General features: G+C 60.2%; 53 protein-coding genes (1 of these 53 running past the window's edge). 17 read left to right on the forward strand and 36 right to left on the reverse strand.

Translation table 11 applies throughout. The features are described from left to right. Nucleotides 1-39: 39 nt before the first annotated feature. Complete coding sequence (gene aceK / locus ACE3PH_RS10985; protein WP_374318833.1) at nt 40-1935, reverse strand: bifunctional isocitrate dehydrogenase kinase/phosphatase; 1896 nt, start codon at nt 1933-1935, stop codon at nt 40-42. 47 nt (nt 1936-1982) lie between these two features. Beyond that, a complete protein-coding gene (can, locus tag ACE3PH_RS10990) occupies nt 1983-2675 on the reverse strand; it encodes a carbonate dehydratase (protein WP_374318835.1) in 693 nt (230 codons plus the stop codon). A gap of 44 nt (nt 2676-2719) precedes the next feature. On the opposite strand from can, the gene ACE3PH_RS10995 reads away from it, so the two are divergent. After that, nucleotides 2720-3799: an MBL fold metallo-hydrolase gene (locus ACE3PH_RS10995; protein WP_374318837.1), complete on the forward strand. Its 1080-nt coding sequence runs from the start codon at nt 2720-2722 to the stop codon at nt 3797-3799. On the opposite strand, the gene ACE3PH_RS11000 is transcribed toward ACE3PH_RS10995, so the two are convergent. The 6 genes from ACE3PH_RS11000 to ACE3PH_RS11025 form a co-directional block, all read right to left on the reverse strand. Beyond that, nucleotides 3780-4508, reverse strand: a complete 729-nt coding sequence (locus ACE3PH_RS11000; protein ID WP_374318839.1) for a M48 family metallopeptidase — start codon at nt 4506-4508, stop codon at nt 3780-3782. The genes ACE3PH_RS10995 and ACE3PH_RS11000 overlap by 20 nt on opposite strands. A 68-nt stretch (nt 4509-4576) precedes the next feature. After that, the gene (gene gmhB / locus ACE3PH_RS11005) at nt 4577-5185 is read right to left on the reverse strand and encodes a D-glycero-beta-D-manno-heptose 1,7-bisphosphate 7-phosphatase (RefSeq protein ID WP_374318841.1); all 609 of its coding nucleotides are present in this window, start codon (nt 5183-5185) and stop codon (nt 4577-4579) included. A gap of 20 nt (nt 5186-5205) precedes the next feature. After that, entirely contained in the window at nt 5206-7350 is a 2145-nt protein-coding gene (glyS, locus tag ACE3PH_RS11010) for a glycine--tRNA ligase subunit beta (RefSeq protein ID WP_374318844.1), read from the reverse strand. Between the two features lie 2 nt (nt 7351-7352). Beyond that, complete coding sequence (gene glyQ / locus ACE3PH_RS11015) at nt 7353-8270, reverse strand: glycine--tRNA ligase subunit alpha (protein WP_374318846.1); 918 nt, start codon at nt 8268-8270, stop codon at nt 7353-7355. 122 nt (nt 8271-8392) lie between these two features. Then, complete coding sequence (gene lnt / locus ACE3PH_RS11020) at nt 8393-9883, reverse strand: apolipoprotein N-acyltransferase (protein WP_374318847.1); 1491 nt, start codon at nt 9881-9883, stop codon at nt 8393-8395. 56 nt (nt 9884-9939) lie between these two features. Further along, nucleotides 9940-10836 (reverse strand): HlyC/CorC family transporter, encoded by an 897-nt coding sequence (locus tag ACE3PH_RS11025; protein ID WP_374318849.1) that lies wholly within the window; start codon nt 10834-10836, stop codon nt 9940-9942. A gap of 103 nt (nt 10837-10939) precedes the next feature. Here ACE3PH_RS11025 and ACE3PH_RS11030 point away from each other — a divergent pair, with 103 nt between their 5' ends. The 5 genes from ACE3PH_RS11030 (at nt 10940) to hslU (ending at nt 16648) form a co-directional block, all read left to right on the forward strand. Continuing rightward, a complete protein-coding gene (locus ACE3PH_RS11030; RefSeq protein WP_374318851.1) occupies nt 10940-11992 on the forward strand; it encodes a GTP-binding protein in 1053 nt (350 codons plus the stop codon). A gap of 157 nt (nt 11993-12149) precedes the next feature. After that, on the forward strand, nt 12150-12908 hold the full coding sequence (gene dksA / locus ACE3PH_RS11035; protein ID WP_374318853.1) for an RNA polymerase-binding protein DksA: 759 nt from the start codon (nt 12150-12152) through the stop codon (nt 12906-12908). 46 nt (nt 12909-12954) lie between these two features. Continuing rightward, on the forward strand, nt 12955-14721 hold the full coding sequence (locus ACE3PH_RS11040) for a hypothetical protein (protein ID WP_374318855.1): 1767 nt from the start codon (nt 12955-12957) through the stop codon (nt 14719-14721). 37 nt (nt 14722-14758) lie between these two features. Next, a complete protein-coding gene (hslV, locus tag ACE3PH_RS11045) occupies nt 14759-15310 on the forward strand; it encodes an ATP-dependent protease subunit HslV (protein ID WP_374318857.1) in 552 nt (183 codons plus the stop codon). A 3-nt stretch (nt 15311-15313) separates the two neighbouring features. Further along, nucleotides 15314-16648, forward strand: coding sequence for an ATP-dependent protease ATPase subunit HslU (gene hslU, locus ACE3PH_RS11050; RefSeq protein WP_374318859.1), 1335 nt, complete (start codon nt 15314-15316; stop codon nt 16646-16648). A 17-nt stretch (nt 16649-16665) separates the two neighbouring features. On the opposite strand, the gene ACE3PH_RS11055 is transcribed toward hslU, so the two are convergent. Further along, nucleotides 16666-17430, reverse strand: coding sequence for a type III pantothenate kinase (locus ACE3PH_RS11055; RefSeq protein WP_374318861.1), 765 nt, complete (start codon nt 17428-17430; stop codon nt 16666-16668). Nucleotides 17431-17662: 232 nt separating this feature from the next. Here ACE3PH_RS11055 and ACE3PH_RS11060 point away from each other — a divergent pair, with 232 nt between their 5' ends. After that, a complete protein-coding gene (locus ACE3PH_RS11060; RefSeq protein WP_374318863.1) occupies nt 17663-18238 on the forward strand; it encodes a chalcone isomerase family protein in 576 nt (191 codons plus the stop codon). 221 nt (nt 18239-18459) lie between these two features. Beyond that, nucleotides 18460-19254 (forward strand): HDOD domain-containing protein, encoded by a 795-nt coding sequence (locus tag ACE3PH_RS11065; protein ID WP_374318865.1) that lies wholly within the window; start codon nt 18460-18462, stop codon nt 19252-19254. A gap of 13 nt (nt 19255-19267) precedes the next feature. Here the strand turns inward: ACE3PH_RS11065 and ACE3PH_RS11070 are convergent, their stop codons facing one another. From ACE3PH_RS11070 to ACE3PH_RS11085, 4 genes are read right to left on the reverse strand one after another with little or no spacing between them, the layout of a single operon-like run. Further along, nucleotides 19268-20233, reverse strand: coding sequence for a S49 family peptidase (locus tag ACE3PH_RS11070; protein WP_374318867.1), 966 nt, complete (start codon nt 20231-20233; stop codon nt 19268-19270). Between the two features lie 28 nt (nt 20234-20261). Beyond that, on the reverse strand, nt 20262-20642 hold the full coding sequence (locus tag ACE3PH_RS11075) for a Rieske (2Fe-2S) protein (RefSeq protein WP_374318869.1): 381 nt from the start codon (nt 20640-20642) through the stop codon (nt 20262-20264). Further along, a complete protein-coding gene (locus ACE3PH_RS11080; RefSeq protein ID WP_374318871.1) occupies nt 20635-21312 on the reverse strand; it encodes an HAD-IA family hydrolase in 678 nt (225 codons plus the stop codon). Before ACE3PH_RS11080 ends, ACE3PH_RS11075 begins: the two co-directional genes overlap by 8 nt. 12 nt (nt 21313-21324) lie before the next feature. Beyond that, entirely contained in the window at nt 21325-22287 is a 963-nt protein-coding gene (locus ACE3PH_RS11085) for an RluA family pseudouridine synthase (protein WP_374318873.1), read from the reverse strand. Between the two features lie 820 nt (nt 22288-23107). Here ACE3PH_RS11085 and ACE3PH_RS11090 point away from each other — a divergent pair. After that, the gene (locus ACE3PH_RS11090; RefSeq protein WP_374318875.1) at nt 23108-25972 is read left to right on the forward strand and encodes a ribonuclease E/G; all 2865 of its coding nucleotides are present in this window, start codon (nt 23108-23110) and stop codon (nt 25970-25972) included. Between the two features lie 94 nt (nt 25973-26066). Here ACE3PH_RS11090 and nagZ read toward each other — a convergent pair whose 3' ends face one another. The 20 genes from nagZ to ACE3PH_RS11190 all read right to left on the reverse strand — a co-directional run bounded on the left by nagZ (nt 26067) and on the right by ACE3PH_RS11190 (nt 45350). Further along, nucleotides 26067-27182: a beta-N-acetylhexosaminidase gene (nagZ, locus tag ACE3PH_RS11095; protein ID WP_374318877.1), complete on the reverse strand. Its 1116-nt coding sequence runs from the start codon at nt 27180-27182 to the stop codon at nt 26067-26069. After that, nucleotides 27179-27589 carry a holo-ACP synthase gene (gene acpS, locus ACE3PH_RS11100; protein ID WP_374318879.1) on the reverse strand — a complete coding sequence of 137 codons (411 nt, stop codon included), beginning with the start codon at nt 27587-27589 and terminating at the stop codon, nt 27179-27181. The genes nagZ and acpS overlap by 4 nt, the downstream gene beginning before the upstream one ends. A 17-nt stretch (nt 27590-27606) precedes the next feature. Beyond that, complete coding sequence (locus ACE3PH_RS11105; RefSeq protein ID WP_374318881.1) at nt 27607-28437, reverse strand: pyridoxine 5'-phosphate synthase; 831 nt, start codon at nt 28435-28437, stop codon at nt 27607-27609. Beyond that, nucleotides 28434-29219 carry a DNA repair protein RecO gene (gene recO / locus ACE3PH_RS11110; RefSeq protein WP_374318883.1) on the reverse strand — a complete coding sequence of 262 codons (786 nt, stop codon included), beginning with the start codon at nt 29217-29219 and terminating at the stop codon, nt 28434-28436. Before recO ends, ACE3PH_RS11105 begins: the two co-directional genes overlap by 4 nt. Nucleotides 29220-29241: 22 nt before the next feature. Further along, on the reverse strand, nt 29242-30201 hold the full coding sequence (era, locus tag ACE3PH_RS11115; protein WP_374319012.1) for a GTPase Era: 960 nt from the start codon (nt 30199-30201) through the stop codon (nt 29242-29244). A 146-nt stretch (nt 30202-30347) separates the two neighbouring features. Continuing rightward, a complete protein-coding gene (gene rnc, locus ACE3PH_RS11120; RefSeq protein WP_374318885.1) occupies nt 30348-31115 on the reverse strand; it encodes a ribonuclease III in 768 nt (255 codons plus the stop codon). A gap of 31 nt (nt 31116-31146) precedes the next feature. Next, nucleotides 31147-31503 carry a DUF4845 domain-containing protein gene (locus ACE3PH_RS11125; RefSeq protein WP_374318887.1) on the reverse strand — a complete coding sequence of 119 codons (357 nt, stop codon included), beginning with the start codon at nt 31501-31503 and terminating at the stop codon, nt 31147-31149. A 14-nt stretch (nt 31504-31517) separates the two neighbouring features. Next, complete coding sequence (gene lepB, locus ACE3PH_RS11130; RefSeq protein ID WP_374318889.1) at nt 31518-32489, reverse strand: signal peptidase I; 972 nt, start codon at nt 32487-32489, stop codon at nt 31518-31520. Beyond that, the gene (lepA, locus tag ACE3PH_RS11135) at nt 32489-34297 is read right to left on the reverse strand and encodes a translation elongation factor 4 (RefSeq protein ID WP_374318891.1); all 1809 of its coding nucleotides are present in this window, start codon (nt 34295-34297) and stop codon (nt 32489-32491) included. Before lepA ends, lepB begins: the two co-directional genes overlap by 1 nt. 416 nt (nt 34298-34713) lie before the next feature. Then, nucleotides 34714-36261 (reverse strand): DegQ family serine endoprotease, encoded by a 1548-nt coding sequence (locus ACE3PH_RS11140; RefSeq protein ID WP_374318893.1) that lies wholly within the window; start codon nt 36259-36261, stop codon nt 34714-34716. 133 nt (nt 36262-36394) lie between these two features. After that, nucleotides 36395-37108: a sigma-E factor negative regulatory protein gene (locus ACE3PH_RS11145; protein WP_374318895.1), complete on the reverse strand. Its 714-nt coding sequence runs from the start codon at nt 37106-37108 to the stop codon at nt 36395-36397. Nucleotides 37109-37197: 89 nt separating this feature from the next. Next, nucleotides 37198-37812 carry an RNA polymerase sigma factor RpoE gene (gene rpoE / locus ACE3PH_RS11150; RefSeq protein WP_374319014.1) on the reverse strand — a complete coding sequence of 205 codons (615 nt, stop codon included), beginning with the start codon at nt 37810-37812 and terminating at the stop codon, nt 37198-37200. 805 nt (nt 37813-38617) lie between these two features. Next, nucleotides 38618-39862: a beta-ketoacyl-ACP synthase II gene (fabF, locus tag ACE3PH_RS11155; protein ID WP_374318897.1), complete on the reverse strand. Its 1245-nt coding sequence runs from the start codon at nt 39860-39862 to the stop codon at nt 38618-38620. Nucleotides 39863-39938: 76 nt separating this feature from the next. Beyond that, a complete protein-coding gene (gene acpP / locus ACE3PH_RS11160; RefSeq protein ID WP_374318898.1) occupies nt 39939-40178 on the reverse strand; it encodes an acyl carrier protein in 240 nt (79 codons plus the stop codon). A 102-nt stretch (nt 40179-40280) separates the two neighbouring features. Beyond that, a complete protein-coding gene (gene fabG / locus ACE3PH_RS11165; protein ID WP_374318900.1) occupies nt 40281-41027 on the reverse strand; it encodes a 3-oxoacyl-ACP reductase FabG in 747 nt (248 codons plus the stop codon). Further along, a complete protein-coding gene (gene fabD / locus ACE3PH_RS11170) occupies nt 41024-41962 on the reverse strand; it encodes an ACP S-malonyltransferase (protein WP_374318902.1) in 939 nt (312 codons plus the stop codon). Before fabD ends, fabG begins: the two co-directional genes overlap by 4 nt. Before the next feature lie 44 nt (nt 41963-42006). After that, nucleotides 42007-42978: a beta-ketoacyl-ACP synthase III gene (locus tag ACE3PH_RS11175; RefSeq protein ID WP_374319015.1), complete on the reverse strand. Its 972-nt coding sequence runs from the start codon at nt 42976-42978 to the stop codon at nt 42007-42009. A gap of 55 nt (nt 42979-43033) precedes the next feature. Further along, nucleotides 43034-44194: a phosphate acyltransferase PlsX gene (gene plsX, locus ACE3PH_RS11180; RefSeq protein WP_374318904.1), complete on the reverse strand. Its 1161-nt coding sequence runs from the start codon at nt 44192-44194 to the stop codon at nt 43034-43036. 127 nt (nt 44195-44321) lie between these two features. Then, nucleotides 44322-44504 (reverse strand): 50S ribosomal protein L32, encoded by a 183-nt coding sequence (gene rpmF, locus ACE3PH_RS11185; protein WP_374318906.1) that lies wholly within the window; start codon nt 44502-44504, stop codon nt 44322-44324. A gap of 183 nt (nt 44505-44687) precedes the next feature. Further along, nucleotides 44688-45350, reverse strand: a complete 663-nt coding sequence (locus tag ACE3PH_RS11190; RefSeq protein ID WP_374318908.1) for a DUF177 domain-containing protein — start codon at nt 45348-45350, stop codon at nt 44688-44690. Here ACE3PH_RS11190 and ACE3PH_RS11195 point away from each other — a divergent pair. From ACE3PH_RS11195 to ACE3PH_RS11215, 5 genes are all read left to right on the forward strand, one after another. After that, complete coding sequence (locus ACE3PH_RS11195; protein ID WP_374318910.1) at nt 45349-45996, forward strand: Maf family nucleotide pyrophosphatase; 648 nt, start codon at nt 45349-45351, stop codon at nt 45994-45996. The two genes, ACE3PH_RS11190 and ACE3PH_RS11195, sit on opposite strands and share 2 nt — an antisense overlap. Before the next feature lies 1 nt (nt 45997). Then, nucleotides 45998-46798 (forward strand): SAM-dependent methyltransferase, encoded by an 801-nt coding sequence (locus ACE3PH_RS11200; protein WP_374318912.1) that lies wholly within the window; start codon nt 45998-46000, stop codon nt 46796-46798. A 95-nt stretch (nt 46799-46893) separates the two neighbouring features. Continuing rightward, nucleotides 46894-47397 (forward strand): DUF3429 domain-containing protein, encoded by a 504-nt coding sequence (locus ACE3PH_RS11205; protein ID WP_374318914.1) that lies wholly within the window; start codon nt 46894-46896, stop codon nt 47395-47397. An 18-nt stretch (nt 47398-47415) separates the two neighbouring features. Continuing rightward, a complete protein-coding gene (locus ACE3PH_RS11210) occupies nt 47416-49212 on the forward strand; it encodes a M61 family metallopeptidase (RefSeq protein WP_374318916.1) in 1797 nt (598 codons plus the stop codon). A gap of 13 nt (nt 49213-49225) precedes the next feature. After that, complete coding sequence (locus tag ACE3PH_RS11215) at nt 49226-50386, forward strand: DUF3108 domain-containing protein (protein ID WP_374318918.1); 1161 nt, start codon at nt 49226-49228, stop codon at nt 50384-50386. Nucleotides 50387-50406: 20 nt separating this feature from the next. Here the strand turns inward: ACE3PH_RS11215 and ACE3PH_RS11220 are convergent, their stop codons facing one another. Both ACE3PH_RS11220 and ACE3PH_RS11225 read right to left on the reverse strand, forming a co-directional pair. Continuing rightward, a complete protein-coding gene (locus tag ACE3PH_RS11220; RefSeq protein ID WP_374318920.1) occupies nt 50407-51180 on the reverse strand; it encodes a DsbC family protein in 774 nt (257 codons plus the stop codon). Nucleotides 51181-51200: 20 nt separating this feature from the next. Beyond that, nucleotides 51201-52361, reverse strand: a complete 1161-nt coding sequence (locus ACE3PH_RS11225) for an FAD-dependent monooxygenase (RefSeq protein WP_374318922.1) — start codon at nt 52359-52361, stop codon at nt 51201-51203. 185 nt (nt 52362-52546) lie between these two features. On the opposite strand from ACE3PH_RS11225, the gene ychF reads away from it, so the two are divergent. The 3 genes from ychF to ACE3PH_RS11240 all read left to right on the forward strand — a co-directional run bounded on the left by ychF (nt 52547) and on the right by ACE3PH_RS11240 (nt 56060). Further along, nucleotides 52547-53638 carry a redox-regulated ATPase YchF gene (gene ychF, locus ACE3PH_RS11230; RefSeq protein WP_374318924.1) on the forward strand — a complete coding sequence of 364 codons (1092 nt, stop codon included), beginning with the start codon at nt 52547-52549 and terminating at the stop codon, nt 53636-53638. A 145-nt stretch (nt 53639-53783) separates the two neighbouring features. Then, on the forward strand, nt 53784-55340 hold the full coding sequence (locus tag ACE3PH_RS11235) for a methyl-accepting chemotaxis protein (protein WP_374318926.1): 1557 nt from the start codon (nt 53784-53786) through the stop codon (nt 55338-55340). A gap of 129 nt (nt 55341-55469) precedes the next feature. After that, nucleotides 55470-56060 (forward strand): chemotaxis protein CheW, encoded by a 591-nt coding sequence (locus ACE3PH_RS11240; RefSeq protein ID WP_374318928.1) that lies wholly within the window; start codon nt 55470-55472, stop codon nt 56058-56060. Between the two features lie 21 nt (nt 56061-56081). On the opposite strand, the gene ACE3PH_RS11245 is transcribed toward ACE3PH_RS11240, so the two are convergent. After that, a protein-coding gene (locus tag ACE3PH_RS11245; protein ID WP_374318930.1) for an ABC transporter permease crosses the window boundary here: on the reverse strand, nt 56082-57671 show its 3' portion. Its footprint extends 915 nt past the window's final position; 1590 of the gene's 2505 nt are visible here — the last part of the coding sequence; its start codon lies beyond the right edge, outside the window — the gene reads right to left on this strand; the stop codon is at nt 56082-56084.

A 57671-nucleotide genomic window follows, 5' to 3' on the forward strand; every position in this document is an offset into this window, starting at 1 on the left:
GCGCCTTTCAGGCGCCATTTTTCATGCCCGAACGCCTTGTCAGTCTGACGAGGCGCCCCCGGAAATGAACCCCTTGAGATGCCCTTGGTCATGCACAGGCAGGTCGTCATTGACGATCTCGACGGGCTCTTCAACCGGCGCAAATTCAGGGTCAACTTCATGCCTTGGGTGATAGCCACGATTGATCCGATGGATGAAGCGATGAGCACGGTCATAGGGGAAGACATCGTGCACATAGCCGCTCTTGATCCGTTCCTTCTGCGCCTGCCAGTAGGCATGATCAAGAAGATCGGCATGGTGTCTCATGAAGATCTCGCGCACCCTGGGGTCGCCCAAAAGGAATGGGCCGAAGGTTTCGGGAAACACGTCGTGCGGACCAACGGAATACCAGATCTCGCCTGACATTTCATCTTCCTCGTTGCGAGGTGCCGGCACCTTCCGGAAGTTGCAGTCCGTGATGTATTCGATTTCGTCGTAGTCGTAGAACACCACCTTGCCGTTGCGTGTGACGCCAAAGTTCTTCCAGAGCATGTCTCCCGGGAAAATGTTCGCCGCGACCAGATCCTTCAGAGCATTGCCGTACTCGATGACAGCGTGCTCCAACTGCTCCCCATCCGACTCCTGGATGTAGATGTTCAAAGGCACCATGCGGCGCTCGATGTAGAGGTGCTTGATGATGATGGTGTTGTCATCCTGCTCCTCCATGATGCTGGGCGCAAAGTGCTTGATTTCCGCGATCAGCTCGTCATCGAACCGGTCTTTCGGGAAAGCCACGTTGGTGAACTCGAGCGAGTCAGCCATGCGCCCTACCCGATCATGCTGCTTCACAAGCTGGTACTTGGACATGATCTGCTCGCGCGTCGTTTCCTTCTGCGGAGGGAAGAAGTCCTTGATGATCTTGAAGACAAAGGGATAAGACGGCAAGTCAAACACCAGCATCACCATGCCCTTGATCCCGGGGGCAATGCGGAACTTGTCCGTTGAATGGGTCAGGTGAAAGAGGAAGTCACGATAGAACAATGCCTTGCCATGCTTTTGCAGACCCAAGGCGTTGTAGAGCTCGGCTCGCGGCTTGCGAGGCATCAGCGAACGCAGGAACTGCACGTAGGCGGATGGCACATCCATGTCCACCAGGAAGTAGGCACGGGCAAAGCTGAACAAGGCCAGCATGTCGTCCTCGCCAAACAGCGCCGCATCAATGTAGAGGCGCCCCTTCGAGTTGTGCAAGATGGGGATGGCAAATGGCAGGCTGCGGAAACCGTTGATGATCTTGCCGACGATATAGGCACCCTTGTTCCGATAGAACAGGGATGACAGCACCTGCAACTGGAAATTGGTGCGCAGCCGAACGTGGCCAATCTGCTCCTGCATGACCTCGTAGACCAGCGCGACGTCACGATCCAGATCTTCAAATGGCTTGTTGAGCTGGAAGCTCTCCACCACCACCTTGATCATGTCCTGCAGGTTCTCCTTGTTCGGGTAGAAGGCCCGGAACGTCGGCTTGCTTCTGGGATCTTCGTCCTCGATGTACTCCGTGGAAATGGCCGGGCGAACGAAGATGAAATCGTTGCGGTAGTACTGGCGATGAACCAGCCGAATCGTCACCGAATTGAAGAAGGTCTCTGCCAACTCGGGCCGGCGGTGGTTGGTGAGCAGGCCGATGTAGAACAGCTTGATCTGATGCCAGACATGCATGGGCAGGCTGCTGGCGTGGTAGCTCTGCTCCAGACGCTTGTAGGTCTCTTCGACGCGCAGGTCATAAAACTCGATCCGCTCGCGTTGTGCACGTTGCTGCTCGTGCCAGTCGGCATTCTCAAAACGGCCTTTGGCCCGAGCACTGGTAGCACGGAAGATCTTGTAGTGACGATTGAATCCATCGAGCAATGCTTGGGCAATCTCGAAGGCACGCGGGTCACTGAGTTGAGTGGGAAACATCGATTCGGTAGGTAGCATCGACTGACCTGAAAACGGTTATCGGAAATTCAAAGGAGCGGACCTGCCGAAGCGGCCTGCAATTCATAACGCTGGCGAAGTGCATCCAGCGCTGCGGTATAGGCCGGCATCACGTCATGCGAGCCACAGACACTCATGCGCAGGTCCTGGATCAAGCCGTTATGCAGGCCATACACCCAGCCGTGCACGACGACTTCCTGCCCGCGGGCCCAGGCATCCTGCACCACGGTGGTGTGACAGACATTGAGCGCCTGCTCAAGCACATTCAACTCACACAAGGCATCCAGGCGAAGCGACCCCGCCGGCAAGGCATAGAGCCAGTCGCGATGCTGGTTGCGCACATCCTGCACATGACGAAGCCAGTTGTCAGCGATACCCACTCGCGCATCCTCCATGGCCACTTTGACGCCACTGCATCCGTAATGTCCAACCACCATCACGTGGCTGACCTTGAGCAAGTCGATCGCGAACTCCACGACCGACAGGCAGTTCAAATCGGAATGCACGACCACATTGGCCACATTGCGGTGAACGAACAACTCACCGGGTAACAAACCGACGATTTCGTTGGCAGGCACCCGACTGTCGCTGCAGCCAATCCAGAGGTATTGCGGCGACTGCTGTTGCTGCAGACGAGAAAAGAAACCTGGAACGCGCTGGTCAATTTCCCGCGCCCATGCCCGGTTGTTCTCGAAGAGCTTGTCCAGTTTCGGGTTATCCATGGATGACAGTGTAGTCACAGCCAAGCTTCCATCACAATGCAAGCATGCAAGACCAAGCCCACACGCCCCTGCATTACCCCCTAGGGGAAACCCTTGCGCCCCGCGCTGGAACCATCGAAGTCGCTCCCGGCATCCTCTGGGTTCGCATGAAGTTGCCGTTTGCACTGGATCACATCAACCTGTGGCTGTTGCGAGACGAACTCGATGGTCGCAGCGGGTGGACCATCGTGGACTGTGGCATCGCCAATGAGGAAACCCGAGAGAACTGGCTGCAGTTGTTTGACAGCGTCCTGGAGGGGCTCCCTGTTTTGCGGGTCATCGTCACCCACATGCACCCTGACCATATTGGCAACGCTGAGTGGCTGACGTCCAGATGGAGCACGCCCGAACAACCGTGTCGTCTCTGGATCAGCGCCACAGATTTTCATGCTGCCCACATGGCCAGTGGACGCACGTCGGAACATGGCGGCCATCGCGCAGCTGACTTCTTTGCAAGCCATGGGCTGACTGACCCTGATTCGGTGGCGAAGATCAGGGCGCGAACCAACTATTACAGCTCGATGGTCCCACAGGTACCAGCCAGCTTCAGAAGACTGCAGCATGGCATGACGCTGTCGGTTCGCGGCCTGTCATGGCGCTGTCTGGCCGGCTTTGGGCACGCTCCGGAGCACATGGCCTTGTATTGCGATGAACTGAACGTGCTGATTTCAGGTGATATGGTGCTGCCACGCATCTCGACGAACGTCAGCGTGACCGACTCCGAGCCGGAATCCGATCCGCTGACACAGTTTCTGGACTCCCTGACCGAGATGCGTGCGCTGCCTGCAGACTGCCTGGTGCTGCCCTCGCATGGCAAACCGTTCTTCGGACTGCACACGCGCATCAACGAACTGCATCAGCACCATGCGGAGCGCCTGGAGGACGTGAGACGCTGCTGCGAACAAGCCCCGACCACAGCGGCGGACCTGCTGCCCGTGCTGTTCAGGCGACCGCTGGACCTGCACCAGACGACCTTTGCCATGGGAGAGGCCGTGGCGCACCTGCATGCGCTTTGGCACAAAGGCGAGTTGATGCGTCACCGAGGCGAGGATGGCGTGTTTCGATTCACGACCAGTCAGGCATGATGCTGCGCTTGAGTGTCTGGCGGTGCACCCGGTAGTCGGGCATGACCGATTCCACTATGGCCCAGAAACGCGGGCTGTGGTTCATTTCACGCAGATGCGCCAGTTCGTGGATCACCACATAATCGATCACGACCGGCGCAAAATGCATCAGGCGCCAGTGCAGTCGGACACCACCTTTGGCACTCGCACTGCCCCAACGGGTGCGCGCAGAGGTCAACGCCAGCCGGCTGACCTCCACGCCCATGAGCTTGCTGAAATGAGCCACCCTCAACTCAAAATGCTGACGGGCCTGGCGTTTCATCCAATTGGCCACCATCCCTGGCGCCACGTTGCCAGCCTGCGCTGCAGACGGCACACCTATGCGCAGGATGCCGGCATGTGGGCGCGCAGCCTCGGGCAGCCCCGCCGTCCTGGCGTGCGGCCGTTCATGCTGGACGCCTCGCCCACCATGCAGCCATTGCAGTTCGACTGGCTCACCCAGAATAGACAGCTGAGCACCTTCTTCCCACCGCATTCTCAAGGCTTCGCGGTGAGCAAGACGCTGGCGCTGTTCAAGCAGCTTCTGACAGATCCAGTCTGCCCTTGACCCCAGTGCATGCTCGACCTCGGCCATGCTCACCCACCTGGGCGCCCGCACGCTCAGACCCTCGCCACTGATCACCATGCCGATGCTGCGTCGCGAAGAGCGCTGGAAGGCATAGGCAACCACCCAATCCCCCAGCCTGATTTCCCTGGATGCCTCTGGGTGGCGTGAGGCCTGATTGAACAGATCTGCGGTCAGGACAACTCACCCATATGGGTTGCAACCGGGCTGTCTTCACCATGCGCTCGACGATCGCGCAGGATGATGAAGTCGGCAAAGGCCGAGAGGTCCGGGTGGATCGTCAGCCCAGGGACACGCTGACGCAGCGCGACCAACTCAGGTTCGGTCATGTTCGCAGCCTGCCCGGTTCGCACCAGATGCGGCTCACACCCGACGGACTGCGCTGCAATCACATCACGCGGCAAGTCACCCACCATGGGTACGCCTTGAAGTGGTACTCCAAAGCGTTGCCCGATCATTTGAAACAGCCCTGGCTGCGGCTTGCGGCACGTGCAATGGTCTTCCGGGGTGTGCGGGCAGAAAAACACAGCCTCAACACGCCCCCCCAGGCGCCCCAGCATCTGGTTCATGCGCGCATGCATGGCGTTGAGTGCCACCATGTCGAACAGGCCACGGCCAATGCCAGACTGGTTGGTTGCCACCACCACATGCCAACCCGCGTGGTTCAACCGAGCAATGGCCTCGAGAGCCCCCGGCAGAGGAACCCACTCCTCCGCCGACTTGATGTAGTCGTCACGCTCATAGTTGATGGTGCCATCGCGATCGAGAATGACGAGCTTCATGGTGGTGCCCTCCCTGTGGATCAGGCTGCGAGACGAGACAGGTCCGCAACGCGGTTCATGGCCTGATGCAGGCAGGCCAGCAAGCCCAGACGGTTGGCACGAAGCGCCTGATCGTCGGCGTTCACCATCACCCCGTCGAAGAAGGCATCCACCGGCGCCTTGAGCACAGCCAGTTCGCGCAGCGATGCGGTGTAGTCACCCATCTCGAATGCCTCCAGCGCTTTGCCTCCGGCCACGTTCAGTGCCTCATACAGGGCAGACTCGGCAGCGTCCTTGAGCAAGGCTGCATCGACGACCGGCTTGACCTCGCCATCCACTTTCTTGAGGATGTTGCCCACACGCTTGTTGGCTGCCGCCAGAGAGGCTGCTTCGGGCAGCGAGGCAAAAGCGCGTACAGCAGCCAGACGTTGGCCGATGTCTGCCAGACGCTGCGGACGCAGCGCCAACACGGCATCGACCTCCTGAGCGCTGTAGCCTTGCTCACGCAGGGACCCCGCCAGACGGTCATAGAAGAAGTCCAGCAAGGCCGGTGTGGCGTCGGTGATCTTGTCGCCAAAGGGCTGGGCAGCTGCGCGCAGCATCGGCTCCAGCTCCAGCGGCAAATCGCGCTCGATCAACATGCGAATCACACCCAGGGCATGACGACGCAGCGCGAAGGGATCCTTGTCACCCGTGGGCAACTGGCCAATGCCGAACAGCCCCACCAGCGTTTCCAGCTTGTCGGCCAAGGCCACCAGCACGCCACTCAGGTGACGGGGCAGTTCGTCACCGGCAAAACGCGGCTTGTAGTGATCTTCAATGGCCTGCGCCACCTTCTCACCCAGGCCGTCGTGCCGAGCGTAATAGCCGCCCATGATGCCTTGCAGCTCGGGGAACTCGCCAACCATGTCCGTCAGCAGATCGGCCTTGGCCAGATGGGCCGCCATGTCGACCTCGGTCGGCAGCTTGTCGCAGCCCAAAGTGGCGCTCACTGCTTCAACCAAGCCACGAGCAATGGCGCGCACACGCTCGATTCGCTCACCCTGCGTCCCGAGCTTGCCGTGGTACACCACCCTGGCCAGTCCCGGCACACGCGACGCCAGGGTCTTCTTGCGGTCTTGATCAAAGAAGAACTTGGCATCGGCCAGACGCGGACGCACGACCCGCTCATTGCCGCCAATCACAGCACTCGGATCAGCGGGGCTGATGTTGCTGACGATCAGGAACTGGTTCGTCAACTTGCCAGCGGCGTCCAGCAGCGGAAAGTATTTCTGGTTGGCCTTCATCGTCAAGATCAGGCACTCCTGAGGAACCTCAAGAAAAGCCTCCTCGAAACGTCCCGTCAGCACATTCGGCCGCTCGACCAGCGCGGTCACCTCGTCCAGCAAGGCATCGTCTTCGATCGGCTTGAGGCCGGTGCCAGCCTTCCGAGCAGCTGCATCAAGCTGGCGCACGATGTCAGCGCGGCGTTCTGCAAAGCTGGCCGTCACCGCGCCTTGTGTACGCAGTTGCTCGGCATAGTTGTCAGCATGGGTCAGCACCACCGGGTCAAGCTGCGCTTCGAAACGATGCCCATGCGTGGTAAGGCCAGATTTCAAGCCCAGCGCTTGTACGGGCACCAGTTGATCGCCATGCAGTGCCACCAGGCCATGAGCCGGACGCACGAAATGCACACTCGTCCAGCCGGGCTGGAAATCGGGGCCGTCACCCTGTTCCAACTGGTAGGTCATGACCTTCGGAATAGGCAGCTTGGCCAGGGTTTCATCCAGCGCTTTCTGGAGGCCCTCAGCCAGAGTTGCACCCGACTTGATGCTATCAAGGAACAGTGCCTCGGCCTTGCCATCGGGCGCCCGCTTGAGTTGGGGCACCACCTCGGCGCCCACCCCCAAGGCGCCCAGCTTCTTCAGCAATGCTGGCGTTGGCTGCCCCTGGGCATCGAGCGCCACGGTCACAGGCATCAGCTTCTGCTGCACAGCCTGATCGGGGGCTTTGGTCGATACATCTGTCAGGTGCACAGCCAGCCGCCGGGGCGATGCAAAGGCTGTCGCCACAGCATGGGCAGGTGCGAGGCCTTGGTGCTTCAGGCTGTCAGCCAGCACGTTGGCAAACGACTCACCCAGCTTCTTCAGCGCCTTCGGCGGCAACTCTTCAACAAACAGTTCAACCAGCAGGTTGGCGGTGCTCATGCTCAGGCAGCTTTCTTGTTCAATTGTTCGATCACTTCGTCAGCCCAGGCCTTCGGGGCCATGGGGAAGCCCAGTCGGGCACGGCTGTCGAGGTAACTGGCCGCCACGCTGCGCGCCAGGTTGCGGATTCGACCGATGTAGGCAGCACGCTCGGTCACAGAGATGGCACCACGGGCATCCAGCAAGTTGAAGGTATGCGCAGCCTTGAGCACCTGCTCGTAAGCAGGCAGGGCCAGTTGCTGCTCCATCAGGTACTTGGCCTGGGTTTCGTAGTTGGTGAAGGCGCCCAGCAAGAACTCCACATTGCTGTGTTCGAAGTTGTAGGTCGACTGCTCCACCTCGTTTTGGTGGAAGACATCACCGTACTTCAAGCCGGGCGCATAGGCCAGGTCATAGACGTTTTCAACGCCTTGCAGGTACATGGCCAAACGCTCCAGGCCATAGGTAATCTCGCCCGTGATGGGCTTGCAGTCAATGCCTCCCACCTGCTGGAAATAGGTGAACTGGGTCACCTCCATGCCATTGAGCCAGACTTCCCAACCCAGCCCCCAGGCTCCCAGCGTCGGATTTTCCCAATCGTCCTCAACAAAGCGGATGTCGTTTTTCTTGAGATCGAAGCCGAGGGCTTCCAGCGAGCCAAGATACAACTCCAGGATGTTCGAAGGAGCGGGCTTGAGCACCACCTGAAACTGATAGTAGTGCTGCAGCCGGTTGGGGTTCTCGCCATAACGCCCATCCTTGGGGCGCCGGCTGGGCTGCACGTAAGCAGCTTTCCAGGGCTCCGGCCCCAGAGCGCGCAAGAACGTGGCGGTATGGCTGGTGCCCGCCCCCACTTCCATGTCGTACGGTTGAAGCAATGCGCAGCCCTGGGCATCCCAGTAGCTTTGAAGACGCAGGATCAGTTGCTGGAAAGTCAGCATGGAAAAACCTTTTCCGAACCAGCGGCCCGGACATGTGAATCTGAATTGTTCTGATCGAGTCTGGCGAGGCCGATGCTATCGCCAGAGGAATCCTCGATTCTAAAGAATCATGAGCACGATTCTCAGCGCCGTCGCAATAAGCCGATCCCCAGGACCGCGAATGCCACCAGAGGCCACAAACCCAAGCGCCCCACCCAGGCGGCATAAGGCGTGACACCAACCCGGCCCTGCACGGCAGCCTGCAACACACCCTGTGTATTGGTGGGCAGCATGGCAGCCACGCGGCCAAGATGATCAATCACCACAGTCGCCCCGGTATTGGTAGAACGGATCGTCGGACGCTGGAACTCCAGCGACCGGAAACGTGCAATCTGCAGATGCTGATAGATGGCCACGGTTTTACCGAACCAGGCCAGGTTGCTGACATTGGCAAACATGGTTGGCGCAAGGGACGCATCTTCGGAAACGAACCGATCCGCCAACTCTTCGCCAAACAGATCCTCATAGCAAATCGTCGGCGCGATGCGCTGATCGGCGACGACAAACGACGGCGCATTACGGGGGCCGCGGGTGAAATCCCCCAGCGGGATGTTCATCATGGCCACAAACCAATGAAAGCCCACCGGAATGAACTCCCCGAACGGGACCAGGTGATGCTTGTTGTAGCGGTAAAACGTATCGGCTCCTGCCGCCGAACCGCCGGAGAGTCCCGCAACGGAATTCGTGTATCCGTCTTCATAACTGCCCAGCGGCACACCCAGCAACGCCGACCGCTCCGGCATGGAGAAGTAATGGGTCAAGTGCGACCAGTAGCCCTCAGGTAACTGGGCTGGCAACAATGGAATGGCCGTTTCAGGCGCCACGGTCAATTGCGCCTGCGAGGACAACAGCACATCCTGTAGCCAGCTCAATTGGCGGACCATGTGGGCCACATCGAATTTTTCGTTTTGCGGCACGTTGGTCTGGAGCAAAGACACCGTCAACGGCCGGCCATGTGCAGATGTGAACTGATTACCCCCATGCGCCTGAACCCAGCCGCCCACCATCAACACCGCCAGCATGGGCATGGCCGCCACCCCCATGGCGCGAGGAGCTGGCGCAGCCAGCACCCACCACGACACAACCATGACCAGCAGACTGCCCGCACCATAAACACCCAACCAGGGAGCCAGCACGGCAAATGGTGAATCAACCAGGGCATAGCCGCTGGCGGCCCAAGGAAACCCCGTGAACACGGTGCCACGCGCCCATTCAGCGAGAAACCACAACAGCGCGAGCAGGACCCCATCCGGGAGCCACTGACCACGGCGGCAACGCACCCACAAGGCCGCCGCACCTGCCAGGAACACCGAGAGCAAAACGCACAACAGGCCGACAGCCAGCGCGGCCATCCAGACCGGCAACCCACCAAACTGATGGAGGCTGACATACATCCAGCCCGTGCCCCCCACCAACCAGACGGAGCTGTGAATCAGCCCGCACCATGCCGCGTCGCGCGGTCGCACCACGCCCCATAGCCCAGCCACCCAACCCGCGACGGACAAAGCCATGAGCGCAGCAGGCAGCCCGGCGAACACCTCGGCAGCCCATGGCGAAAACGCCAAGGCAGCCATGAACCCAGTCAGGGCTGACCAGCCCCACGCCCTGTAGGGCGACCACTGACCCAGCATCAGGACGAACCTGCCTCGGTCAATGCATCCGATGGCAGCACTTTGAACCACCTCACAGCACCTGCGCGGGCATGCATCACGGCAAACACATGCCCACCTATCTCGACAGACTCCCCGCGGCGTGGCACATGACCGAGTTCGTGGGCAACCAGCCCCCCGATGGTGTCGAACTCGTCGGCTGGCAAATGCATGCCAAAGCCCTCATTCACCGAAGCAATGGCTGCATCGCCAGCCACCCGCCGACTGCCATCTGCCAGGGTAAAAATGCTGCTCTGGTTGTCCTCATCATCGAACTCGTCTTCGATCTCGCCCACGATTTCTTCCAGCACATCCTCGATGGTGATGATGCCGGCTGTCTTGCCGAATTCATCGATCACGATCGCCATGTGGTTGCGCGTTGAACGGAACTCACGCAGCAACTCGTTGAGTCCCTTTGACTCCGGCACGAACATCGCGGGACGCAGCAGGGTTCGCAGATTCAGCTCAGGCGCCCGCTGCAGTTTGAGCAGGTCTTTGGCCATCAGGACCCCGATGATGTTGTCCCTCGATTTTTCATAAACCGGGAAACGCGAGTGCCCTGTTTCGATGACAGTGCCCAGAATGTCCTCGTACAGTGAAGCGATGTCCAGAAAATCAATGCGCTTGCTCGCCACCATGACATCGCCGGCCGTCATGTCGGCCATGCGGATGACACCCTCCAGCATCACACGGGACTCGGGCTCGATGAGCTCGCGATGCTCTGCATCTGCAAGCGACTCGATCAACTCATCCGTGGAGTCCGGACCAGGAGAAATGAATTCGACTACGCGCTCAAAAAGGGTGCGACGGTCTTTGACGGGCTGGCCAGGGGCAGCGCGATCGGCTCGGGAGGAGCGACTCTGAGAAGGTTCGGACACGGCAGCGGTGTCGTGGTTGGGATGAGCCGAGAATACCCGATGACGGTGGCAATTGTGCGACTACCGCTGCACAAGGCATTGACAGCGAGGCTACACTTGGTTCATGAGCCTTATTCCCGTCACCATCCTTACCGGTTTTCTTGGCAGCGGCAAAACGACGCTGCTCAAACGCGTCCTGACCGAAGCCCACGGTCAGAAGATTGCGGTCATCGAAAATGAATTCGGTGAAGAAAACATCGACAACGACATTCTGGTGTCCGACACGGACGAGCAGATCATCCAGATGAACAATGGCTGCGTGTGCTGCACCATTCGGGAAGATCTGCGCTCCACATTGTCCGAACTGGCCACCAAACGCAAAAGCGGCGCCCTTCAGTTCGAGCGCATCGTCATCGAAACCACGGGTCTGGCTGACCCTGGCCCTGTGGCACAGACGTTCTTCATGGATGACGAGATTGCCGACACCTACCTGCTCGACGCCATCGTCACCCTGGTCGATGCCAAGCATGGTCAGCAGCAACTGGACCAGCGTCAGGAGGCTCAGCGCCAGGTGGGCTTTGCGGATCAGATCTTCATCAGCAAGACGGACCTGGTGTCCGAGCAGGAAGCCGATGCACTCGCTCACCGCATCAAGCACATGAACCCTCGCGCCCCGCAGAAGCGCGTCAATTTTGGCGATGTGCCCCTGCGCGAGGTATTCGACATCCGCGGCTTCAACCTGAATGCCAAACTGGAAATCGATCCGGATTTCCTGACGGACGATGAGCACGATCACCACCACCATGATCACGGGCACGATTGCGACCATGATCACGACCACGGCGAGCACTGCAACCATCCACACCATCACCGTCAGGACGATGATGTGAAATCTTTTGTATTCAAGAGCAAGCGCCCGTTCAACCCGGTGAAACTCGAGGATTTCCTCGGCTCGGTTGTTCAGATTTATGGCCCCAAGATGCTGCGCTACAAGGGTGTACTGAACGTCGTCGGCATGGATCGCAAGGTCGTCTTCCAGGGTGTCCACCAACTGATGGGCAGTGATGTCGGCCCCAAATGGGCACCTGGCGAGGACAAGACCAGCAAAATGGTCTTCATTGGCATTGACCTGCCTCAGGAATTGCTGAAATCTGGGCTAGAACAGTGCCTTGCCTGAAAAATTAGGGATAGTGCGGTGATTTTGGCGGCCTGGCATCGTTACAATCCGCGCGCCCAAAAAGGCAAATGAAGGTCTGGGCATGAATGCAGTAGCCAGGCCAGTCCCCTTGAAATAAACCTGTCTGTGGATCACGCATTACGGGAAGGAGGATCCAGTGACGAAAGCAACTGCCAAACCGACGTCCGCCGGGGCGAGCGGTGCCGCCTCTGGGAAAACTGTGAAAAAGGCCGCCGACATGTCGACGGCTGATGAGACAGCCTCCGCCACCGAAACCGCCTCTTCAAGCAAATCTGGCTCAAGGGCCAAGAAAACTGGCACGGATACTGCTGTAAAAACCCCTACCCCATCTCAAGCTTCAGCCAAAAAGGCCGAAGCTGTCGCAACGGCCCCACCTGTGGCTACCGGACGCTCGTCGTCAAAAATCAGTACTTCAGACAACATGCCCACCACTGCCACCAAGGTTGACAGCAAACTTGCCAACGCATGGAAGACCAAAGCAGGTCGAGACCTCACCGAGGCCGAACTGATGGCCATGCCGGAAAGTGAGTACATGAATGAAAAGCAGCTCGATTTCTTCCGCGCTCGCTTGAGTGCGCAAAAGGAAGACCTGCTGTCCAATGCTGGCGAAACAACAGAGCATCTGAGAGAAGATACCTCGATCGTGCCGGACCCAGCCGACCGCGCCACGATCGAAGAAGAGCATGCTTTGGAATTGCGCACGCGCGACCGCGAACGCAAGCTGCTCAAGAAGATTTCTCAAGCACTTGCAGCCATTGATGCCGGCGAATATGGCTATTGCGACGAAACTGGTGAACCCATTGGCCTGGGTCGGTTGATTGCCCGCCCGACGGCGAATCTGTCGCTTGAAGCACAACAACGTCGCGAACTGAAACAAAAGATGTTCGGAGACTGAGTCTCCAGCGGTTAAGCTGTTTACTTCATTCCGAATTGAAACAAGCATGAGCAAGGAATCCGGCGGCTTTTTGCGCAAGGTGGCCCGATTTGTCGCCAATCCGACCACGGATTGGGCGGCACTCGACACGCCTTCTGCAGACTCGCCGGAAAGCGAATACGCCAAGACTGAAATCAAGGCGATGATCGAGCGCAAGCGGCGAAACGATTTCGTCCGCAAGCGTGAACTGGACATGCTTCGAAAGATTCGTCGTGAAGGCCTGAGCCAGGACAATGCCCTGGCCATGGCTGGCTCGACCAACCTGGACTCCGAGTCTCGCCCGCACACCGACCCGCGCTCAGACATTGCGGTGGTAGACAAAATCGCGGCGATCGAACAGCAGATGGTCGGCGACCAGTCCCCCACCCGGCAGACAGCGACGATCAGCGCGACCAGGCGGCCGGTTGCTCCCCCCCCACCCATTTCCCCGGCGGTGGCCTACGCCCCGACCGAGCCCAACCCACTGCCAGCGGTCGAGCGACCGCCGCTGGAGTTTGACACCCCCAAGCAGGCTGCACCTGTTGCCACCGAGGCCTCCTCCAGGCCTCATCAGGCAGCCCCCATCACCGCGCCGCTGGCCCCAACGGGTTTTTCGGACGGCCTCGGCATCGAGGTCTGCGAGATGGAGCACGACCCAGAGCTGGACGAAGCGGTTATCGCGTTTGCGAATGCTGAATTTGATGAGTGCGAGCGGACGTTGCTGGCACTGATTGCGCCCGATGGCAGTCGCCACACGAGCTCAGACACCTGGATGGTCGTTTTCGACCTCTACCGCGCACTGGATTTGCCACAGAAGTTCGACCAGTTGGCCGTGTCTTTTGCCCACCAGTTCGGGCTCTCGGCTCCTCAGTGGTATTCACTGCCCGCTCGCATAGCACAGGTCAAGGCCACAACTGAAGCCACACAGGCCAAGGTTGTCATGCCAAGCCCTGAAGATGCCGCCGGACCGGCCACAGAGCCAGGAGAGAACACCAGTGGTGTCGAGGTTGCTGTAGTGGAGGGCTGGTTGGCGCCGGACCACGTTGACGCCAATGTGGTGAGTGCGCTGCGTGGCGAGTTGCTGCAACTGCCACGGCCCTGGACGTTTGACTGGACCGGTGTCGAATACGTATCGGCCGATGGTGCTGCGCAGCTGGCTCAATTGATGAAGCAGTGGGCCACAGAAGCGCTCGAAATGGCGTGGATTGGCAGCGACCACCTGCATTCGGTTCTGGCCGACAGCGCCCCCACTGGAGCCCGTGACGCCGACCCGGCTTACTGGATGTTGCGCCTCGAGATGCTGCGTCTGACCAATCGGCCTGACCAATTCGACGAAGTCGCCATTGACTATTGCGTCACCTACGAGATGTCCCCCCCATCCTGGGAGCCGGCCACTTGCAAGGTCAAGCTCAAGGATGATGGCGTCACCACACAGTCTGTGAGTTTGTCTCGCATCAGCGAAATCACCACATCGTTCGTTGAGTCGCAGATCATGAACGAGCCTGCCATGGTTCAGGTCGCAGCGCTTGAGTTGTCTGGTCAACTGGTGGGTGACATCAGCGACACCCTGACCAAACTGGACGGCCAGTTAGGTGCCAGCGTCATGCTCGACATCGACTGCGAGAACCTGCTTCGGGTAGATTTCATCGCTGCCGGCGACCTGTTGAACTGGGTGCTGAACCGCCGCGCAGAAAATCGCCAGGTGATCTTCATCAAGCCGCACAGGCTGGTTGCGCTCTTCTTCGGCGCCATGGGCATCAACGAGCACGCTCGCGTCAAGCTCCTGATGACCTGAGCGCATTCCCCGCGCTTTTTTTCGCCTATCAAACACCATGGAAGATGTATTCCACGGCACGACCATTGTCAGTGTTCGCCGTCAAACCCCCCATGGATGGCAAGTTGCCATCGGGGGAGATGGTCAAGTGACACTGGGCAACATCGTCGTCAAAGCCAGCGCCCGCAAGGTGCGCAAGCTGTACAAGGGACAGGTGCTGGCCGGGTTTGCCGGAGCGACAGCGGACGCATTCACGCTCTTCGAGCGGTTTGAAGCCAAGCTGGAAAAGCACCAAGGACACCTGGCTCGTGCGGCGGTAGAGCTGACCCGAGACTGGCGCACGGACCGGGTGCTGCGCAAGCTGGAAGCCATGCTGGCCGTGGCCGACCGCGAGACGTCGTTGATCATCACGGGCAACGGGGATGTACTGGAGCCCGAACTCGGTATTGTTGCCATTGGCTCCGGCGGCGCGTACGCTCAAGCGGCTGCACGTGCACTGTTGCAGCACACCGAACTGTCTGCTGCAGACATCGTCAAACGCTCGCTCGAAATCGCCGGCGACCTCTGCATCTATACCAATCAGAACCACACGTTGGAAACACTGGAATAAGGCATGACTGCGCTGACGCCACAGGAGATCGTCAACGAACTGGACCGCCACATCATTGGTCAACAAGAGGCCAAGCGAGCGGTGGCGATTGCTTTGCGCAACCGTTGGCGTCGCCAACAGGTCGACAGCACACTTCGTACCGAGATCACGCCTAAAAACATCCTCATGATCGGGCCGACCGGTGTGGGCAAGACCGAGATCGCCCGCCGTCTGGCGCGCCTGGCCGACGCCCCCTTCATCAAGGTCGAGGCTACCAAATTCACCGAAGTTGGCTACGTCGGCAAAGACGTCGACACCATCATCCGCGACCTGGTGGAGTCTGCGGTGAAGCAGGAGCGTGCTCGTCAGATACAGGCACAAAGGGTCAAGGCTGAAGATGCAGCAGAGGACCGACTGCTTGATGCCCTCGTGCCCCCTCCTCGCTCCGATTTGGGCTCATCGAGCCCATCCAGCGATAACACCGCACGTCAGATCATGCGCAAGCGTCTACGTGAAGGCACGCTCGATGACAAGGAAATCGAGATCGATCTGGCTGATCAACGTGGGGCACCCTCTCTGGAAATCATGTCGCCTCCGGGCATGGAGGACATGGCCGAGCAGTTGCGGACCATGTTTGCCCAGCCGGGCATGCAACGTCGGCAGACACGAAAGGTGACGGTTGCCGACGCCAGAACCGAACTGATCGAGGAAGAGGCTGCCAAACTCATCAATGATGAGGACATCAAGGCACGTGCCGTAGAGCGCGCCGAACAGAATGGCATCGTCTTCATTGACGAGATAGACAAGGTTGCGAGTCGCCAGGATGGGCAAAGTGGCGAGGTGTCTCGTCAAGGCGTTCAGCGTGACCTCCTGCCGCTGGTAGAGGGCACCACTGTCAACACAAAATATGGCATGGTCAAAACAGACCATATTCTGTTCATCGCATCAGGCGCATTCCACCTGAGCAAGCCCAGCGACCTGATTCCGGAGTTGCAGGGACGCTTTCCTATTCGCGTTGAACTCCAGTCGCTGTCAGTGGACGACTTCGAGGCCATCCTCACACAGCCCAGTGCCAGCCTGATCAAGCAATACCAAGCCTTGCTGGCAGCTGAAGGCGTCAGCTTGAGCTTCACTCAGGGCGCCATTCGACGGCTCGCAGAAATCGCCTTTGACGTCAACGAACGGACCGAGAACATCGGCGCCCGTCGCCTGGCAACGGTGATGGAGCGATTGCTTGACGACATTTCATTCACTGCACCATCGCTCACCGGACAACACCGCGATATTGATGCCACCCTGGTTGAGCAGCGCCTGGGGGCATTGTCCAAGGATGAAGACTTGTCACGCTTCATCCTCTGAGCACGCACGGCAGACCGTCAGACTTCTGCTGCCAGGGTCAGCAAGCCCTCAAAGATCAGGTTTTCAACCACGCGGGGCGCCAACTCGCCCACGTGGGTCAGCCTGGGCGAGGCACCACCGGACATGATCAGAACCGGCTCACGGCCGGTATGACGACGCAAGCGACGCAAACTGCGTTCGATTGCGCCTGCAATGGCATCGGTGCCGCCACTCATCAGTGCATCACTGGTATTGGTCGGAAAATCGTGCACCTCACCGGTTGGCACCTTCAGGCCCGCCGTGCCGCTCTCGAGTGCGCGGTACATCAACCCAAACCCCGGGATGATCAACCCACCCAGAAAGCGACCTGACATGTCGATGGAGTCGACCGTCACGGCAGTACCCACCATCACGGCTAACACCGGGGGAGGATCACCGGCCGACAATTCGAGCGCACGATGACGGGCACCCACGATGGCAGCCCACCTGTCTGCCCCCAGTCGTGCCGGGTGTTCATAGCGGTTGACCACGCCTGCAGCCTGCTCTGATGCAATGACCCAACGCGGCTTGACACCCCACTCCGTGAGTTGCTCTTCAACACGGCGCTTGATGGCATCGCCCGCCACGACACAGCCCAGCATGCCATCAGGACGGGGCAAGTTCGACCAACTCCTGTCCCACAGGTGATCAATGTCTTCGAGAACGACTGCGCCGTGCTCCAGCAGCTTCGCGCCAGGCCTGGCTTCCGAGTACACCCCCCACTTCAGGCGGGTATTGCCAATATCAATCACCAGGAAAGACATGCATTCATCTCATTTGCATCGATCCGACCAACCAGAAGGTCAACCAGACGGCCAGGGGGCCCGTTAACAATCCCATTGCAGCGCTTTGTCGCGTACCGCGATTCTGCCTGCAAGATGCGACAACAATCGTTGTCTCGCTGCCGCACACCCACGGAAGTGCGGATGACAGCATCCGATTTTTGTGTGCATAGTCATGGTTTACGATATTTACCTTACGAACCAGGATAGAAAAATGAAAGCCCTCGCGCGCACGCTTTTGCTGACCACTGCACTGATCGGCGTCCCTGCTTTCGCAGCAGTTGAACTCAAAGGTGCCAAGTTCGAAGATACCTATCAGGTCGCCAGCCAGACCCTGCAACTCAACGGGGCTGGTGTGCGCGTGAAGTTCATCGTCGACGTCTATGCTGCAGGCCTGTACTTGCCCAAGAAGGATGGCAACGCCGCCTCTGCTGTAGCCCAGTCAGGACCGAAGGGCGTGAAAATCGTGCTTTTGCGCGACCTCACCGGTGAAGACTTCGCTGAAGCGATGGTGAAGGGCTTCAAGAACAACAACAACGATGCCGACGTGACTCGCATGCAACCCAAGCTGGATGCATTGCGCTCCTTGATGCTGAGCTTCGGCTCCGTGAAGAAAGGCACCTCCATCCACTTTGATTACGCGCCTGCCACAGGCACACGTATTCTGGTCGATGGCAAGCAACGCGGTAGCGACATCGCCGGCGAAGACTTCTATCAAGCCGTACTGCGCATCTGGCTGGGCAACAGCCCGGTCGACAGCGACCTGAAGAAGGACATGCTGGGCAAGTAACAGCATTACAGGCACGCCAGAACGTGCTGACCGAACGGCCGAGCCCTCGCCTTGCGAGGGCTTTTTGTTGAAATGGATGTTTACGACCTGGCTCATCGCAAGGCAGCAAACCTCAAAGAAGCGCAGACTGTGCCGATATTGCCGAGAGACGGCATCCTATGTTGGTCACCGCCATGATTGAGCAACCTCTTCCGACTCTGCAAGCCTGGGTATCCGCTTTCATGAATGAGCAAATCCCGGTGCTCCCTGGCTCGCTCCATGAGTTGGAAGAATTGCGCGCGATTGAAGAGGCGCATGGCAACGTGGACCCCCACCTGCTCTCACACAGCTTGGGCGGCGACCCCTTGATGACACTCAAAGTGCTGGTGCGCGTGGCCAAGGACTGCATCAGGCGAGAAGTGAGTCCGCCCGAAACCATGACGGCCGCCATACTCATGCAGGGTATCGGGCCATTTTTCCGGACCATGCAGGACGTGCACAGCGTCATCACACGGCTACGCGATCGTCCTGACGCGCTGAGCGGCTTGCTGAAAGTCATCAAACGCGCCAGGCGGGCCGCCCACTTTGCGATCAGTTTCGCCAGCCACCGCCAAGATGAGGATGCAGAAGCCATCCAAGAGGCTGCATTGCTGCACGATTTCGCCGAGATGCTCTTGTGGTGCTACGCGCCTCAGCTGGCACTAGACATCTCGCAACGACTGAAGGAAGACCACCAAGCACGGTCCCTGGATATTCAGAAAGAAGTGCTTGGTGTCGATTTGCACACGCTGAGCCAAGCCCTGATGCAGGCATGGCACCTGCCAGACCTGCTGATCAAGAACACCGATGATCGGCATGCAGAGCACCCGCAGGTGAAAACAGTGATGCTGGCCGTCCGCATTGCTCGCCATACTCAGTATGGCTGGGACGACGTTCATGCCCAGGCGGCCTTACCGGATGACGTGAACGACGTGGCGCAACTGCTGTCGCTGTCTCACGCCGCAGCGCGGCGCAAGATCATGGAGATCGACAGCTGAGCTGCCCACCACCTCAGTGGATGGACACCGATGCGCGCATGGCCTGCACCGTCCCTGCACCAAAGGCTGCGCCAAAACGCTTGGCCAGACGCTCCGCCAGATTTTCCTTGAGGGTGTAGTCGATGATGTTTTCTGCCTTGATCACGTCACGCGCCAGGCTATCCAGGCTACCCAGGTGATCAGCCAGTCCGAGCTCCACTGCTTGCTGGCCATTCCAGAACAGCCCAGAGAACGTGTCAGGCCCTTCTTTCAGTCGACTCCCCCGACCTTCCTTCACCACTGTGATGAATTGCTGGTGAATTTGGTCGAGCATGGCCTGAGCGTACGCTTCCTGCTGCGCATTGCGCGGAGAAAACGGATCCAGCATGCCCTTGTTGCTACCTGAGGTCATCAAGCGGCGCTCCACACCGAGCTTGTCCATCACACCAACAAAGCCAAAGCCGTCCATCAGCACGCCGATGGAGCCCACCATGGAGGCTTTGTCCACGTAAATGCTGTCGGCTGCCACCGCGATGTAATACGCGGCAGAGGCACACATCTCCTCACACACGGCATAGACCTTCTTCTTGTGCAGCGCCTTGAGACGACGGATCTCATCGTTGACGAGACCAGCCTGCACGGGGCTACCGCCCGGAGAGTTGATCCGCAGCACCACACCCATCGCCCCATCGTCTTCAAAGGCGCTGCGCAAGGCAGTCGTCAGATTGTCTGCGTTGGCATTCTGGTCAGCGCCAATCTCCCCCCTCACCTCCACCAAGGCAGTATGGGGGGCGGAAGGCGCCTTCGAGGCTGGCACGCTCTCCATGGCAGCCCAGATCATGGACACCATCAGAATCAGCCCCAAACCACGCCAGATCCACCGCCAGCGACGCTCACGTCGCTGCTGCGCCAGATAGACACGGGCGAACTCCTCAAGCATGGCGTTTTGCGCCGTTGGCACGGAAGAAGACTGAGGAGACAAAGGATCAACGTCGCTCATGGTGAACGGGCTTTCGAATGGTTCAGAATCAGATCACTGGCTGGATACGGTCACTAGGATACCAATACACCTTGCCGTCCCGCTCCATCAGGGGAATACGGGTCAAAGATTTTCCGGGGCACGGCCCCATCACGCAAACGCCACGGGGTGGGTCATACAGGGCACCGTGCACGGCGCAAATGAGGTAACGGCGTTCATGGTCCCAGAACTCGCCAGGCTGCCAGTCCAGCGCGGTCGGCACATGCGCGCACTGGTTCAGATAGGCACACGCCTCACCCTCGAAGCGCACAGCAAACGCAGATGCCACCTGCCGCCAGTCACAGACCTCAAACACAACCGAACCCTGGCGTTCCATCAATTCAGCCGATTCGCACAGGTACTGGGGCGCCGCGACAAGCGAATCAGGCATGCTGCATCAGCCAATGCTGCAACTCAGGTACCGAATGGGCCACAAACCGGGTTGGATAGTCCGAGAAGGCCTCCGGCTCGTGCGCCCCATAACTGACCCCCACTGAATGGACGCCCGCATTGACTGCCAACTGCAAGTCATGCGTCGTGTCGCCGATCATCAGGGTGCGCTCGGGTTCGACACCCAGCTCGCGCATCAGCTCATGCAGCATCTGCGGGTGGGGCTTGGATGCCGTTTCATCAGCCGTCCGAGTGGCATCAAACATGCCTCGAAGTGCCACATTGTCGAGTGCCTCATTGAGGCCCTGTCGCGACTTGCCCGTTGCCACAGCCAGCCAGTGGTGACGTTCGCGAAGCGTGGCAAGCAAGGCCAATGCGCCATCGAACAGGCTCAGTTCGTGCTGTCGCTGGAAATAGTGATGGCGATAACGCAGCCCGAGCTCCGGCACACGGGCCGGGTCCAGTGTGGGGGCCACATGAGCCAGCGCATCGTGCAAACCCAGGCCAATGACATAAGCTGCTTCGGTACGCGATGGCACCGGCAAACCCAGATCGGCACAGGCAGCCTGGATGCACCCCGCTATCAAGGCGGTGGAGTCATACAGCGTGCCATCCCAATCGAACACGATCAGATCGAACTGCTGCGGCCGAAATTCCGAAGTTGCTTCCATAAGACCCACACTCTAGCCGTTTGCAGCGTCCAATGCTGCCAACAGGCTTTGACATTCCGATGGCAGGGGTGCCTCAAAAACCAGGCTCGCCTCAGAAACGGGATGGGGCAAGCTCAGATAACGAGCGTGCAGGAACATGCGCTCGAAACGCCCTCCTGGCAGATCACCCATCCGCACGCCAGCCACAGCCGTCCCTCGGGCCAGCGCGTGGTTCAAGTTGAAATCACCATATTTCTCATCGCCCACGATGGGATGCCCTTCGCTGGCCAGATGCACCCGGATCTGGTGGGTCCGCCCGGTCTTGATGGTGACATCGAGCAGGCTGAACGCCTTGAAATGCTGCATCACCTTGACCAGCGAGATCGAGCGGCGCCCCTCATCAGAATCACCACGCACAGCCCTGACACGACGCTCGCCTTCTGCCGTCAGATATTTGTGCAAGGCCACATCAATGACCTTCTTGCTGCCAGGCCACTGGCCGATGACCAGCGCCGCATACGTCTTGTGGGCCTTGCGCTCGCGAAAATGGTCCTGCAGCACCGTCAATGCACTGCGTTTCTTGGCAATCACCAAAATGCCGGACGTTTCCTTGTCCAGCCTGTGCACCAACTCCAGAAAGCGTGACTCCGGCCGGGCGCGACGCAACTGCTCGATCACGCCGAAGCTCACGCCGCTGCCACCATGTACGGCGACGCCTGCCGGCTTGTTGATCACCAGCATGCAGTCGTCTTCAAACAGCACAGGGAACTCCCGGGCTGGAACCGCCGCGGCCTCTTCCGGTGAGCGCTCGGCCAGGCGCAGGGGTGGCACACGGACCTCGTCGCCCATGGCAAGGCGCGTATCGGCCGCAGCCCGTCCTTTGTTCACCCGCACTTCTCCGCTCCGGATGATGCGGTACACCAGGGTTTTGGGTGCGCCCTTGAGCACTTTGATCAGGTAGTTATCCAGGCGTTGGCCTGCACCACCCTCGTCCACAACCAGTCGCTGTACGGTTGCTGAAGCAGGCGCAGCTGCGACAACCGTTCGCTTTGGCTCGGAAGGTTTTGATTTCACTGGTTTTTTAGGGGTCGAAGATGCGGATTTCGCACCTATAATGGGCTTCGCCACGTGAAGAAAATATGGTGATGGTTGATTTGACTGTCGCCATCTCGGCGAAGCAGGACCGGAGTTTACCTTTGAGGACCGTCCTGTACCGCACGACCATGTGGCCTCGGCGGGGTGTCCCGCCAAATTGATGGTGATGCAGCATCTGTGCGATCAGGGAGAAAACCACCCAAGGTGTGGTTTTGCCAGGGTCTGACCGGTGTCAGAGCCAATGTCGATAGAACCCAGAATCAAGGTTTATTGGATAGCAGCGCAAAACATGATGGAAGTCACTTCTGTTTTCGCTGGTATCTACGTCGGTTAAATACACGTATGTCCCGGCTCATCCTGCGCGTTTCCAGCCCGGCTAGCAGCATTGCGGCGATCCCCACGACGGGACGCAGCGCAATCGTCTGCGCACGCCCGACTGGACAATACGGCACGATGCGGACCAGACCCCTTGCCCGGCACAACCGGCCGGCGATCAGCTCTCCGCCAGCGATCTGCCGTGCCCCCGCCCAGGGCCAGGGCTTCGTGACATGACCGCGCACGCGCCCCTGCAGTTCTGACCTTTGGTCGCGCTGCCACGGCAATTCCTTCCGGTTCCATTGCGTTGACTCGTGCATGCAAGCGGCTGTCGCCTTTGGGCAGACAGTCAACGAGGTTTTGCCTGACGCCATCCAGGGCAGGCCTCGCATGAACTGGAGTGCACATGAAGCGCATGCTGATCAACGCCACGCAGCCCGAAGAACGGCGCCTGGCCATTGTTGATGGACAAAAACTGCTTGACTTCGAAACCGAAATCGAAGGCCGCGAGCAGCGCAAGGGCAATATCTACAAGGCCGTCGTGACGCGCGTCGAGCCGTCTCTTGAAGCCTGTTTCGTTGATTACGGCGAAGAACGCCACGGTTTCCTGCCGTTCAAGGAAATCTCTCGACAGTATTTCCGTGAAGGTGTGGACGTCCGCTCTGCCAAGATTCAGGACGCCATCAAGGAAGGCCAGGAACTGGTCGTTCAAGTCGAAAAGGAAGAACGTGGCAACAAGGGCGCTGCCCTGACCACCTTCATTTCCCTGGCCGGACGCTACCTGGTTCTGATGCCCAACAACCCCCGCGGCGGTGGCGTCAGCCGCCGTATCGAGGGCGATGACCGCGAGGAGCTCAAAGAGGCAATGGACCAGCTCGAATACCCGAAGGGTATGAGTCTGATTGCCCGCACCGCCGGCATTGGCCGCACGGCTGCCGAGCTCCAATGGGACCTGAACTACATGCTCAAGCTGTGGTCGGCCATTGACGAAGCAGCCCAGGCTGGCTCCGGTGCATTCCTGATCTATCAGGAGTCGTCCCTGGTCATCCGCGCCATCCGCGATTACTTCACTTCGGACATCGGTGAAATCCTCATCGACACCGACGACATCTACGAGCAAGCCAAGCAGTTCATGCTGCACGTGATGCCCGATCAGTCGAACCGGGTGAAGCGTTACCGTGATGATGCCGCGCTGTTCTCGCGCTTCCAGATCGAGCACCAGATCGAAACGGCTTTCAGCCGCACGGTGAACCTGCCGTCCGGCGGCGCCATCGTGATCGACCACACCGAAGCCCTGGTTTCGGTGGACGTCAACTCGGCACGCGCCACCCGCGGCAGCGACATCGAAGAAACCGCCTTCCGCACGAACCTGGAAGCGGCCGATGAAATCGCCCGTCAGATGCGACTGCGCGACCTGGGCGGTCTGATCGTTGTCGACTTCATCGACATGGAGGACAACAAGAACCGCCGTGAGGTTGAAAGCCGTCTGCGTGACGCCCTGCGCACCGACCGTGCACGCGTTCAACTTGCCTCGATCAGCAAGTTCGGCCTGCTCGAAATGAGCCGCCAGCGCCTGCGCCCTGCCCTGTCTGAAGGCTCGCACATCACCTGCCCTCGCTGCAACGGCACGGGCCACATCCGCGACACCGAGTCGTCGGCCCTGCAGATCCTGCGCATCATCCAGGAAGAGTCAATGAAGGACGGCACCTCGGCCGTTCATGTGCAGGTGCCCGTGGAAGTCACGTCCTTCCTGCTCAACGAGAAGCGCACCGAGATCACCAAGATCGAACTCAAGCAACGCGTCACCGTGCTGCTGGTGCCCAACAAGCACCTCGAGACCCCGAACTACAAGCTGGAACGCCTGCGCCACGACGACCCTCGTCTGGACAACATCCAGGCCAGCTACAAGATGATCGAGGAGCCTGATGATGAAGTCGGCTTCACCCGTCGTCAAAGTGCCAGCGAGCGCGCCAAGGCGAAGCAGGAGCCCGTCATCAAAGGCGTGCTGCCTGACCAGCCTGCCCCGATCACGCCCGCCAAGGACGAGCCGGCTCTCGAAGCACCCAGCGTGGCACCGGTCGCCGCAGCGCCCGCTGCAGCTGGTGGCGGCTTCTTCGGCTGGCTGAAGCGTCTGTTTGGCGCAGGTTCCACGCCCGAAGCCACTCCAGCCAAAGCTGAAGTGGCGCCCGAGACGCCCGCCGAATCCGGCAAGGGTCAGGCAGGTCGAGGCAACCGCGATCGCAACCGCAACCGCCGAGAAGGCCAAGGCCGCGGCGAACGCAACGGCGCACAAGGCCGTGGCGGCGAACAACAGCGTGAAGGTCGCCAGCAACAAGGTCGCCGTGGGCGCGATGAGCGGCCCCAGGAAGCCACAGCCGAGGCCACGAATACCCGACCGGAAGGCCAGGAAGGCAATGGCCGCAACAACGAGCCGCGCCGTGGCCGCAATGGTCGCGGAGACCGTCAGGACCGCCCCGCACGTGAACAGGTAGCCGCCGCGACTGCAGAAGGTACTGAGAACGCCTTTGTGGACACCGTGCCCAGCACCCTGCTGGACCAAGGTGAAGGCACTGGTGAACAACGCGAAGGCGGCCGTCGCCGTCGCCGTGGTGGCCGAGGCCGTGGTGAGCGCGAGGAAGGTCAACAAGCCCTGACTGAAGCCACTTCGAGCAACGACGAACTGCTGGAGTCAACCGACGGCACCCAGGCTGAAGGTGACCGCCCAGAGGCAGAAGGTGAAAACGGTGAAGGCCGTCGCCGCTCGCGCCGCGACCGCAATCGTCGTGGCGAACGTCGCGACCGTGTTGAAGGCGAACAAGCCGGCGAACAGACTGATGTCAAAGCGCCTGCCGCTGCCATGGAGGCCGCAGCCCCAACAGAAGGCTTGAGTCTGACCTTGCCGGCACCGAGCGCCGACACAGGCCCGTTCACACTGGCCGAACCTGCGCCTGCACCTGCCGCCAGCCTTGAAGCAGAGGTTGTGGATACTGCGCCAGCCGTTGAGACCCCAGCCGCTCAAGCAACTCCAGCCCCCTATGTGCTGCCGCTGACTGATTTGGCTGAGCTGGCTCGAGGCGTTGGCCTGGAATGGATCAACTCCGATGAAGAGAAGATCCGTGTCGTGCAGGAGATCATCGCCAACGAACCCAAGCCTGTGCGCGTTCCCCGTGAACGCAAGCCCGCTCTGGTGCTGGATGAAGGTCCGCTGATCCTGGTTGAAACACGCAAAGACCTCAACCAGGTGCAATTGCCCTTCGACATGACCGCCTGATGATGCATCGGGGCAAGCCCCCGATGCATACAAAAGAAAAGCGCCGGTGTCTCAAAGACACCGGCGCTTTTTTATGGGTGCTCGTGCGCCCTCTTCAAACAGGCAACTTGCTCAGCGCCTGGTGGTATGGCGCATGGTGCATCAACTCGTCCCAGGTCAGGGGCGCCGTTTGAGGCAATAGATCCAGGCGCCTCGCTTCGCTGTCTGCATTGGGGCGCCATTGTTTCTTGGAGACACTGTCCAGCAGACCATCGAGCAAGGCATCGACAGGCTTGCCCCCGTGAAGTGACTGGTTGCACAGCAGCACGAGGTCACACCCTGCATTGAGCGCTGCCACGGCACCTTGCGTGTGGTTGCCAACCACGCTGGCCCCCTCCATGCTCAGATCGTCGCTGAAAATGGCACCGGTAAAGCCCAGCTTGCCACGCAGGATCTCTTGCAGCCAGCGCGCAGAAAACCCTGCAGGCGCGCTATCCACCTTCGGGTAGATCACATGTGCCGGCATCACACTGGTCAGAGACGTGCTCATCCACTCATAAGGGCGAGCATCATCCGACATGATCGCCTTCAAGCTGCGTTTGTCGACCGGGATGGCCACATGGGAGTCCGCCTTCACGAAGCCATGCCCTGGAAAATGTTTGCCACAGTTCGCCATGCCGGACAACAGCAAGCCGTGCATCACACTCTTGGCCAAGGCCGTCACCACACGAGGATCGCGGTGGAAGGAGCGGTCCCCAATGACGCTGCTCTCGCCATAGTCAAGGTCCAGCACGGGCGTGAAGGTCAGATCGACCCCACAGGCACGCAACTCTGCTCCCAACACATAACCACATGCGGTTGCGGCATCCATGGCCGCCATGGCGCCGCTGCCCTCGCCTCCCTTGCCATCGTTCATCCACATCTCGCCCAAACGACGCATGGCCGGCACATGGGTGAATCCGTCGGTCTTGAAACGCTGCACGCGGCCACCCTCGTGATCCACGCAAATCAGCACATCTGGGCGAATGGCCTTGATCTCGGCACACAGTGCAGTCAGTTGATGCCGATTGGCCCAGTTCCGTGCGAACAGAATGAGCCCCCCCGTCAGCGGGTGCTCCAGGCGCCGACGGTCGTCGTCGTTGAGTGTCAGCCCTTCGATGTCCAGCACCACTGGTGCATGAACCCCATCCACTTCGGCCAGCGTACGGGCCAACCGGGTTGTCTTGCTCATTGTGTCGTCTCCATTGAATTCATGTCGATCACGACAAATGCCATGGCGTGATCCCTTTCGTCGCTCAAGCTGACATGCGCCGTCCAGCCGCGCTCATCAAACCAGTCCAGCAAAGGGCCGTTGAGGCTGATGACAGGCTGTCCCGATGGCCCATTGAGCACCTCGCAGCGACGCCAGCTCATGGGCTCTCGGATGCCCAGCCCAATGGCCTTGGAGAAGGCCTCCTTGGCTGCGAACCGCATGGCCAGATAACGCACACCACGCTCGGGATTGGCCTGGGCGCGCGTCTCGTAAACAAGCTGTTCCTGATCACCAAGAATGCGCTTCGCGAAGCGCTCACCATGTTGCGCGAGGGCGTCACGGATGCGCTGCAAGGCACAAAGGTCTGTACCCACGCCGACGATCATGGCCCGCGCCCCGCCCGTCAAGCTGCCGAGACGGCCGCGTGTCGTGCCTGCACGATCTCGGCCTTGAAGTCGGCAATGGCCTGTTTCATGCCCACGAACATGGCGTGCCCGATCAGGGCATGACCAATGTGGAGCTCGGCAATATCTACCTGAGCCGCCGCGATCGCCGTACTGCTTGGCCCGACGGGACGTGGACCACACTCAGGGAGGTTCAGCGACAAAGCCAGGCCATGACCGGCATGGGTCCGCAAACCGAGGCTGCGGGCCAGACTGAGCCCCGTCTTCAGACGAAGCAACTCATGCTCGGTCTTGCCAACATCGGCGTCCCACCATGCGTTGGCCAACGCACCGGTATGGAACTCCACGCACGGGGCACCAGCCAGGGCCGCAGCTTCGATCTGAGCCGGGTCAGGCCCGATGAACAGCGATACGCGGCAACCGGCCTCCGAAAGACGCGCACAGGCATCCTTCATGCGCCCCAACTGCCCGAGTACATCAAGGCCACCTTCTGTCGTGACCTCCTGACGACGCTCCGGCACCAGACACACATGTTCAGGGCGTGTACGGACAATGATGTCGAGCATCTCGTCGGTAACGGCCGCCTCGAAGTTCAAGGGCACAGACAGCGCCTCTTTCAGCCGAACCACGTCGTCATCCTTGATGTGGCGGCGATCTTCACGCAGATGGAAGGTGATGATGTCGGCACCCCCTTCGACCGCCAGACGTGCAGCGACAACGGGGTCCGGGTAGCGGCCGCCACGCGCATTGCGGATGGTGGCGACGTGGTCGATGTTGACGCCAAGCAGCGGCGTATCGTTCGATGTCAGGAGAGCGGCTGAGTAGTTCATGCCTGTTGTAGTTCCATCATGAGCTGCCGGGTTCGCAGCGTTTGAGACCCCAGATGATATTGGAGCAGTGGGCGCAAAATGGCTTTGAGTTCTGCCAACACCGGAAGTGTGGCAGCCATGAGCGGCGCCATACCCTGGCCCGCGTGAGCGTGACCCAGCGCCCGATCCAGTCCGGAGAGCGCATCCCCAGTCAGTGCAGACAAGACCACCGGCAGATCGCCCCCTTGCCATTGCGGCTGCACCACGCCCAGTTCGGGGTGAATTTCATAGCGCAGATCGGGCTGCAAAGCCACCCCGCCGATGGTCTCTGCCCCGAGATCGGGCAAGAGGCCCAACTGACGCAGCAACATCAACTCGAAGGCCCGAAGCCCAGCCTGCAGCAAGGCCGGATCAGGCAATACCTGCAATACCTGCTGATAGGCATCGAACAGCACGGGGTGTGGATCATGACGCGCCAGCAGACGCATCAGCAACTCGTTCACATAGAACCCCGGCAGCATGGCGGCCCCGCCGGGCCAGGCTGTGCCGCCCGCCCACTCTGCCTGTCGCACCAGCCAGACATCAGCCTCTTCGGTACGCCGGGCGCCGAATGTGACGTGGATGAGCTGAAATGGCAGCAGTACCGGCCGAAGTTGCGAATAGGGACGCTTGGCGCCCTTCGCAACAGCCACAACACGCCCGTGATCCCTGGTAAAGAGATCGAGGATCAGACTGGATTCGCTCCAGTCATGGCTGTGCAGCACATAGCCCACACTGCCAGGTCGTGACGTAGCCCGGGCCACCAATCAAACCCTTCTTGCCACCTTATTCGTAGCCGTAGGTGCGCAGGCGGGCATCGTCATCGGCCCAGCCTGAGCGAACCTTGACCCACAACTCGAGAAACACCTTGCGCCCCTGCAGGCGCTCCAACTCGGTCCGAGCCTCGGAGCCGATGCGCTTGAGTCGCTCGCCCTTGTCCCCAATCACCATGCCTTTGTGGGCATCGCGCTCCACGATGATGGTGGCGGCAATGCGGATCAGGCCCGTAGCGCCTTTGCGGCCCGGCGTAGGCGCCTCCTCCTGATAGCTGTCGATCACCACCGTCGAGGTGTACGGCAGCTCATCCCCGGTCAGGCGGAAGAGCTTTTCACGGATGATCTCGCTGGCCAGGAAGCGATCGGTACGGTCAGTCAGGGCATCCTGGTCATACCACCAGGGTTGCTGAGGCACATACGGACGGATGATGTCCAGCAGGCGCTTCGTGTCAGCCTCTTTCTGGGCCGACAAAGGCACGATTTCGGTGAAGGGATGACGCTGCTGCATCGATTGCAGCCAAGGCAGCAACTCTTCGCGGCGCCCGACCAGATCCAGCTTGTTGGCCACCAGGAACACAGGCTTGTCCTTCGGGCACAGGGCCAGCACCTTCTCGTCATCCGGGCCAAACCGACCGGATTCCACCAGGAACAGCACCACGTCCACATCGGACAGCGTCGCCTGCACGGTCTTGTTCAGATTGCGGTTGAGTGCCGCCGTACCGCGTGCCACATGCCGCGTCTGAAAACCGGGCGTATCGACAAACACGAACTGGGTTGTGTCATCGGTACAGATACCAGTGATGCGGTGGCGTGTGGTCTGCGCCTTGCGCGAGGTGATCGACACCTTCTGCCCCACCACCGCATTGAGCAAAGTGGACTTGCCCACATTCGGACGCCCGATGATGGCAATCATCCCGCAGCGCTGGTTAGCCGCCTGCGCATCAGCCCCCGCACCGCCCTTGCGGGCCATCGAGAGCTTGGCCAACATGGCATCCAGATCGGGATTCTGTGCAGGAGAAGTCACCTCGGGCCGCTGGATCTCAGGCGGCGCGGACGAGTCAGTCGAAGAAGGCTTTTTCGGCATGGCAAACGGAATAGGGGAAAACAGTGTGCCCCTTATTGGGCACGGGTGCGCTTCTTGACAACCACGGTAGGCTTCGGCGTCACGGGAGGCTGGTCTTTGATCTGAGCCAGCACGATTTCGGCTGCGGCTTGCTCGGCTGCTCTTCGAGACAGCCCCTCGCCAAGCACGGCGATGCCCAGCGCAGGCAACTCACATGCCACGACAAAAACTTGTTCGTGCGCCTTGCCCCGTGTCGCGTCGATTCGATAGGTTGGCACGGGCATCTTGCGCGCCTGCAGCCATTCCTGCAAGGCCGTCTTGGCATCCTTGGTCCAGCTGTCCAGGGTAGCCCCCTGTGCCAGCACCGGCTTGATCAGCCGTCCGACCAAGGCCTGCGCCTCGGCAAACCCCGCATCCAGATAGATGGCTCCCAGGATGGCCTCAACAGCATCAGCCAGAATGGAGGGGCGCTGGGCGCCGCCCCCTTTCGCTTCACCCTCGCTCATGCGCAGGCACTCTGGTAGACCCATCGCAACGGCCAGCTTGTGCAAGGTTTCCTGCCGAACCAGGTGAGCCCTGACGCGAGTCAGATCGCCTTCATCGCTGCGATCGAACTGGCTGTAGAGCATGTCCGACACAGCCAGGCTGAGCACCGCATCACCAAGAAATTCAAGCCGCTCATAGTGCTCCTGACTGAAGCTCTTGTGCGTCAGGGCCCGAGCCAGCAATCGCGGGTTCTTGAACTGATAGCCCATGCGATGCTGGAGGGCATCCAGCTTCGGAAAACTCGAAGCTGGCTCATGGAAATCGGAGCGGGACATCAACGCCCCGCGACCATGGCATCACAACCGATCACTTCGAGCGACCCTCGAACTTGATCAGGATGTAGACAGGCTCAACAATCGGAATTTCCTTGTTGTAGGCAAACTTGACGACGATCTTGTCACCTTCCTTGGTGATGTCTAGATCCTTGGCTGTCACAGCTTCGACCCCATATTCGACCTGCTGCGCGCGGTCGAATGCCGCACGAATTTCCGGTACGGTCGAACCGCCGTCTTTAGCCACCTTGTCCACCATCGTCTTGATGGTTTGGTACTCCGTCACGGCCGGCACGATCTTCATCACCAGCAAGGCGACAAAAGCCACCACCACGGCCCAAAACAGCAAGCCAATCAGAGAAATACCAGACTGATTTCGACGCGTCATCATGCCTCCTTGAACGGTCAATTGAAGAACCCAACTCGCTTCAAATCACCGAAATTCATCCAGATCACAAAAGCCTTACCTACGATATTTTCGTCCGGAACAAAGCCCCAGAACCGAGAATCCTGAGAATTATCGCGGTTGTCGCCCATCATGAAATAGTGACCAGCGGGCACCTTGCAGACCACACCTTCCCCGCTGTACTGACAGTTGTCCTTGAACGGAAAATCTTCAACAGCCATCGGCGGCACATAGGCCGGTCGGTCCTTGTCGATCAAGATGCGATGGGACACGCCCGTCAGGTTCTCCGAATACTGCAGGCTGTAACGCATGCTGTCTTCATCATAGAACTCGGACAAGGGCTGGGTCTCGATCAACTTGCCATTGATACGCAACTGCTTGTTGATATAAGAGACCTCGTCACCCGGCACCCCCACCACGCGCTTGATGTAGTCGAGGCTGGGGTTGACCGGATAACGGAAGACCATCACATCACCACGCTGCGGCTCATGGATGGCCAGGATCTTCTTGTTGATGACCGGCAGGCGGATACCGTAGTGGAATTTGTTCACCAGAATCAAGTCGCCAACCAACAGGGTCGGCACCATCGATCCAGACGGGATCTTGAACGGCTCGAACAGAAACGACCGCATCAGGAAGACGACGATGATCACCGGGAACAGACCGGCCGTCCAATCCAGCCACCAGGGCTGCATGAGCAAGCGCTCTTTGGCTTCAGTGATATCAGCATCAACCTGGGCAATCCCCTGGCTGGCCAATTGAGCCTTGCGCTTGTCTGACTCTTCAGCCAGACGGGTGGCCGCTGCCTCACGCTCCGGACGGAACTTGAAGCGCTCGGCCAGCCAATACAGCATGGTGACAAAGGACAGAATCAGCAGCAACAGAGAGAAATTGCCCTGCCATTGCCCGAAATACCAACCGCCCAGATAGGCAGCCAGCGCCGCATAAAGAATACCTGTCAGAAAACTCATCAATCTTCCACTTGAAGGATGGCCAGGAAAGCCTCTTGTGGCACCTCGACAGTACCAATCTGTTTCATGCGCTTCTTGCCAGCCTTCTGCTTTTCCAGCAGCTTGCGCTTACGCGTGATATCGCCACCATAACATTTCGCCAGCACGTTCTTGCGCAGGGCTTTGATGTTCTCACGGGCAATAATGTTCCCACCAATTGCAGCCTGGATGGCCACGTCATACATCTGACGCGGAATCTGCTCACGCATCTTGGCCGCCACGGCCCGACCACGGTATTGCGCCTGCGTGCGGTGAACGATGATGGACAAGGCGTCGACGCGGTCACCGTTGATCAGCAGATCCACCTTCACCACGTCGGATGCACGGTATTCCTTGAACTCATAGTCCATGGAGGCATAGCCGCGCGAGACGCTCTTGAGCTTGTCAAAGAAGTCGAGCACGATCTCGGCCAGCGGCATCTCATAGGTCAGCATGACCTGACGCCCGTGATAGGCCATGTTGATCTGCACACCGCGCTTCTGATTGGCCAGCGTCATCACTGGCCCCACATAGTCTTGCGGCATGTACAGGTGAACCGTGACGATGGGCTCACGGATCTCGGCGATCTTGGCCACCTCCGGCATCTTGGAGGGGTTCTCCACCTCGATGACCTCGCCACCGTTCATCTCGACCTGATAGACCACACTGGGTGCCGTGGTGACCAGATCCTGATCGAACTCACGCTCCAGACGCTCCTGCACGATCTCCATGTGCAGCAGCCCCAGGAAGCCGCAGCGGAACCCGAAGCCCAGAGCCTGCGACACTTCAGGCTCATAGCGCAGCGAGCTGTCGTTGAGCTTGAGCTTTTCCAGTGCATCGCGCAACTGGTCGTATTCGCTCGACTCGCTGGGATAGAGCCCCGCAAACACCTGAGGCTGAATTTCCTTGAAACCAGGCAGCGCGGATTCTGCCGGGCCGGCATTGTTCGGCAGCTTCTTTTCCACCGTGATGGTGTCACCAACCTTGGCTGCGGCCAGCTCTTTGATGCCACAGATCACGAAGCCCACTTCGCCAGCCTTCAAATCGGGGCGATCAACCGACTTGGGCGTGAAGACGCCCAGGTGATCCACCGGATAGACCGAATTGGTGGCCATCAGGCGAATGCGCTCACCCTTCTTGATCTGACCGTCTACCACACGCACCAGCATCACCACGCCGACGTAGTTGTCGAACCAGGCGTCGATGATCATGGCACGCAAAGGGCCGTCTGCATCGCCCTTGGGCGGGGGCATGCGCGCCACCACGGCTTCCAGGATGTCGTCCACCCCCAGGCCCGTCTTCGCGGAGCACGGAATGGCATCGGTCGCATCGATACCGATGACATCTTCAACCTCGGCCTTCGCTCGATCCGGATCGGCCTGCGGCAGGTCCATCTTGTTGAGGACCGGGATCACCTCCACGCCAAGGTCCAGCGCGGTATAGCAATTGGCCACAGTCTGGGCTTCAACGCCCTGGCTCGCATCCACCACCAGCAAGGCCCCTTCACACGCGGACAGCGAACGGCTCACCTCATAGGAGAAGTCGACGTGCCCCGGGGTATCAATGAGGTTCAGGTTGTAGACCTGCCCATCACGGGCCTTGTATTGCAGAGCTGCGGTCTGTGCCTTGATGGTGATGCCCCGCTCCTTCTCGATATCCATCGAGTCAAGCACCTGGGCTTCCATCTCCCGATCACTGAGACCACCACAGCGCTGGATGAGGCGATCAGCCAGCGTCGACTTGCCGTGGTCAATGTGGGCAATGATCGAAAAATTGCGAATGTGATTCATAAAAAAAAGGCACGTCCAAAGGAGTGACGCGCCTTCCAACAAAAACGTATGGCAACTGCTTGTTGGGCTTTCATTGTAGCGAAAAGCCCCCCGCCGCAAGCGCCGCCCAAGCATCGGACGGGTCGTTGCAGACCACCAACAAGCATGTTATCAACACGATATCAACAGGCTGCTGTTGATAACCTTGCAGACCAAATCACCCAAAGACAAGCGGGCACGTTGATTTCTGCGACAGAAGAGCGCGTTCTTGGGGCGTGATTGTATCGACTTTCCAGCTCGCTTCCGCTCAGTTATCAACAGCGGGGAGCACCGTACGGAACCCCGGTATATTCCCTGCGAAGCACAGGACTTTTCAGATAACAAAACCCACAGCCCCTGTCGGGAACTGTGGGTCGTCATCTGGTTAGAACAGACGATCAGCGATTGGGGCGAATGACAGCGTACTGCGCCCAGTCACCTCGGCGTACCAGCACGCTGACAGGCTTGCTCTTGTCCAATTTGGACAGCACGGCCTCGAACTGCTTCACGTCGGCCACCTGCACATTACCCAGCGACAGAATCACGTCGCCAGCGCGCAGGCCTGCTCGGGCAGCTGGACCATCCACATCCTCAACCAGCACACCACCATTGACCTTCAGGTCGCGCTTCTGGTCTGCAGTGAGGTTACTCAGGGCCAAGCCCAGCACGCTAGATGCATTCGCCTTCTCCTTTTCGGCCGGCGCAGGCTTGCCACCGTCCTTTGGCTTGTCCGCATCCATCTCGACCACCGTCAGCGTGAGATCCTTGTATGCGCCACGTCGGTACACCTGCAAAGTGGCTTTGGTACCGGGCTTGGTGCTGCCCACCAGTCGAGGCAGATCCGAAACCTTTTCGACCGTCTGGCCGTTGAACTTGGTGATGATGTCGCCAGCCTCCAGACCAGCCTTGTCTGCCGGGCCGCCCGGCTCGACCATGCGCACCACCGCCCCCTCGGCCTTGCCAAGGCCAAGTGAATCAGCCACATCCTTGCTCATGGGTTCGATCTGGACACCAATGCGGCCGCGAACCACCTTGCCATTGGCACGCAACTGTTCTGCCACCTTCACGGCGTCGTCGATTGGAATGGACAGCGAGATGCCCATGAACCCGCCAGAACGACTGAGGATCTGCGAATTGATGCCCACCACCTCGCCGCGCATGTTGATCAGCGGGCCGCCCGAGTTGCCCGGGTTCACCGCCACATCGGTCTGAATGAAGCGCACCTCTTCACCGGTGTCACGCGCCTTGGCGCTGACGATGCCCGCCGTCACGGTGTTCTCCAGGCCAAATGGGGTGCCAATGGCCATGACCCATTCGCCAACCTTCAACTGCCCCACATCCCCGATGCGAACAGCGGGCAAACCCTTGGCTTCGATCTTGACGACCGCCACGTCAGTGCGCTTGTCCACACCGACCACACGGGCCTTGAACTCGCGCTTGTCCGTCAGCGTGACATAGACCTCATCGGCACCGTCAATCACATGGGCATTGGTCATGACGTAGCCATCAGCACTCAGGATGAAACCAGACCCGACCCCCCGAGGGCGCTCTTCGCCCTGCTCGTTCGACTTGGGCTTGGCCTTGCGCTGCGGTGTCTGACCTGGCATGGGCGTGCCAAAGAAGCGCTTGAAGAACTCGCGCATCTGCGCATCGGCCTCATCCTCGTCGCCGTCGTCCTCCGTGACACGCTGCATGGTACGGATGCTCACGACAGAGGGGCCGACCTTTTCCACCAACTCGGAAAAATCAGGCAAACCCTTGACGATCACGGGCGCTGGCGTGGTGGATTGAACACCAAAGGGGGTTTGTGGCTGCTGCGCCTGCGAAGGGTGAGGAAACAGACTGGACCCCAGCACCAACCCGACGGCGGACACGACCGCCCCCACCACCAGGGTGCGCTTCACGACGGAAGCCGTAGAGGGTTTCGACTGATACGACGATGTCATTGGCAAGAACCTCATGAACAGGCTAAATGAATACAGATGTGCAACGTAAGATGCCGCAACTGTGCTGACAGTTCACGTTCACAGCGTTTCAGGAAGTAAATCCGGGGCCCACGTGGGGAGCTCAGACTTGAGCTCAGGGCGCCTCGAAAGCGACCGTCCGAAGGGCTCCGCCGCGTGAGGCAAAGGAATGCTCTGCTTGCTGGCTCATCAAGGCTTGATCCAACTGGGGATCACGCCATTCAAGGCGACCATGGTGCCCCACTTGCATGAAGGTCCCCTCCTGACTCGACTGAGCGACATCAGCAGGAGCAGCAGCCGATGCAAGTGCGACATCAGCCCGTTCACCTGCTGCTGGCCGAGGAGCGCCTGCAGAGGCCGCCATCTGGGCATCCATGCCGACATCACCGAGGGCCCCTCGCCCTTGCAGCACCAACACCCCAACTACCGCAACGAAGCATGCCGCCACGGCAACCGGCCCCGTCCAGGTCCTGCGGCGCAAAGGCTGCATCACGACATCACTACCGACTGCAATCTGGTCTGCCGCCCCCGAATCCGCCATCTGCGGCGCAGTGCGGCCATAGGCCACGGCCGGCGCCAGCACCACAGGCTCATTGGCCAAGCGGGATCGAAAACGGTCCAGAAAGTCGGCTCGCCCCTGATCCAACGCCAAATCGTCAGACTTCAACACATCGCTGATGAGTTGATATTGCGCCCAAGTGTCGCGAACCTGATGGTCATCTCGCCACGCATGACACGCACGAACGGTCTCAGCCTCATTGGCTTCACCGTCTACCAATGCAGACAGCGCCTCCAGCGATGATGCGGTATCCATGCGACGGTCAGACATGTGATCACTCCAGATCGACTAACTAGTACGGGCCCCAGCTGGCCACCTGTCCGGTCAGACACAGCTCCTCACAAAAAGTTCAATGAACTTTACCAGCGCTCACCCTCCCGGGTGTCCAGCAAGGGGCGCAATCGTTGGGCAATCGCCTCACGCGCGCGAAAGATGCGAGAGCGCACCGTTCCGATAGGGCAATTCATGACTTCGGAAATCTCGTCGTAGCTCAAGCCCTCGATTTCTCTGAGGGTGATGGCTTGCCTCAGGTCGTCGGACAAGGCCTCAATAGCGGAGTTGACAGCCTCGGCAATTTGCCGACTGGCCATGGTGGACTCTGGCGTTTCCCCTGTGGTGAGCTCATTTTCAACACGAGAAGACTCTTGCCCATCTTCCTCGGAAAGCCCTCCTAGCGCCGTCTCGGTCAATAGCGGATCGCGCTGCAGGCCAATCAAAGCCTTTTTCGCCGTGTTAACAGCAATGCGGTAAAGCCAGGTGTAGAACGCGCTATCACCCCGGAAGTTGGGCAGTGCCCGGTACGCCCGGATGAACGTCTCCTGGGCAATGTCATCCACCAGATCGGTATCCCTCACCATGCGAGCGATGAGTCGCTGGATGCGACGCTCGTACTTGACCACGAGCATCTCAAAGGCCCGCTGATCACCCCTCTGCACCCTGGCCACAAGCGGTGCATCGACGTCCACAGACTGGATCGCAGCATCCACAGGCAACTCGGTAGCCGCCGACTGAACAACGGCATCTGCGGCGTGAAGCAATCCTGTCGGCAGCCGCACGACATCCGCCTGATCGCCCGTTGGGTATTCAGACTTGGGGCTCATACGCGCCTCGACTGGGGTGACGGTCTCTTCGACCCGTTGTCTCGAGATGACATGGTTGGGCATGATGCCACCTTTGTCGGTGAAGCCTTATATGGAGAATGAATACCCCCCTTACCTGTCCGTCGATTCATACCCGACACGAACACCAGCGCACGCAAATGATGCAGTGACACGGCATCCATCATCGACTGACGGTCAGACAGCCACACCCACTCGGACCATGCGGGGGATGCAGACGCAGACCTGATGGCAGACAGACGAAGCAACAGAACGGGCCCGATATTCAGTACTGGAATGACTTCAACGGGCCTTATGCCATTGACGTTGACATGCCAACCCGCACGCTGTTCATTCTCAACATCGCCCGCGGCAGGCAGACACCCTAGCCACATCAGACGCAGGTCACCACGCCTGCCCAGGTCACCCCAAACACGGGGAAACTGGCGCAACCAGAGCCCAGCGACCGTGGTACCGGCCAGCAATTGCCACCAGGAGGCGCGACCAAGCCTGGCATCACGCCATGTCAGCACCAGCCAACAGCACAGGAAGGCCAAGGAAAGCAACATGGCCAAGCGGCCTGAACGCCGCAACAAAGGCCATACCCCAAGGCCAGCCTGAACAGACCAGGCCGCAGGGGAATCAAGCAGCCCCGCCCGCGGGGCAAGGGCCGCACTCAAGCTCAGACGCGCTTGAACAACAGCGAACCGTTGGTACCGCCAAAGCCGAAGTTGTTCTTCAGCGCGGCATCGATCTTCATCTCGCGTGCCGTGTTGGCACAGTAGTCCAGGTCACACTCGGGATCCTGGTTGAAGATGTTGATGGTGGGCGGGGAGATCTGGTTATGGATAGCCAGGACCGTGAACACCGATTCGATCCCGCCAGCGCCACCCAGCAGGTGACCCGTCATGGACTTGGTGGAGTTCACCACCAGCGACTTGGCGTGATCACCAAACGCTGCCTTGATGGCATTGGTTTCGTTGGCATCACCCAGCGGCGTGGAGGTGCCGTGCGCATTGAGGTACTGAACCTGATCCGGATTGACACCTGCATTGCGCAGCGCGGCCTTCATGGAGCGGGTCGGGCCGTCCACGTCGGGCGCCGTCATGTGATACGCATCAGCGCTCATGCCGAAGCCGGACAACTCGGCGTAGATCTTGGCGCCACGAGCTTTGGCGTGCTCATACTCTTCAAGCACCATGACGCCGGCGCCCTCACCCAGCACGAAACCATCACGGTCCTTATCCCAGGGACGAGACGCCGTAGCGGGGTCATCGTTGCGGGTGGACAAGGCACGCGCCGCAGCAAAGCCGCCCACACCCAAAGGTGACACGGTGGACTCGGCACCGCCGGCGACCATGACGTCGGCATCGCCATACTCAATGATGCGAGCAGCCTGGCCGATGCTGTGCAGGCCAGTGGTACAGGCCGTCACGATCGACAGGTTCGGGCCTTTGAACCCGTAATGAATGGAGACGTGACCGGAGATCATGTTGATGATCGAGGCGGGCACGAAGAAAGGCGAAATGCGACGAGGACCCCGATCGGTGTAGTCCTTGTGCGTCTGCTCAATCATGGGCAGACCACCAATACCGGAACCAACCAGGCAACCGATGCGCTCGGCCTGCTCATGCGTGAGGGCCTCACCGGTTGGCAAACCACTGTCCTGAACTGCCTGAATGCTGGCAGCCAGACCATAGTGGATGAAGGTATCCATGTGACGGGCTTCTTTGCCGGGGATGTAATCCTCGATGTTGAAGCCCTTGACTTCACCTGCGAACTGACAGGCGAAGCCCGTTGCATCGAACTTGGTGATGGTGTCGATGCCGGACTTGCCAGCAATGAGGTTCGACCAGGATTCGGCCACCGTGTTACCCACGGGCGTAACGAGGCCCAGGCCGGTGACGACAACGCGACGACGGGTCATGCTGGATGGGATGTAATTTGTAAAGACAGAGACAACCAAGGCCCCGAAGGGCCCCAGCGATCAATCAGTGCGGATCTCAGGCCTTGGCGTGAGCCTTGGCGTAATCGATGGCGAGCTGAACGGTGGTGATCTTTTCAGCTTCTTCATCGGGGATCTCGATGCCGAACTCGTCTTCGAGAGCCATCACCAGTTCCACAGTGTCCAGCGAGTCAGCACCCAGATCGGCCACGAAAGCCTTTTCAGAGGTGACTTCAGACTCGGCCACACCGAGTTGTTCGGCAATGATTTTCTTGACGCGTGCTTCGATATCGCTCATGACTCCTCCAGGAGGTGGTGCAAACAAACCAGGGATTTTACCGGCTGTACGGTGGATTCCGCGACAAGCCGAAATAGGAAGTTGAGATACCCTGACAAAACCTCAATTCATAAACATGCCACCGTTGACGTGTAGCTCCGTCCCGGTAATGTAACCAGCTTGGGGCGAAGCAAGGAAGGCCACCGCTTCGGCGATGTCTTCTGGCTGCCCCAGACGCCCCAGCGGAATCTGGGTTTTCAGAGCCGATTGCTGCTCTTCGGACAGAGCCCGGGTCATGTCGGTGTCAATGAAACCGGGCGCCACGCAGTTGACCGTGATGCTGCGGCTACCCAACTCGCGCGCCAGCGCACGGGTCATGCCGGCCACACCAGCCTTGGCGGCAGCGTAGTTGGCCTGCCCCGGGTTTCCGGATGCCCCCACGACCGAGGTGATGTTGACGATGCGCCCGTAGCGTTGCTTCATCATCGGACGCATCACGGCACGGCTCATGCGGAAAACGGCCTTCAGATTGGTGTCGATCACCGCATCCCAGTCGTCATCCTTCATGCGCATGGCCAGGTTGTCGCGGGTGATGCCGGCGTTGTTGACCAGCACCTGCAGCGCGCCCTGCTCTTTCAGAATGGCGTCGATCAGGGCATCTACCGCAGCGGCGTCATTGACATTGAGCACCACGCCACGGCAGCCAGGAAAGGCAGCCAACCCCTCGGTGATGGCCTGTGCGCCGGATTCACTGGTGGCCGTGCCATACACCACATAGCCACGCTGAGCCAGGGTGACCGCAATGGCGCGACCGATACCGCGACTGGCGCCGGTCACCAGGGCAATCTGCTTGTTGTCATGCGTGCTCATGCCAGCATCCCCTTGGCTTCGGCCAATGAGGCCGGATCAAAAATCGTGGTGGAAATCAACTCGCCATCAATGCGTTTGACCATGCCGGCCAGAACCTTGCCCGGGCCGCACTCGATCACATGCGTGATGCCTTCCGTCTTGAATGCCTGGATGGTCTCGACCCAACGGACAGGACCAAAGGCCTGGCGATACAGCGCATCGCGGATGGCGTCAGCATCTGTAGCCACTACCACATCGATATTGTTGAGCACCTTGATGTCAGGCGTTTTAAAAGCCGTCGCAGCCAGCTTTTCCTTCAGTCGCTCGGCTGCAGGCTTCATCAGGCTGGAGTGAAATGGCGCCGACACCGGCAGAGGCAGTGCGCGCTTGGCACCCGCCGCTTTCAGCACTTCGCAGGCCTTCTCGACTGCCGCCTTTGTACCGGCGATCACTGTTTGCTTCGGGTCATTGAAGTTGACCGCCTCCACAGCCTCACCTGTCGCGGCAGCGGCTTCGGCGCACCCGACCTTCACTGCGGCCGCATCAAGGCCGAGGATGGCGGCCATGCCACCCACACCCACTGGCACAGCCTCTTGCATGGCTTGGGCACGAAAACGCACCAACGGCAGGGCATCCTTGAGCGACAAGGCGCCAGCCGCAACGAGCGCAGTGTATTCACCCAAGGAGTGGCCAGCCACGATCTCGGGGCGAGCACCACCTTCAGCCAGCCATGCCCGCCAGCACGCCACACCTGCTGCCAACATCACCGGCTGCGTATTGGTAGTCAGATCCAGGGCTTCCTTGGGGCCCTCGGCAATCAGGCGAGCAACGTCTTCGCCCAAGGCATCCGAGGCCTCGGCCAACGTGTCGCGGACAGCGGCATGCCCCTCCCAGGCATTGAGCATGCCCACAGATTGGGAGCCTTGCCCGGGAAAGACGAAAGCAATTCGAGTCATCTTGTCTGTGTCCTCAGTACTTGTCGTTGAAGCGATGTCAAAACTCAATAATCGACCAGGACGGCGCCCCAGGTGAAGCCACCGCCCACCCCCTCCAGCAGCACCGTGTCGCCACGTTGAATCCGCCCATCGCGGACCGCCACATCCAGTGCCAGAGGCACGGATGCCGCAGAGGTATTGCCATGCTCATGCACGGTCACGATGATCTTGTCATCAGGCAGATGCAACTTGCGCCCCATGCTCTGCATGATCCGGAGGTTGGCCTGATGCGGGATCAACCAATCGAGGCACGACGCATCTCGGCCAGCCGCGTGCAACACCTCGTTGGCCACTTGCTCGAGCACCGTAACCGCCGCCTTGAAGACGGCCGGTCCGTCCATCTTCAGAACGGGATCGCCGATGACCTGGCCGCCAGACACTGCCCCCGGCGCGCAAAGGATACCCGACTGATGGCCATCTGCGTGGAGACGGGTTGCGACGATGCCAGGAGCCGAACTGGCTTGCAGCACCACAGCACCGGCACCATCCCCAAACAACACACAGGTGGTGCGGTCATTGAAATCGAGCAAGCGGGAAAACACCTCGGCACCGATAACCAGCGCATGCCGCGCAGCACCAGAGCGGATCATCGCATCCGCCACCGTCATGGCATACACAAAGCCGGAGCAGACCGCCTGAACATCAAAAGCAGGGCAACCTTTGGCACCGATACGCTGCTGGATCAGGCAGGCCGTGGAGGGAAACACCATGTCCGGGGTGGACGTGGCGCAGATGATGAGATCAATCTCCTGCGCTGTCACACCAGCGGCGTGCATGGCCGCCTCTGCGGCCTGCGCCCCCAGTTGACTGGAGGTGACGTCGGGGTCGGCAAAGTAGCGCGACTGAATCCCCGTTCGAGAAACGATCCATTCGTCAGAGGTCTCAACCCCCTGCTCTGCCAGGCGACTGGCGAGCTCTTGGTTGCTGACGCGGTTGGGCGGCAGAAAACTGCCCGTCCCGGCGATGCGAGAGTAGATTTTGTCCAAAACAGTTGCACCCTTGTAGGGCGCCCGTTAAAGACGGCCCAACAACTCAGGCTGCGCGATCTACCGCACCGCCTGCGCTATCAGCCGCCGACGTACCATCTGGACTGGCCTGACCCTCAGCCTGGTGAGCTGGGGGAAGGCCTTCGAGTGTGGCCGAGATCCGGTCATGAACTCGTTCCAGAAGGCGATGACGGGCGGCATCATAAGCCCTCTTGATCGCCAACTCAAAGGCGAACGCGTCCGCCGACCCGTGGCTCTTGAAGACAAGACCCCGCAAACCCAGTAAAGCCGCCCCGTTATACCGACGGTGATCAGCCCGTTTCTTGAACTGGTTGAGCACCGGCAAAGCTGCCAGCGCGGCCAATTTGGTCAACCAGTTGCGCGAAAACTCCTGCTTGATGAAGTTGGCCATCATGCCAGCCAGACCTTCTGCAGACTTCAAGGCGACATTACCGACGAAGCCATCGCAAACAACGATATCGGTTGTGCCCTTGAAGATGTCATTGCCTTCCACGTTGCCGTAGAAATTGATCAAGCCCTTGGCATCCGCCTCGCGCAGCAGCTCGCCGGCCTGCTTGATGACCTCGTTGCCCTTGATGACCTCTTCACCAATGTTGAGCAAGCCAACCGTGGGTGCGTCTGTGCCCTCAATGGCCGACACCAGCGCGCTGCCCATCACGGCAAATTGCAGCAGGTGCTCCGCGCTACAGTCGACATTGGCTCCCAGGTCCAGCACGGTGGTGGAGCGATCTTGCTGATTGGGCAACCCAAAGGCAATGGCCGGGCGGTCAATGCCCTCGACCGTTTTCAGCACATAGCGCGACACCGCCATGAGCGCACCGGTATTACCTGCCGAGACACAGGCATGCGCCGGCGCCACACCGGCGGTGGCCTTGACCTGGGTCACTGCCAGGCGCATGGAAGAATTCTTCTTGCGGCGCAGCGCCACCTCAACGGGGTCGTCCATCGTGACGACCTCGGCGGCCGGGATCAGCGTGACACGATCCCAATCCTTGGCAACCTCAATGACCTCAGGCAAGCCAACCAACAGCAACTCTGCGTCCGGATGCCGGGCCAGAAAGGCCTTGCAGGCAGGCAAGGTCATGGCCGAACCCAGGTCCCCCCCCATGCAATCAATGGCAATACGGACAGCCCCCTGAAGATCAGGAATGGCACGAGCAACAGCAGCAGACGAATTGGAGGTCATCAGAATGGAGGCAGGCTGACGGCTTTCTGGAGCCAGAAACAACAACGGGCCGGAGGGCTAACGCTTGTCAGCCAATCCAGCCCCGTGTTGAGCGACACCCCCGGAACAAACCAGGGGTTCACATCGATCAGGCTTCTGCCTTGGTCTTCAGCACCTTGCGGCCGCGATAGAAGCCGGTCGGGCTGATGTGGTGACGCAGGTGCACTTCACCCGTGGTAGCTTCCACGGCAGTGCCCGGAGTGGTCAGGGCATTGTGCGAGCGGTGCATGCCACGCTTGGAGGGCGACTTCTTGTTTTGCTGAACGGCCATGGTGAACTCCTCAAAACGGGCAAACAGCCCGCGGGGTTGTCAGACCGCAGCGAGATTCGGTGAGCTTCAAAGCAGCGCCACCATCGCTTGCAGTCCGCAAAGTGTTGATGAAATCGTTATTGATTCCGAAACAAAATCTCGGAAAACCAGCGATTCTAGCACGACAAATACACTGATATCAAATCAGCCCTTGTCGCCCTTCTCTTTTTTCAGTGCAGCCAGTGCCGCAAACGGATTGGGCTTGGCCGCCTCGGCAGCCTGCACCGCAGCTTCATCCATGGCAGAGCCGTCAGGCATGACCACTTGGTCGGATGCCATCAGCGCACCGATATCGGTCGGGCATTGCTCATGGCGGGGCAGTATCGGCTGCTCCATGATCAACTCGTCTTCGATCAGAGACAGCAGATCGAACTGACGCGTCACAGCCAGCACATCGTCTTCAGACTCCGCATCCAGCGTTTCGGCCGACTTTTCATCAGCCACGAAACGCACGCTGCGGTCAATGACCTCGTCGAGCAGCACCGGATGGAGGCAGCGTTGACACTCCCAGGGCAAATGCGCCTCGGCGTGCAGATCCAGCCACAACTCGGGTCGCCCCACACGCTGCGGCACCAGACGCCCCTGGGCTGACCAGCGAACCGGTGGCAACACATCCAGATCAGCCCCCTCGGCCAGGCAACTCGCCAGACGGGCCATGGCTGCGACAGGCGCCTCACCGTCCAGGCGAGCCTGCTCATCAATGAATGCCCCGACATCCAATTTACGGGGCGTATGCTCACGTGATTTCATCCCGCAAGTGTAGAGGGTCGGCCGTACGAGCGGCAGGAAGTTGGACAATGGCGGCATGAAAGAATCCACATGGCCCAGACTGATTCTGGGCTCAACGTCCCCCTACCGGCGCGCCTTGCTGAGCCAATGGGGGGTACCGTTCGATGTACAAGCCCCGCATGTCGACGAAACGCCGGCAGCCCAGGAGCCACCGATTGAGTTGGCCAGACGGTTGGCGCAGGCCAAGGCCCATGCTGTGGCCAGAGCCTGCCCGGCGGGTGACGATGTCATCGTGATCGGGTCCGATCAGGTTGCGGACCTGGATGGCGAACCGATCGGCAAGCCCGGCACCCACGACAAGGCTGTTGCACAACTGCAGGCGATGCGCGGCAGATCGGTTCTGTTTCATACCGCCGTGGCTGTGACACGCCCGCGAACAGGCTTCATCGCTCTGGACATCAGCACGGTAAGGGTGCACATGGGGCAATACAGCGACGCCGATTTGCACACCTACCTTCAGATTGAGCAGCCCTATGACTGCGCTGGCAGCGCCAAGTCGGAAGGCATTGGTGTGACCTTGCTGGAGCGCATTGACTCGTCAGACCCCACCGCGCTGATTGGCCTCCCCCTGATTGTCACGGCCAGACTGCTCCGCCAGGCCGGCCTGGACCTGCTCGCCTGGCGCGCAGCGCTGAATGCCCCTTCAACCGCGAATTCCAACTGACATGGCCACCACCGCACACACCACGATGGGCCGACTGATCCTGATGCCCAACACGCTTGATTTCGGCTGCATTGAACCGGGCTCAGGCAATTTGCCCGATTTGCGCCAAACCCTGCCCATGGCTGCCATTGAGGCCGCTGCGCGCCTGACGCACTGGATCTGCGAGAACGCCAAGACCAGCCGGGCCTTTCTCAAGCGGGTAGATGCCATCACCCCCTTGATTACCCCGCTGCAGGGGCTGGACATCCAGGTTCTACCTCGCCCACCCAAGGGCGGCAGCAAAACCACACAGCAGGACGACAAGGCGATGGATGCGCTGCTTGCGCCAGCCTTGGCGGGGCACGATGTGGGCCTCATGTCCGAAGCAGGCCTGCCAGGGGTGGCTGACCCAGGCGCTGCCGTGGTACTGGCCGCACACAAACTCGGCATCCAGGTTGTACCGTTGTCCGGCCCCAGCTCTCTCGTGCTGGCACTGGCAGCCAGTGGTCTGAATGGGCAAAGCTTTGCCTTTGTGGGCTATCTGCCTGTTGACGCAGGGGAGCGTGCCACCCGCATCAAGGACCTGGAGCAACTGTCTCGCAAGGGGCACCAAACGCAGCTCGTGATCGAAACCCCCTACCGCAACAACGCCTTGAAAGATGCCTTGCTGCAGCAGCTTCAGGCACAGACGTGGCTGACGATCAGCTGTGGCCTGACCCTTGATCAGGGCTGGAGCAGAACACTGCGGGTTGCCGACTGGAAAAAGCGTGCACCGACGCTTCCTGACGACATCCCGGCTGTTTTCGGATGGTTGGCCAACTGAACAGCACAGCACGATCCCTCACTTATTGCCACAATGACGAGCATCGCGCCTCACGCCAACCCTGTTCGGGTGGCGGCTGGGCCTGGAGTTACACCTTGAGTCAAACGCATTACCCTACCCCACCGTCAGCCCATCCCGGCTGGGCTGAACCCAGCGATCTGGCCCGCACCCTAGGGCATCTGGGCTTGCTCCCCTTCGTCGGCGGCACCTTGTTTGTCTGGCTGCTGGCCGGGCGCATGGAGGCCGAGCCCTTCGCTTTCGTGGTGGGCGGACTGGCCAGCTATGCCTGCCTTGTTGTCGGCTTCATTGGGGGCATGCTGTGGGGGTTGAGCATGTTGCAGCAGCGCTTGCATCAGCCGCCTACCCCTGAGCAAAAACGCTGCTTGTGGTGGGGCATTGCCTATGGCCTGATGGCCTGGGTTGCCCAGTTGATGCCACCGCATGCCGGACTCGCTGCGCTGGGTGGTGTGCTCATCGTTTGCTATGTCGTGGACCGCAAGCTCTACCCGACGATTGGCGCCTCGGGTTGGTTGACCCTGCGCTTTCGGCTCACCGTGGTATCCAGTCTCAGCTGCTTCCTCGCCGCCGCTCAACTCTGACACCCGACCTGCCGCACCATGATCGATTACCGGATTGAGGTGGCCAACCTCCACGCACACCTGTTCAAGGTCACGATGACCGTGCCGCAGCCTTGCGCCAGACAACGCGTGAGCCTGCCCGTGTGGATTCCTGGAAGCTATCTGGTGCGTGAATTTGCGCGCCATCTCTCACCTTTGGCTGCGCAGCAAGGTGAAGCGTCCCTCAGCGTCCATCCAATCGACAAGGCCACATGGGAAGTCGATTGCCACGACGGTGCCCCACTGACGATCAGTTACGAGGTCTACGCATTTGACACCTCCGTGCGGGCCGCATTCCTGGACAGCAGGCGCGGGTTCTTCAACGGCACCAGCGTATTCCTCTGCGTCGAGGGGCAAGAAGCACTGCCACACAAGGTGCGCATCACCGGGCTGCCTAAAGGCTGGGAAGTCGCAACAGGACTGGCTCCGGTCAAGGTCAACAAACTGGGCGTTGGTGACTACCATGCCAGCGACTACGACGCACTGGTTGACCACCCAGTCGAGTTGGGCCCTTTCTGGCGCGGTCATTTCAAGGCACGCGGTGTGCCACACGAACTGGTTGTGTCAGGTGCAAGCCCCGACTTTGACGGAGAGCGCCTGCTGGCCGACGCCAGAAGCATTTGCGAAGCGCAGATCGTGTTCTGGCACGGACGGCGCAAGGCCCCGTTCGATCGCTATGTCTTCCTGCTCAATGCTGTGGAGGATGGCTATGGTGGACTGGAACACCGCAACAGCACCGCGCTGATCTGCTCCCGCAAGGACCTGCCCCGAACCGGCCGCACCACCTCGATCGATGCCTACCAGACCCTGCTGGGACTGATCAGCCATGAGTATTTCCACACCTGGAACGTCAAGCGAATCAAGCCCAAGGAGTTTGCGCCCTACGACTACAGCCAGGAGAACCACACCCGCATGCTGTGGTTCTTTGAGGGCTTCACCTCGTACTACGACGACCAGTTCCTGCTGCGCACCGGCCTGATCGACGCCAAAGCCTATCTGAAGCTGCTGAGCAAGACAGTCAACCAGGTACACGCCACCCCAGGCCGTCACCGCTATAGCGTGGCCCAGGCCAGTTTCGACGCCTGGACCCGCTACTACCGCCCGGATGAAAACACCGCCAACGCCACGGTGAGCTACTACACCAAGGGCTCGCTGGTGGCGCTGGCGCTCGACCTGAGCCTGCGACAACTGACGCCGGCAGAAGGCGCACTGCAGCCTACGCTGGATGGCGTCATGAAACGCCTTTGGCAGCTGGGGCGTCCGATTGATGAGGACGATGTGGCCCAGGCCCTCGAAGCAGAAGCCGGTCAACCGCCCACTGTAGCTGGCGTCTGGTCCTGGAAGGCCTTGATGCAGGAGTGGGTCCATGGCACCCGTGATCTCCCGCTGCAGGCACTGGTGCAGGCCTTCGGCGTGCGCTGGACCTGCAAGACAGGCAGCCCGGCCCAGCGCCTGGGCATGCGGGTGAGCGACAGCAGTGGCGTGCTCAAAGTACAAGCCGTGATGCGCGGCAGCCTGGCAGAGACCGCCGGACTCAGTGCCGGCGACGAGCTCATTGCACTGGACGGGTGGCGACTGCGCCGCCCTGAGGACCTGACCCAATGGATCCATGACAGGCAAGCGCAGCGCCTGCTGGTCTGTCGGGATCAGCAGATCATGACCTTGCTGCTGCCGCCCTCCGCTGATGCAGCAGGCAAACTGCACACGACCATGGGCGAGCAAATTCTCCTCACGGTCGACGACAAGGCTGTGGATGCCCAAGCCAGTCGGCGTGATGCCTGGCTGTTGACCAATTGATGGCACAAGGCTGATGAGAACCTTGCTCAAGCGCTTCAACCGCTGGTGGCTGCTGGCGCTGGTACTCGCTGTCTCCGCAGCGCACTTCTGGGTCACCTGGACGATTTCCAGCCTGATGCCAGATCTGCAAAACAGCGACAAACCCAGCATCAAACGGATGGAGGCGGTCTATGTCAGTGAGCTCAAACTGAGCACCCCGCCCGTGGCTGCACCCACCGCAACCAAGGCTACCCCCTCAACTGGCGGCGCAAGCAAACCCAAACGCAAGCGCCCACCGAAGCCCGTCGATGCATCGGCTTCGGCCCCGCCAGAGAAAGCTTCTACGGTGGCTGAGGCTGCCAGCGAAGCAGCCTCGCAAGCCTCGGCGGCAGAGGTAGCCCATGCAGCCAGCGAGCCCGCAGTGGAGCACCATGCCACGGCAGATCAAAGCGAGGTCAAGCCGCCAGCCCCCCACGGTGGCCAGGCATTCGAATGGCCCAAAGCCACACGGGTCAACTACAAGCTGCACGGCTACTTCCGTGGCGACGCCTGGGGCAAGGCTTCAGTCGAGTGGGTGCGAGAAGGAACACGTTACCAGGTTCACGTGGATGCCATCATTGGCCCGAGCTTTGCGCCGATCGGGTCATGGAACCTCGTCAGCGAAGGTGACATCACCCCCAAGGGACTCTCCCCTGTTCGCTTCGAACAAATTGACCGGATTCTCATCAAAACCAACAAGCCTCGCACGGTGACGTTCGAGGCGGATGAGGTGGTGCTCGATTCGGGCGCCCGCATTCCGCGCGTGCCGGGAATGCAGGACCTCGCCAGCCAGCTCATACAGCTGTCCTACGAGTTCATCCTTGACCCATCTCTGCTGACCGAAGGCAACACCATTCAGATGCCATTGGCCATGCCCAAAAAGCCTGAGACCATGGCCTACGACGTGGTGGGGCAAGAAGTGATGGTCACCCCTAAACTCGGCAGCATCGGGGTCGTCCACGTGAAACCCCGCCGGCTGAGCGACGACAAGAACGGCGTGCTGCCTGGCGATATCTGGTTTGCCCCAGGCCTGCAGTACCTCCCGGTACGCATCCTGTTCCGCGGCAAGGAAAACTCCTACATCGAGATGGAGATGGAGTCCCCGCCGCTACAAGTGGGGGCCGACAAGAACGGCTCGTCTTCCCCCCAATACTGAGTGGAGCCCAGAGGCTCAGATCAACGCCCGACCTTGGCGCTCGCCCGGCTCAGACGCTGCTCAATGACCGCAGCAGGCGCTGCCGACGGCAGGATGGTGCCATCTTCAAACACCATTGCCGGCGTCCCCTCAATGCGCAGGCTGTGTGCCAGGGCGTTGTTACGCTGCAGCGGGTTGGAGCACATGCCAAACGCGCGGGAAGGCTCCACACCATTGAGCATCCAGTCACGCCAAGCCTGCGTGCGATCCTTGACACACCAGATATTGGTGGCCTTCACCTTGGAGTCATCCCCCAAAATGGAGATGATGAAGGTGTAGACCGTGATGTCCTTGATCTGCTGAAGATCTTTTTCCAGGCGCTTGCAATAGCCGCAGTTGGGGTCTGCAAACACCACCAGCTTGCGCTTGCCGTTTCCGTTGCGCCAGACCACAGCATCCTTGCTGACAGGCAACGCGGCGAAATCGGTCTTGGTGAGCTCACTCTCACTCTCTTCTGTCAGATTGCGCTTGGTGCGTGTTTCGAGGATTTGACCCTTGATGAGGTACTCGGCCTTCGCGTCCACATAGAAGACCTGCTTGTCGAGGTGGATCTCGATGATGCCCGGGACGGGTGTCGTTGCGGCAGAGTCAACCGGGGGCAACTCGGGCATGTTCTTGGCCAGGCGTTGTCGCAGCTGATTCAGTTGCGGCTGAGGCAAATCATCAGCCTGGGCCAAGCCGTGCCAGGCCAGCCCACCGAGCAGGACCCATGCCGCACTGCGGGAGGCCCAAGAAGAAAGATGTGTGCGTGTCATACTAAAAAAGTCCTTGCCTGTCAGGCATCCAGAGCCCGGCCAACCAGCCACTGCTTGACAGCAGGCAGGCGGTCCACAAGGCTCATGCCGGTATTGCGTAGCGATTTGATCGCCTGACGGTCATCAGCGAACAGGTTGAGCAACCCATCGGTCAGCCATTGCATGCTCTGGGTCGGCGCAACACGGCGGCGAACATACCGGCGCATCAGTTTGTCGTCACCGGCAGAACGCCACGATTCACATCGCTTGGCTTCACCCAACACCGACGCCAGGGTGTCCACATCAGCCAACCCCAGATTCAAGCCCTGACCGGAAAGAGGGTGTACCTGGTGCGCGGCATCGCCCACCAGCACCCAGCCCGGCCCATGCCAGCGCTGAGCCTTGGCCACAGCCAGCGGCCATGCCGCCACCTGAGATGCCAGCGTCAACTCGCCAACCGTGTCACTGGCTGTGGGGTCGGCCTCACACAGCGCTGCTTGCAGGGCCGCTGTGAACTCTGCCTCAGGCAAGCCCAACAATGCTTCTGCCCGCTCCTTCGGCAGGGACCAGACCAACCCATAAGAGGCGCCTGGCACCGGATCCTGAAAAGGCAGCAAGGCCAAGATATCCGGGGAGCGGAACCATTGCCTCGCCACGCCACGATGTGGCTGGCTGGCTTTCAGGCGAGCGGCCACACCCCAGTGGCCGTAATCGGTTCGCTCGAATTCCACACCCAGCGCGGCGCGGGTTGTGGAATGCTTGCCCTCGCAGATCGCCAGCAAGTCAGCCTGAACAGGTACTTGCCCAGCTTGCATGGGCGGCACGATCTCAACCCGGGGCGCGTAACGCAAGGCTTCGCCCAGCAGACGATCCAGCGCCGCAGCATCCACAATCCAGGCGAGCTCGGTCACCCGCTGCTGCCACGCGGAAAACTCCAGCGCGCCCGCTGCATCACCCCGGATGACCATGGACTCGACCGGTGTCGACCAGGCCTTGAGTTGGGGCCAGATGCGCAAACGCTCGAGCAAGGCAATGGAGCGTGCATTGAGGGCATAGGCACGGATATCGGGCGCGACAGAGCTTGCCTGGTCGATCTGCCCGGCCAGCGCCACCCGCCAGCCGTCTCCGGCCAGCGCCAAGGCCAGCGCACGGGCCACCGCACCGGAACCGCTGACACAGATGTCAAATGCTTGAGAACTCATGCAGGCATTCTAGTGACCTTGCAAACGGCCGCCCGGAGTCATGGCACCAGCGCTGCGATTAATTACAATACGCGGTTACAGCGAACGCACTTGATCAAGCGCATCGCCCTCCTCCCGAACACGAATCGATCTGGCACGAAGCCTGACCTCCAGGCTTCGCCCTGCCAGATTTCAAAGGAATTTCCATGAGTCTCAAATGCGGCATCGTGGGTCTGCCCAACGTTGGCAAATCCACCCTCTTCAACGCGCTGACCAAGGCCGGCATCGCCGCTGAGAACTACCCCTTCTGCACGATCGAGCCCAACGTCGGGGTGGTGGAAGTGCCTGACCCCCGCCTGGATGAGCTGTCCAAGATCGTGAACCCGGAACGCGTGGTGCCCGCGATTGTGGAATTCGTGGACATTGCTGGCCTGGTGGCTGGCGCATCCAAGGGTGAGGGCCTGGGCAACCAGTTCCTGGCTCACATCCGTGAAACCGACGCCATCGTCAACGTGGTGCGCTGCTTCGAAGACCCGAACGTGATCCACGTGGCTGGCAAGGTCGACCCGATCGCCGATATCGAAGTCATCCAGACCGAACTGTGCCTGGCCGACTTGTCCAGCGTGGAAAAGGCCCTGATCCGCGCCCAGAAGACGGCCCGTGCCGGCGACAAAGAAGCACAGGCGCTGTGCAAGATTCTGGAAAAGTGCAAGGATGCGCTGGACCAGGTCAAGCCCGTGCGCGCCATCGACTTTTCGAAGGAAGAGCGCGCCCTGCTCAAACCGCTGTGCCTGATCACGGCCAAGCCGGCCATGTTTGTGGGTAACGTGGCCGAAGATGGCTTCGAGAACAACCCCCTGCTCGACCGCCTGAAGGAATACGCAGCGGCCCAGAACGGCCCTGTGGTGGCCATTTGTGCCAAGACCGAAGCCGAACTGGCTGAAATGGAAGACGAAGACCGCGCCCTGTTCCTGGCCGAAATGGGTCAGGACGAGCCCGGCCTCAACCGACTCATCCGCGCCGGCTTCAAGCTGCTGGGTCTGCAAACCTACTTCACGGCAGGCGTGAAGGAAGTGCGCGCCTGGACCATCCACGTCGGTGACACCGCCCCGCAAGCTGCTGGCGTGATCCACACTGACTTCGAACGCGGCTTCATCCGTGCACAAACCATCGCCTTTGACGATTTCATCCAGTTCAAGGGTGAAGCCGGCGCCAAGGATGCCGGCAAGATGCGCGCAGAAGGCAAGGACTACATCGTCAAGGACGGTGATGTGCTGAACTTTTTGTTCAACGTCTGACAATCTTGGTGTTCAAGATCATGGGTTGGCCTCAAGTGTGACGGATTGAGGCCGATACCACCCCCAAATCGCCCGAGTGGAGACCCCGCAAAGGCGAGATCCTTCTAGTAGTACAGACGGACCTTGTCGGTTCGGGGGATGATCCATGAATCTCACAGATACCATGCGGTATTTCACCATCCGTACGCGGATGATTGGCGCCATTGCTGTCGTTCTGGCGCTGTTGATGGTGGTTGGCGGGGCTGGCTTGGCCGGCATGCTTCGCAACCAGTCCCTGAGCGACGAATTCCGCCAACACTCCTTTGCAGAGGTGCAAGACCTCTCCCGGATGCGTGATGCACTGGGACAAATGCGTCGCCTGGAAAAGCAGATTTTTCTCCAAGCCGGACAGTCGGACGCCCTGACGCGCTCTGTGCAGTCCTGGCAGGCCAGTGCGGATGCCCTGCAGACTCAGTCCAGCAAGATGCTGGAGGGCGAAGAAGATGAGGACAACCCCATCGTCCGCAACCTGCAAACCAACCTGAAAGAGTATCGGGACGCCCTGACTGCCAAGACCACCGAACTGGCAGGCGGCGCACTCTCGGCAAACGATGCCATGGCGGCCTTGTCTGCCTCCATCGCCAAAGCCGATGCCATGGACGGTCAACTCAACGACATTGAGAAGATCCTGCTGACCGAAGCAGAAAGCAACACCGACGAACAAAAGTCAGCCGTCACGTACACCGAGGCGGCCTTTGTGATTGCGGTGCTGGTTGCCATGGTGATTGTGGCGCCGCTCACCCTGTTGAACATGATCTCGATCTGCCGTCCGCTGGAACAGGCTCGCGGCCTTGCCCAGGCGATTGCCCAAGGTGACCTCCGCACTCAACTGCGGGTAGCGGGCCAGGACGAAGCCAGCGATCTGCTACGCGCGCTGCTGAACATGCAAAACTCGGTGCAGAAAATTGTCGGTGACATCCGCAGTTCCGCCGAATCGATCGAAGTGGCCTCCAACGAGATTGCCAGTGGCAACATGGACCTGTCGACCCGGACCGAAAGCACGGCTTCGAGCCTGCAGCAAACGGCCAGCTCCATGGAGCAACTGACCGGCACCGTGCGTCAAAGCGCTGATGCGGCCAACCAGGCCAACCAGCTGGCACGGGGTGCCGCAGATGCCGCACACCGCGGCAGCGACATCGTCTCGAACGTCGTCAACAGCATGGAAGACATCGACAGCACCAGCCGTCGGATCAATGACATCATCAGCGTGATCGATGGCATTGCCTTCCAGACCAACATCCTGGCGCTGAACGCTGCGGTGGAAGCCGCACGTGCTGGTGAGCAAGGTCGCGGCTTCGCTGTGGTGGCCGGTGAGGTCCGCGCACTGGCCCAACGCAGCGCCACTGCAGCGCGCGAGATCAAGCAACTGATCACGGCGTCCAGTGAAAAGGTCGAGTCGGGGACCAAGCTGGTCCACGATGCCGGCGCAGCCATGCAGGAAATCATGAGCAGCGTGCAGCGCGTCTCCGACATCATCGGGGAGATCAGTGCGGCCGCATCCGAGCAAAGCTCGGGCATCGGTCAGGTCAACCAGGCAGTCAACAGTCTGGACCAGATGACCCAGCAAAACGCTGCATTGGTCGAGCAATCTGCGGCTGCGGCTGCCAGCCTGAAAGACCAGGCTCAGCGCTTGACCGAATCCATGTCGACATTCCGTATCTGAGTTCACACATTTTTGTAACAGGGCCTCAAGGTAGGCGCCGGCACAGCCGACATACCGACAAGAGCCCTCGTGTGACCTCTGCCAGCAGGCGCTCTCCCGCTGGTAGCCAACTGATCAAGGATGACGCATATGGAAGCCGTAATGGAAGCCGCACCGCAATCGACACTGGCCCCTCGCACGGCATCAGGCCTGCAACCGGGCAAGCTGTCGTCCCGCAGTGATTCCTCCCGTCAGGCCATTCAGACGGGCTCCGGACGCGAATACCTGACATTCCGCCTGGGTAGCGAGGAATACGGGATCGACATCCTGAAGGTCCAGGAAATCCGCTCGTACGAACAACCGACCCGGATCGCCAATGCGCCCGCCTACCTGAAGGGCGTGGTGAATCTGCGCGGTGTGATCGTGCCGATCGTGGATCTGCGGGTCAAATTCAACTGCCTGAACGACCTGGGCGAGGCTGAAATCAACAGCTTCACCGTGGTGATCGTGCTCAACGTGCGCGGCCGCGTCGTTGGTGCCGTGGTGGACTCGGTCAGCGACGTGATGCAACTGGCCGAGCAAATGATTCAGCCGGCGCCGGAGATGGGCTCGTCGCTGGTGGACACCAGCTACATCACAGGCATCGCCAATGTGGCAGAACGCCTGCTGATTCTGATGGACATCGAGTCCCTGATGAGCAGCTCCGATATGGGGCTGATCTCCAGCCTGACCCAGGACTAAGTTACCAAGGCGTGCCGCCGATCAGTCGGCACGCCTCAGGGTCATCACCACGGGGCGCTGCATGACGCCCCGGAGACTGAGACGGCCCACCAGCGCCGTGACCACAGCCCCTGCTGCCGCCCCCACCAGCAGCCACCACAGAGGGGCATGCCAGGTGAACTCGAACACGCGGCTCGCCAGCACCCATCCGATCAGCAGCGCAGCCGCCGCGGCCAGCCCGCCCGCCAGTGCGCCAACCGAGATCAACTCGACACGCTGAACCTTGCCCAGCAAGCTACCCGAAGCGCCCAGCGCACGCATCACGGCCCAGTCTTTCGCACGCCGCTCACGCGAGGTCCACAGGCCCGCACTCAGCACCAGCACACCGGCTGCCAGCGTGAACACAAACAGGAATTCGACCGCCGCGATGACCTGGGAGACGATGGCATGGATCTGTGCGAGGGTAGATGACACATCAATGAGCGTGATGTTGGGAAACCGCTGGACCAGTTGCCGGTCCAGCACGTCACCGGACGGTGCCTTGAATGCCGTGATGTAGGTAACCGGCCAGTCCGGCATGGTCTTGCGGGGTGCCAGCACAAAGAAATTGACGCGCATGGACGACCAATCAACCTTGCGCAGGCTGGTGATGCGCCCGGTGATCGCCGTACCCGCCAGATCGAAGCTCAGCCGGTCACCCAGCTTCAATCCGAGCGTTTTGGCCAGACCTTCTTCAACGCTCCAGGCATCAGGCTCTTCGGGCACGAATCGGCCGGCCACCACCGGGTTGTAGGAAGGCGCCTCGCCGGCGTGGCTGAGGTTGAACTCACGCTCGACCAGACGCTGGGCGCGCTCATCGGGGAACTGCTCTGCCCGGACCTCACGGCCATTGATGCTGACCAGCCTCGCCCGAACCATAGGAAACCAGTCATAGTGCTTCACACCCTGGGCCTGAAGCTGCTGTTGAAACGCCTCAGCCTGATCAGGCTGGATGTTGATGACAAAGCGATCAGGCGCATCAGGCGGCGTGGCGGCACGCCAGCTGGCAATCAGATCGGTGCGGAGCAACACCAGCAGAATCAAAGCCAGCAGCCCGACCGCCAGTGAAGACACCTGCACGATGGTGGTGCCTGGCTGGGCAGCCAACTGCCGAATGGCCAGCACGAGCCAGGATGGCAAGCCTTGTCCATGCCGGGACAACAGCCAGCGCAGCCCTGAGACGATGACGTAGGTGCAGGCAGCAAAGACAAGCAGGGCCACACCGAACCCACCAAGCGCAATGCCACCCAGTTTGATGTCCCGCGCGACGGTCAGCAGCAAACCGACCAATGCTGCGCAGCCTGCCGCCCACGCAGACAGAGAGGCCGCTTTGAGCTCTCCCAGATCGCGTCGCAACACCCGCAATGGCGGCACCTGGGCCAACTGCAGCACTGGCGGCAAGCCGAAGCCACAAACCAGCAAGACACCCACACCCAAACCGAGCGCGAGCGGCATCCAGCCCGGCGCAGGCAAGGTCACCGGGATCAGGTCACCCAGCAGGCCGATGAACACACCGTGACCCAGCCAGCCCAGCAGCAGGCCGATCACACTCCCGATCAAGCCGATCAGCAGGAACTGCACGGCAAAACTGGC

Origin of the sequence: Aquabacterium sp., from assembly GCF_041909175.1 — a bacterium.
Lineage (GTDB): Bacteria > Pseudomonadota > Gammaproteobacteria > Burkholderiales > Burkholderiaceae_C > Aquabacterium.

Excerpts from the sequence above, each read along its gene's own strand:
- ACE3PH_RS11190 (WP_374318908.1), bottom strand. The coding sequence starts at position 45,350 with ATGCCGCCATTGTCCAACTTCCTGCCGCTCGTACGGCCGACCCTCTAC.
- ACE3PH_RS11065 (WP_374318865.1), top strand. The coding sequence starts at position 18,460 with ATGAATGAGCAAATCCCGGTGCTCCCTGGCTCGCTCCATGAGTTGGAA.
- acpS (WP_374318879.1), bottom strand. The coding sequence starts at position 27,589 with ATGATCGTCGGCGTGGGTACAGACCTTTGTGCCTTGCAGCGCATCCGT.
- ACE3PH_RS11090 (WP_374318875.1), top strand. The coding sequence starts at position 23,108 with ATGAAGCGCATGCTGATCAACGCCACGCAGCCCGAAGAACGGCGCCTG.
- ACE3PH_RS11145 (WP_374318895.1), bottom strand. The coding sequence starts at position 37,108 with ATGTCTGACCGTCGCATGGATACCGCATCATCGCTGGAGGCGCTGTCT.
- ACE3PH_RS11225 (WP_374318922.1), bottom strand. The coding sequence starts at position 52,361 with ATGAGTTCTCAAGCATTTGACATCTGTGTCAGCGGTTCCGGTGCGGTG.
- fabD (WP_374318902.1), bottom strand. The coding sequence starts at position 41,962 with ATGACTCGAATTGCTTTCGTCTTTCCCGGGCAAGGCTCCCAATCTGTG.
- ACE3PH_RS11240 (WP_374318928.1), top strand. The coding sequence starts at position 55,470 with ATGGAAGCCGTAATGGAAGCCGCACCGCAATCGACACTGGCCCCTCGC.
- aceK (WP_374318833.1), bottom strand. The coding sequence starts at position 1,935 with ATGTTTCCCACTCAACTCAGTGACCCGCGTGCCTTCGAGATTGCCCAA.
- ACE3PH_RS11040 (WP_374318855.1), top strand. The coding sequence starts at position 12,955 with ATGAGCAAGGAATCCGGCGGCTTTTTGCGCAAGGTGGCCCGATTTGTC.
- lepA (WP_374318891.1), bottom strand. The coding sequence starts at position 34,297 with ATGAATCACATTCGCAATTTTTCGATCATTGCCCACATTGACCACGGC.
- ACE3PH_RS11235 (WP_374318926.1), top strand. The coding sequence starts at position 53,784 with ATGAATCTCACAGATACCATGCGGTATTTCACCATCCGTACGCGGATG.
- hslV (WP_374318857.1), top strand. The coding sequence starts at position 14,759 with ATGGAAGATGTATTCCACGGCACGACCATTGTCAGTGTTCGCCGTCAA.
- fabF (WP_374318897.1), bottom strand. The coding sequence starts at position 39,862 with ATGACCCGTCGTCGCGTTGTCGTCACCGGCCTGGGCCTCGTTACGCCC.
- ACE3PH_RS11075 (WP_374318869.1), bottom strand. The coding sequence starts at position 20,642 with ATGCCTGATTCGCTTGTCGCGGCGCCCCAGTACCTGTGCGAATCGGCT.
- ACE3PH_RS11220 (WP_374318920.1), bottom strand. The coding sequence starts at position 51,180 with ATGACACGCACACATCTTTCTTCTTGGGCCTCCCGCAGTGCGGCATGG.
- rpmF (WP_374318906.1), bottom strand. The coding sequence starts at position 44,504 with ATGGCCGTTCAGCAAAACAAGAAGTCGCCCTCCAAGCGTGGCATGCAC.
- ACE3PH_RS11215 (WP_374318918.1), top strand. The coding sequence starts at position 49,226 with ATGAGAACCTTGCTCAAGCGCTTCAACCGCTGGTGGCTGCTGGCGCTG.
- plsX (WP_374318904.1), bottom strand. The coding sequence starts at position 44,194 with ATGACCTCCAATTCGTCTGCTGCTGTTGCTCGTGCCATTCCTGATCTT.
- rnc (WP_374318885.1), bottom strand. The coding sequence starts at position 31,115 with ATGTCCCGCTCCGATTTCCATGAGCCAGCTTCGAGTTTTCCGAAGCTG.
- ACE3PH_RS11125 (WP_374318887.1), bottom strand. The coding sequence starts at position 31,503 with ATGATGACGCGTCGAAATCAGTCTGGTATTTCTCTGATTGGCTTGCTG.
- ACE3PH_RS11210 (WP_374318916.1), top strand. The coding sequence starts at position 47,416 with ATGATCGATTACCGGATTGAGGTGGCCAACCTCCACGCACACCTGTTC.
- acpP (WP_374318898.1), bottom strand. The coding sequence starts at position 40,178 with ATGAGCGATATCGAAGCACGCGTCAAGAAAATCATTGCCGAACAACTC.
- nagZ (WP_374318877.1), bottom strand. The coding sequence starts at position 27,182 with ATGAGCAAGACAACCCGGTTGGCCCGTACGCTGGCCGAAGTGGATGGG.
- ACE3PH_RS11080 (WP_374318871.1), bottom strand. The coding sequence starts at position 21,312 with ATGGAAGCAACTTCGGAATTTCGGCCGCAGCAGTTCGATCTGATCGTG.
- gmhB (WP_374318841.1), bottom strand. The coding sequence starts at position 5,185 with ATGAAGCTCGTCATTCTCGATCGCGATGGCACCATCAACTATGAGCGT.
- lepB (WP_374318889.1), bottom strand. The coding sequence starts at position 32,489 with ATGAGTTTTCTGACAGGTATTCTTTATGCGGCGCTGGCTGCCTATCTG.
- hslU (WP_374318859.1), top strand. The coding sequence starts at position 15,314 with ATGACTGCGCTGACGCCACAGGAGATCGTCAACGAACTGGACCGCCAC.
- ACE3PH_RS11140 (WP_374318893.1), bottom strand. The coding sequence starts at position 36,261 with ATGACATCGTCGTATCAGTCGAAACCCTCTACGGCTTCCGTCGTGAAG.
- ACE3PH_RS11200 (WP_374318912.1), top strand. The coding sequence starts at position 45,998 with ATGGCCACCACCGCACACACCACGATGGGCCGACTGATCCTGATGCCC.
- fabG (WP_374318900.1), bottom strand. The coding sequence starts at position 41,027 with ATGAGCACGCATGACAACAAGCAGATTGCCCTGGTGACCGGCGCCAGT.
- ychF (WP_374318924.1), top strand. The coding sequence starts at position 52,547 with ATGAGTCTCAAATGCGGCATCGTGGGTCTGCCCAACGTTGGCAAATCC.
- glyS (WP_374318844.1), bottom strand. The coding sequence starts at position 7,350 with ATGAGCACCGCCAACCTGCTGGTTGAACTGTTTGTTGAAGAGTTGCCG.
- lnt (WP_374318847.1), bottom strand. The coding sequence starts at position 9,883 with ATGGCTGCCTTGGCGTTTTCGCCATGGGCTGCCGAGGTGTTCGCCGGG.
- can (WP_374318835.1), bottom strand. The coding sequence starts at position 2,675 with ATGGATAACCCGAAACTGGACAAGCTCTTCGAGAACAACCGGGCATGG.
- ACE3PH_RS11060 (WP_374318863.1), top strand. The coding sequence starts at position 17,663 with ATGAAAGCCCTCGCGCGCACGCTTTTGCTGACCACTGCACTGATCGGC.
- ACE3PH_RS10995 (WP_374318837.1), top strand. The coding sequence starts at position 2,720 with ATGCAAGACCAAGCCCACACGCCCCTGCATTACCCCCTAGGGGAAACC.
- ACE3PH_RS11055 (WP_374318861.1), bottom strand. The coding sequence starts at position 17,430 with ATGTCTTTCCTGGTGATTGATATTGGCAATACCCGCCTGAAGTGGGGG.
- ACE3PH_RS11195 (WP_374318910.1), top strand. The coding sequence starts at position 45,349 with ATGAAAGAATCCACATGGCCCAGACTGATTCTGGGCTCAACGTCCCCC.
- glyQ (WP_374318846.1), bottom strand. The coding sequence starts at position 8,270 with ATGCTGACTTTCCAGCAACTGATCCTGCGTCTTCAAAGCTACTGGGAT.
- era (WP_374319012.1), bottom strand. The coding sequence starts at position 30,201 with ATGGCCCGCAAGGGCGGTGCGGGGGCTGATGCGCAGGCGGCTAACCAG.
- ACE3PH_RS11070 (WP_374318867.1), bottom strand. The coding sequence starts at position 20,233 with ATGAGCGACGTTGATCCTTTGTCTCCTCAGTCTTCTTCCGTGCCAACG.
- ACE3PH_RS11105 (WP_374318881.1), bottom strand. The coding sequence starts at position 28,437 with ATGAACTACTCAGCCGCTCTCCTGACATCGAACGATACGCCGCTGCTT.
- ACE3PH_RS11030 (WP_374318851.1), top strand. The coding sequence starts at position 10,940 with ATGAGCCTTATTCCCGTCACCATCCTTACCGGTTTTCTTGGCAGCGGC.